This window comes from Micromonospora sp. M71_S20 (assembly GCF_003664255.1).
GTDB lineage: Bacteria > Actinomycetota > Actinomycetes > Mycobacteriales > Micromonosporaceae > Micromonospora.
The window spans coordinates 518,324-574,746 of sequence record NZ_RCCV01000004.1 but is presented as its reverse complement, the minus strand read 5'-3'; the positions used below and the strand labels follow the sequence as shown (position 1 = coordinate 574,746).

Annotated in this window: 54 protein-coding genes and 1 pseudogene (2 of these 55 running past the window's edge); 16 read left to right on the top strand and 39 right to left on the bottom strand. The window is 72.8% G+C overall.

Features of this window, described 5'->3' with window-relative positions; genetic code table 11:
* From DER29_RS31635 to DER29_RS31575, 13 genes and pseudogenes are all read right to left on the bottom strand, one after another.
* Positions 1-36, bottom strand: partial view of an enoyl-CoA hydratase gene (locus tag DER29_RS31635; protein ID WP_121401275.1) — the 5' portion only. Its footprint begins 831 nt before the window's first position; the window shows 36 of its 867 coding nt (coding positions 1-36); the start codon lies at positions 34-36; its stop codon lies beyond the left edge, outside the window.
* Between the two features lie 90 nt (positions 37-126).
* Positions 127-1,143 carry an acyl-CoA dehydrogenase gene (locus tag DER29_RS31630; protein WP_121401274.1) on the bottom strand — a complete coding sequence of 339 codons (1,017 nt, stop codon included), beginning with the start codon at positions 1,141-1,143 and terminating at the stop codon, positions 127-129.
* Positions 1,144-1,149: 6 nt separating this feature from the next.
* Entirely contained in the window at positions 1,150-2,289 is a 1,140-nt protein-coding gene (locus DER29_RS31625; protein WP_121401273.1) for an acyl-CoA dehydrogenase family protein, read from the bottom strand.
* Position 2,290: 1 nt separating this feature from the next.
* Positions 2,291-3,541, bottom strand: a complete 1,251-nt coding sequence (locus tag DER29_RS31620; protein ID WP_121401477.1) for an acyl-CoA dehydrogenase family protein — start codon at positions 3,539-3,541, stop codon at positions 2,291-2,293.
* A gap of 29 nt (positions 3,542-3,570) precedes the next feature.
* Positions 3,571-4,515 carry an NADPH:quinone oxidoreductase family protein gene (locus DER29_RS31615; RefSeq protein ID WP_199729633.1) on the bottom strand — a complete coding sequence of 315 codons (945 nt, stop codon included), beginning with the start codon at positions 4,513-4,515 and terminating at the stop codon, positions 3,571-3,573.
* Positions 4,516-4,557: 42 nt separating this feature from the next.
* Positions 4,558-5,346 (bottom strand): enoyl-CoA hydratase family protein, encoded by a 789-nt coding sequence (locus DER29_RS31610; RefSeq protein WP_121401271.1) that lies wholly within the window; start codon positions 5,344-5,346, stop codon positions 4,558-4,560.
* Positions 5,343-5,876, bottom strand: a complete 534-nt coding sequence (locus tag DER29_RS31605) for a MaoC/PaaZ C-terminal domain-containing protein (RefSeq protein WP_121401270.1) — start codon at positions 5,874-5,876, stop codon at positions 5,343-5,345. Before DER29_RS31605 ends, DER29_RS31610 begins: the two co-directional genes overlap by 4 nt.
* Positions 5,873-6,346: a MaoC family dehydratase N-terminal domain-containing protein gene (locus tag DER29_RS31600; RefSeq protein ID WP_121401269.1), complete on the bottom strand. Its 474-nt coding sequence runs from the start codon at positions 6,344-6,346 to the stop codon at positions 5,873-5,875. The genes DER29_RS31605 and DER29_RS31600 overlap by 4 nt, the downstream gene beginning before the upstream one ends.
* Positions 6,347-6,406: 60 nt before the next feature.
* Positions 6,407-7,200, bottom strand: a pseudogene (locus tag DER29_RS31595) (SDR family oxidoreductase).
* Entirely contained in the window at positions 7,197-8,072 is an 876-nt protein-coding gene (locus DER29_RS31590; protein WP_121401267.1) for an SDR family NAD(P)-dependent oxidoreductase, read from the bottom strand. Before DER29_RS31590 ends, DER29_RS31595 begins: the two are co-directional and overlap by 4 nt.
* A gap of 2 nt (positions 8,073-8,074) precedes the next feature.
* Positions 8,075-9,190, bottom strand: coding sequence for a nitronate monooxygenase family protein (locus DER29_RS31585; RefSeq protein ID WP_121401266.1), 1,116 nt, complete (start codon positions 9,188-9,190; stop codon positions 8,075-8,077).
* The gene (locus DER29_RS31580) at positions 9,187-10,014 is read right to left on the bottom strand and encodes a CoA-transferase subunit beta (protein ID WP_233600286.1); all 828 of its coding nucleotides are present in this window, start codon (positions 10,012-10,014) and stop codon (positions 9,187-9,189) included. Before DER29_RS31580 ends, DER29_RS31585 begins: the two co-directional genes overlap by 4 nt.
* The gene (locus DER29_RS31575) at positions 10,011-10,871 is read right to left on the bottom strand and encodes a CoA transferase subunit A (protein WP_121401265.1); all 861 of its coding nucleotides are present in this window, start codon (positions 10,869-10,871) and stop codon (positions 10,011-10,013) included. The genes DER29_RS31580 and DER29_RS31575 overlap by 4 nt, the downstream gene beginning before the upstream one ends.
* 171 nt (positions 10,872-11,042) lie before the next feature.
* Between DER29_RS31575 and DER29_RS31570 the strand changes: the two genes are divergently transcribed.
* Positions 11,043-11,804 carry an enoyl-CoA hydratase/isomerase family protein gene (locus tag DER29_RS31570; RefSeq protein ID WP_121401264.1) on the top strand — a complete coding sequence of 254 codons (762 nt, stop codon included), beginning with the start codon at positions 11,043-11,045 and terminating at the stop codon, positions 11,802-11,804.
* A gap of 4 nt (positions 11,805-11,808) precedes the next feature.
* Here the strand turns inward: DER29_RS31570 and DER29_RS31565 are convergent, their stop codons facing one another.
* Positions 11,809-12,624, bottom strand: a complete 816-nt coding sequence (locus DER29_RS31565) for a sugar phosphate isomerase/epimerase (protein ID WP_121401263.1) — start codon at positions 12,622-12,624, stop codon at positions 11,809-11,811.
* 45 nt (positions 12,625-12,669) lie between these two features.
* The gene (locus tag DER29_RS31560; RefSeq protein ID WP_121401262.1) at positions 12,670-13,614 is read right to left on the bottom strand and encodes an SDR family NAD(P)-dependent oxidoreductase; all 945 of its coding nucleotides are present in this window, start codon (positions 13,612-13,614) and stop codon (positions 12,670-12,672) included.
* Positions 13,615-13,807: 193 nt separating this feature from the next.
* Between DER29_RS31560 and DER29_RS31555 the strand changes: the two genes are divergently transcribed.
* The 3 genes from DER29_RS31555 (at position 13,808) to DER29_RS31545 (ending at position 16,286) form a co-directional block, all read left to right on the top strand.
* A complete protein-coding gene (locus DER29_RS31555; protein ID WP_121401261.1) occupies positions 13,808-14,395 on the top strand; it encodes a TetR/AcrR family transcriptional regulator in 588 nt (195 codons plus the stop codon).
* A 99-nt stretch (positions 14,396-14,494) separates the two neighbouring features.
* Positions 14,495-15,571, top strand: a complete 1,077-nt coding sequence (locus DER29_RS31550) for a phosphotransferase family protein (RefSeq protein WP_121401260.1) — start codon at positions 14,495-14,497, stop codon at positions 15,569-15,571.
* 298 nt (positions 15,572-15,869) lie between these two features.
* Positions 15,870-16,286, top strand: coding sequence for a GNAT family N-acetyltransferase (locus DER29_RS31545; protein WP_233600285.1), 417 nt, complete (start codon positions 15,870-15,872; stop codon positions 16,284-16,286).
* A gap of 532 nt (positions 16,287-16,818) precedes the next feature.
* Here the strand turns inward: DER29_RS31545 and DER29_RS31540 are convergent.
* Positions 16,819-18,039, bottom strand: a complete 1,221-nt coding sequence (locus DER29_RS31540; protein ID WP_121401259.1) for an acetyl-CoA C-acetyltransferase — start codon at positions 18,037-18,039, stop codon at positions 16,819-16,821.
* 154 nt (positions 18,040-18,193) lie between these two features.
* The gene (locus DER29_RS31535; RefSeq protein WP_370040858.1) at positions 18,194-19,807 is read right to left on the bottom strand and encodes a FadD3 family acyl-CoA ligase; all 1,614 of its coding nucleotides are present in this window, start codon (positions 19,805-19,807) and stop codon (positions 18,194-18,196) included.
* A 173-nt stretch (positions 19,808-19,980) separates the two neighbouring features.
* Here DER29_RS31535 and DER29_RS31530 point away from each other — a divergent pair, with 173 nt between their 5' ends.
* On the top strand, positions 19,981-21,132 hold the full coding sequence (locus tag DER29_RS31530; RefSeq protein ID WP_121401257.1) for an acetyl-CoA C-acetyltransferase: 1,152 nt from the start codon (positions 19,981-19,983) through the stop codon (positions 21,130-21,132).
* Positions 21,132-21,938 (top strand): SDR family oxidoreductase, encoded by an 807-nt coding sequence (locus DER29_RS31525; RefSeq protein ID WP_121401256.1) that lies wholly within the window; start codon positions 21,132-21,134, stop codon positions 21,936-21,938. Before DER29_RS31530 ends, DER29_RS31525 begins: the two co-directional genes overlap by 1 nt.
* Positions 21,939-22,023: 85 nt before the next feature.
* Here the strand turns inward: DER29_RS31525 and DER29_RS31520 are convergent, their stop codons facing one another.
* The 3 genes from DER29_RS31520 to DER29_RS31510 are packed head-to-tail and all read right to left on the bottom strand — an operon-like array spanning position 22,024 to position 25,250.
* Positions 22,024-23,169: an acyl-CoA dehydrogenase family protein gene (locus DER29_RS31520; protein WP_121401255.1), complete on the bottom strand. Its 1,146-nt coding sequence runs from the start codon at positions 23,167-23,169 to the stop codon at positions 22,024-22,026.
* A gap of 10 nt (positions 23,170-23,179) precedes the next feature.
* Positions 23,180-24,328, bottom strand: coding sequence for an acyl-CoA dehydrogenase family protein (locus DER29_RS31515; protein WP_199729653.1), 1,149 nt, complete (start codon positions 24,326-24,328; stop codon positions 23,180-23,182).
* Positions 24,329-24,365: 37 nt separating this feature from the next.
* A complete protein-coding gene (locus tag DER29_RS31510; RefSeq protein WP_121401253.1) occupies positions 24,366-25,250 on the bottom strand; it encodes an SDR family oxidoreductase in 885 nt (294 codons plus the stop codon).
* A gap of 112 nt (positions 25,251-25,362) precedes the next feature.
* Here DER29_RS31510 and DER29_RS31505 point away from each other — a divergent pair, with 112 nt between their 5' ends.
* The 3 genes from DER29_RS31505 (at position 25,363) to DER29_RS31495 (ending at position 28,027) form a co-directional block, all read left to right on the top strand.
* Positions 25,363-26,577, top strand: coding sequence for an MFS transporter (locus DER29_RS31505; protein WP_121401252.1), 1,215 nt, complete (start codon positions 25,363-25,365; stop codon positions 26,575-26,577).
* Positions 26,578-26,655: 78 nt separating this feature from the next.
* Positions 26,656-27,477 carry an SDR family NAD(P)-dependent oxidoreductase gene (locus tag DER29_RS31500; RefSeq protein WP_199729632.1) on the top strand — a complete coding sequence of 274 codons (822 nt, stop codon included), beginning with the start codon at positions 26,656-26,658 and terminating at the stop codon, positions 27,475-27,477.
* Entirely contained in the window at positions 27,470-28,027 is a 558-nt protein-coding gene (locus tag DER29_RS31495; RefSeq protein ID WP_158619127.1) for a nuclear transport factor 2 family protein, read from the top strand. Before DER29_RS31500 ends, DER29_RS31495 begins: the two co-directional genes overlap by 8 nt.
* 16 nt (positions 28,028-28,043) lie before the next feature.
* On the opposite strand, the gene DER29_RS31490 is transcribed toward DER29_RS31495, so the two are convergent.
* Both DER29_RS31490 and DER29_RS31485 read right to left on the bottom strand, forming a co-directional pair.
* Entirely contained in the window at positions 28,044-28,859 is an 816-nt protein-coding gene (locus DER29_RS31490; protein ID WP_121401250.1) for an SDR family oxidoreductase, read from the bottom strand.
* Positions 28,856-29,656, bottom strand: a complete 801-nt coding sequence (locus DER29_RS31485) for a hypothetical protein (RefSeq protein ID WP_121401249.1) — start codon at positions 29,654-29,656, stop codon at positions 28,856-28,858. Before DER29_RS31485 ends, DER29_RS31490 begins: the two co-directional genes overlap by 4 nt.
* Before the next feature lie 106 nt (positions 29,657-29,762).
* On the opposite strand from DER29_RS31485, the gene DER29_RS31480 reads away from it, so the two are divergent.
* Both DER29_RS31480 and DER29_RS31475 read left to right on the top strand, forming a co-directional pair.
* Entirely contained in the window at positions 29,763-31,028 is a 1,266-nt protein-coding gene (locus DER29_RS31480) for a MaoC family dehydratase N-terminal domain-containing protein (RefSeq protein WP_121401248.1), read from the top strand.
* 10 nt (positions 31,029-31,038) lie between these two features.
* Positions 31,039-31,992, top strand: coding sequence for a zinc-binding dehydrogenase (locus tag DER29_RS31475; protein WP_121401247.1), 954 nt, complete (start codon positions 31,039-31,041; stop codon positions 31,990-31,992).
* Between the two features lie 23 nt (positions 31,993-32,015).
* On the opposite strand, the gene DER29_RS31470 is transcribed toward DER29_RS31475, so the two are convergent.
* From DER29_RS31470 to DER29_RS31395, 16 genes are all read right to left on the bottom strand, one after another.
* The gene (locus tag DER29_RS31470) at positions 32,016-32,546 is read right to left on the bottom strand and encodes a nitroreductase/quinone reductase family protein (protein ID WP_121401246.1); all 531 of its coding nucleotides are present in this window, start codon (positions 32,544-32,546) and stop codon (positions 32,016-32,018) included.
* On the bottom strand, positions 32,543-34,015 hold the full coding sequence (locus DER29_RS31465) for an MmgE/PrpD family protein (RefSeq protein WP_121401245.1): 1,473 nt from the start codon (positions 34,013-34,015) through the stop codon (positions 32,543-32,545). The genes DER29_RS31470 and DER29_RS31465 overlap by 4 nt, the downstream gene beginning before the upstream one ends.
* Positions 34,008-34,847, bottom strand: a complete 840-nt coding sequence (locus tag DER29_RS31460) for an ATP-binding cassette domain-containing protein (RefSeq protein ID WP_121401244.1) — start codon at positions 34,845-34,847, stop codon at positions 34,008-34,010. Before DER29_RS31460 ends, DER29_RS31465 begins: the two co-directional genes overlap by 8 nt.
* The gene (locus tag DER29_RS31455) at positions 34,847-35,917 is read right to left on the bottom strand and encodes an ABC transporter ATP-binding protein (RefSeq protein WP_121401243.1); all 1,071 of its coding nucleotides are present in this window, start codon (positions 35,915-35,917) and stop codon (positions 34,847-34,849) included. Before DER29_RS31455 ends, DER29_RS31460 begins: the two co-directional genes overlap by 1 nt.
* Before the next feature lie 27 nt (positions 35,918-35,944).
* Positions 35,945-36,922, bottom strand: a complete 978-nt coding sequence (locus DER29_RS31450; RefSeq protein ID WP_121401242.1) for an ABC transporter permease — start codon at positions 36,920-36,922, stop codon at positions 35,945-35,947.
* Complete coding sequence (locus tag DER29_RS31445) at positions 36,919-37,860, bottom strand: ABC transporter permease (RefSeq protein WP_121401241.1); 942 nt, start codon at positions 37,858-37,860, stop codon at positions 36,919-36,921. The genes DER29_RS31450 and DER29_RS31445 overlap by 4 nt, the downstream gene beginning before the upstream one ends.
* Before the next feature lie 144 nt (positions 37,861-38,004).
* Complete coding sequence (locus tag DER29_RS31440) at positions 38,005-39,579, bottom strand: ABC transporter substrate-binding protein (RefSeq protein WP_121401240.1); 1,575 nt, start codon at positions 39,577-39,579, stop codon at positions 38,005-38,007.
* Positions 39,580-39,709: 130 nt separating this feature from the next.
* Entirely contained in the window at positions 39,710-40,891 is a 1,182-nt protein-coding gene (locus tag DER29_RS31435; RefSeq protein WP_121401239.1) for a lipid-transfer protein, read from the bottom strand.
* A gap of 1 nt (position 40,892) precedes the next feature.
* On the bottom strand, positions 40,893-41,318 hold the full coding sequence (locus tag DER29_RS31430) for a MaoC/PaaZ C-terminal domain-containing protein (protein ID WP_199729631.1): 426 nt from the start codon (positions 41,316-41,318) through the stop codon (positions 40,893-40,895).
* The gene (locus DER29_RS31425) at positions 41,315-42,442 is read right to left on the bottom strand and encodes an acyl-CoA dehydrogenase family protein (protein WP_121401238.1); all 1,128 of its coding nucleotides are present in this window, start codon (positions 42,440-42,442) and stop codon (positions 41,315-41,317) included. Before DER29_RS31425 ends, DER29_RS31430 begins: the two co-directional genes overlap by 4 nt.
* The gene (locus DER29_RS31420) at positions 42,442-43,467 is read right to left on the bottom strand and encodes a bifunctional MaoC family dehydratase N-terminal/OB-fold nucleic acid binding domain-containing protein (protein ID WP_121401237.1); all 1,026 of its coding nucleotides are present in this window, start codon (positions 43,465-43,467) and stop codon (positions 42,442-42,444) included. Before DER29_RS31420 ends, DER29_RS31425 begins: the two co-directional genes overlap by 1 nt.
* The gene (locus DER29_RS31415) at positions 43,464-44,648 is read right to left on the bottom strand and encodes an acyl-CoA dehydrogenase family protein (protein WP_121401236.1); all 1,185 of its coding nucleotides are present in this window, start codon (positions 44,646-44,648) and stop codon (positions 43,464-43,466) included. Before DER29_RS31415 ends, DER29_RS31420 begins: the two co-directional genes overlap by 4 nt.
* A gap of 57 nt (positions 44,649-44,705) precedes the next feature.
* Positions 44,706-46,403 (bottom strand): AMP-binding protein, encoded by a 1,698-nt coding sequence (locus DER29_RS31410; protein ID WP_121401235.1) that lies wholly within the window; start codon positions 46,401-46,403, stop codon positions 44,706-44,708.
* 91 nt (positions 46,404-46,494) lie between these two features.
* Positions 46,495-47,655, bottom strand: a complete 1,161-nt coding sequence (locus tag DER29_RS31405; protein WP_121401472.1) for a CaiB/BaiF CoA-transferase family protein — start codon at positions 47,653-47,655, stop codon at positions 46,495-46,497.
* Positions 47,652-49,292 carry an AMP-binding protein gene (locus DER29_RS31400; RefSeq protein WP_121401234.1) on the bottom strand — a complete coding sequence of 547 codons (1,641 nt, stop codon included), beginning with the start codon at positions 49,290-49,292 and terminating at the stop codon, positions 47,652-47,654. Before DER29_RS31400 ends, DER29_RS31405 begins: the two co-directional genes overlap by 4 nt.
* 75 nt (positions 49,293-49,367) lie before the next feature.
* A complete protein-coding gene (locus tag DER29_RS31395; protein WP_121401233.1) occupies positions 49,368-50,945 on the bottom strand; it encodes an ABC transporter substrate-binding protein in 1,578 nt (525 codons plus the stop codon).
* A 473-nt stretch (positions 50,946-51,418) separates the two neighbouring features.
* On the opposite strand from DER29_RS31395, the gene DER29_RS31390 reads away from it, so the two are divergent.
* From DER29_RS31390 to DER29_RS31370, 5 genes are read left to right on the top strand one after another with little or no spacing between them, the layout of a single operon-like run.
* The gene (locus DER29_RS31390) at positions 51,419-52,066 is read left to right on the top strand and encodes a PaaI family thioesterase (RefSeq protein WP_121401232.1); all 648 of its coding nucleotides are present in this window, start codon (positions 51,419-51,421) and stop codon (positions 52,064-52,066) included.
* A complete protein-coding gene (locus DER29_RS31385; protein WP_121401231.1) occupies positions 52,063-52,974 on the top strand; it encodes an SDR family NAD(P)-dependent oxidoreductase in 912 nt (303 codons plus the stop codon). The genes DER29_RS31390 and DER29_RS31385 overlap by 4 nt, the downstream gene beginning before the upstream one ends.
* Positions 52,971-54,119, top strand: a complete 1,149-nt coding sequence (locus DER29_RS31380) for a TIGR03617 family F420-dependent LLM class oxidoreductase (protein WP_199729630.1) — start codon at positions 52,971-52,973, stop codon at positions 54,117-54,119. Before DER29_RS31385 ends, DER29_RS31380 begins: the two co-directional genes overlap by 4 nt.
* Complete coding sequence (locus DER29_RS31375) at positions 54,116-55,066, top strand: LLM class F420-dependent oxidoreductase (RefSeq protein WP_121401230.1); 951 nt, start codon at positions 54,116-54,118, stop codon at positions 55,064-55,066. The genes DER29_RS31380 and DER29_RS31375 overlap by 4 nt, the downstream gene beginning before the upstream one ends.
* On the top strand, positions 55,063-55,626 hold the full coding sequence (locus DER29_RS31370; protein WP_121401229.1) for a nuclear transport factor 2 family protein: 564 nt from the start codon (positions 55,063-55,065) through the stop codon (positions 55,624-55,626). The genes DER29_RS31375 and DER29_RS31370 overlap by 4 nt, the downstream gene beginning before the upstream one ends.
* A 48-nt stretch (positions 55,627-55,674) precedes the next feature.
* On the opposite strand, the gene DER29_RS31365 is transcribed toward DER29_RS31370, so the two are convergent.
* On the bottom strand, positions 55,675-56,423 hold the 3' portion of the coding sequence (locus DER29_RS31365; protein ID WP_121401228.1) for an SDR family NAD(P)-dependent oxidoreductase. The gene runs 82 nt beyond the window's last position; 749 of the gene's 831 nt are visible here — the last part of the coding sequence; its start codon lies off the right edge, out of view; it ends in the stop codon at positions 55,675-55,677.

Below are 56,423 nucleotides of genomic sequence, written 5' to 3'. Positions count from 1 at the left end.
GACGACCTCCACCGCCGCGCCGCTGGTCTCGCTCATCTGCATCTCCTTCTCGCCCGGGTCGGGTGCACGTCGTGAGGGTCATGGGCCGGCCGGCGGGGCACCGTCGAGTGCCTGCGGGGCCAGCGGTCAGGACGCGGGTCGCGCGCCGGTCAGGCCGACACCGAGGTCCTCCAGCAGGGCCGCCCGGTGCCAGGCGGAGCTGCCCCACGACGACTCCAGCGCCCACGACCGCTTGAGGAACAGTTGCAGGTCGTACTCGGTCGTGTACCCGATCGCGCCGTGGCACTGCAGAGCGGCCCGGCCCACGACGTGCGCCGCCTCGGACGCCAACGCCTTGGCCGTCGCCAGTGAGCGCAGCCGGCCCGGGACGCCCGCGGCCAGCTCGAACCCGGCCGTCGCCACCACCGGCGCGGCGAACTCCAGTTGCAGCAGCGCCGTGGCGAGGTGGTGCTTGACCGCCTGGAAGCTGCCGATCGGCACCCCGAACTGCTCTCTGGTGCGCACGTGCTCCACCGTGAGGTCGAGCATCCGTCGGGACAGCCCGATGAGCTCGGCCGAGGCCGCCAGCACTCCCCGCTCCCAGGCCAGCCGTACCACCCGCGGGTCGTCCACGGTCGCCACGAGCCGCGCGCCCGCGTACCCGGTCAGGTCCAGCGCGAAGTCCACCGACGGCGACGCCGAGGCCGTCGCCTCCGACACGTCGAGAACCTCGACGCGCCCGGTCCCGCCGAAGCCGCCGCTCAGCACCAGGTCGACACCCGAACCGAACGCGACCCGCCCGGTCGCCGCAGGGTCGGCACCTACCGTGAGAGACCCCTCGACAAGGCTCGCCAGCAGGTCCGGGGCGCCCGCGACAAGCACCGCCGGAGCGACCGCGAGGGTCGCCGCGAGCGGCAGCGGCGCGGCGGCGTACCCGATCTGCGCGAAGACCGACACGAGATGGTTCTCGTCCAGGCCCAGCCCGCCGTCGTCCTCGGCCACGAGCAGCCCCGCCACGCCGAGGCCGGCCAGGCTCTCGGCCAGCGAGGCCACCCGCGCCGACCCGGCTCCGGCGCGCACCGTCTCCGGCGGGCACCGTTCGGTGAGCACCTGACGGACGACCGCCTCGAGCTCACGCTGCTCGTCACTCGGAGCGAAACGCACGCCTGGTCACCTCCTCGGCAGACCGAGCAGGCGCTCGGCGATGATGTTGCGCTGGATCTCGTTGGTGCCCGCATAGATCGGGCCCGACAGCGAGAACTGGTAGCCGCGGGTCCAGGGGCCGTCGACGAGCGCGTCCGGACCGAGCAGTTCCAGCGCCGTCTCGTGCAACGCGATGTCCAGCTCGGACCAGAAGACCTTGTTGAGGCTCGACCGCGCGCCGGCCGGGCGACCCTCGACGATGTTGGTGACCTGCGCGAGCGTGAACTGCTGGTAGGCGTGCGCCCGCATCCACGAGCGCGCCACCCGGTCGCGGAGCAGATCGGTCGCCGCCTCGGCCCGCTCGCCCGCGAGCGCCACGAGCGCGTCGGCCGCCTTGAGGAAGCGACCCGGTGAGCGCAGCGTCAGTCCCCGCTCCGACCCGGTCGTCGACATCGCGACCGACCAGCCCTGGTGGACGCCGCCGAGAAGCGCCGAGTCCGGCACGAACGCGTCCTCGAAGAACACGTCGGCGAAGCCCTCGTCACCGTCGAGCCGGTCGAACCCGCGCACCGTCACGCCCGGGGTGTCCAGCGGCACGAGGAAGTACGTCAGTCCCCGATGCCGCTCGGTCTGCGGGTCGGTGCGGAACAACCCGAACAGGTGGGTGCAGAACGCGCCCCGGGTCGACCACGTCTTCTGCCCGCTCAGGCGCCACCCGCCGGCCTGCTCGTCCCGCACCGCCTGGGACCGGATCCCCGCCAGGTCGCTGCCCGCGCCCGGCTCCGACCAGCCCTGGGCCCACAGGTCCTGCGCCGCCGCCATCCGCGGCAACAGCTCGTCCTGCTGCTCCTTCGTGCCGAACTCGAAGATCGTCGGGGCCAGCAGGAAGATGCCGTTCTGCGTCACCCGCTGCGGCGCACCGGCCCGGTGGTACTCCTCCTCGAAGATGAGCCACTGCCATATCGAGGCCTCCCGGCCGCCGTACTCCCTGGGCCACGACACGACCGACCACTGGTCCGCGTGCAGCGTCCGTTCCCACTCCAGGTGTGCGGCGAAGCCCTCCGCGGTGTCCCCGGAGGGCAGCGGCTGCCGCGGCACATTCGCGGCGAGCCACTCGCGGGCCTCCGCACGGAACTGCTCGTCCTGCGCCGACCAGGTCAGGTCCATCTCAGCCCCGTTCCGTCTCGACGGCGCCCGTCGGCGCCGTGTCCCGGTAGCGGCGTAGTTGCGTGCGCGCCACCGTGCGCAGGTGCACCTCGTCCGGGCCGTCGGCGATGCCGAGGATCCGGGCGCTGGCCCACATCCGGGCGATCGGGAAGTCGTCGGTGACCCCACCGCCGCCGTGTGCCTGGATCGAACGGTCCAGCACGTTGCGGGCGACCCGCGGCGCGACGACCTTAATCGCGGCGACCTCGGTCGCGGCGCCCCGGGCCCCGACCCGGTCGATGAGCCACGCCGCCTTGAGCACGAGCAGGCGGGCCTGCTCGATCTCCATGCGGGACTCGGCGATCCAGTTGCGCACCACGCCCTGCTCGGAGATCGGGCCGCCGAACGCCTCGCGGGCCGTCGTCCGGCGCACCATGAGCTCGAGGCCCCGCTCGGCCATGCCGAGGCAGCGCATCGCGTGGTGGACGCGACCCGGGCCGAGGCGGGCCTGGGCGATCGCGAAACCGTCGCCCTCGGCGCCGAGCAGGTTCGTCGCCGGCACCCGTACGTCGTCGAACCGGATCTCGCAGTGGCCGTGCTGGTCGTGGTAGCCGAAGATCGGCAGCGAGCGCACGATCGTCACCCCGGGGGTGTCGACCGGCACGAGAACCATGGACTGCTGCCGGTGGACGGCCGCCTGCGGGTCCGTCTTGCCCATCAGCACGAGGACGTCGCAGCGCGGGTCCGCCGCGCCGGTCGTCCACCACTTGCGTCCGTTGATGACGTACCCGTCGCCGTCGCGCACGATCGAGGTGGAGATGTTGCGTGCGTCGGAGGAGGCCACGTCCGGCTCGGTCATCGCGAAGCCGGAGCGCGTCGTGCCCTCGAGCAACGGTGTGAGCCACCGCTGCTTCTGCTCGGCCGTGCCGAACATGTGCAGCAGCTCCATGTTGCCCGTGTCCGGCGCGGCACAGTTGAGCGCCTCGGGAGCGAGGTAGGGCGAGCGTCCGGTCTCCTCAGCCAGGTAGGCGTACTCGACATTGGTGAGGCCCGACAGGTCAGGCAGGAAGAGGTTCCACAGGCCCAGCTTGCGCGCCGTGTCCTTCAGCTCCTCGACGACCGGCGGCAGGACGTGGGACACTCCCCCGTTCTCGCGGGCCGCGGCGCCGAGCTCGGCGGCGTACACCTTCTCGGCGGGATAGACGTGCTCGGCCATGAACGTGCGCAACGTCGCGAGCAGCCCGCTCGAACGCGGGCCGGGGCCGAGATCCATCCGGGTCAGCTCGGTGGCGTCGGACACCGTCACTCCTTGCCTGATGTCGTGCGGAGGGCGATCTTGCCGCGGGCGCCACGGTTCATCACCGTGCCGAGCGCGCGGGCGGCCTCCTCCAGCGGGAGGACCTCGCTGACGTGTGGCCTCAGCCGGCCAGCGGCGATCCACTCGAGCAGCGTCGTCATGTTCGCGGCGTTCGCCGCCGGGTTGCGCCTGGCCCAGGCGCCCCAGAGGACCCCCAGCACCGCGCCCTCGGTGAGCAGCAGCCGGTTGAGCTTGACCTGCGGGATCTCGCCCGCCGCGTAGCCGACGGTGAGGAACCTCCCGGCCCACGAGAGGGTACGCAGCGCCGCGGTGGCGGCGTCGCCGCCGACGGGGTCGTGGACGACGTCGGCACCGGCGCCGCCGGTCAGCTCGCGCACCGTCGCCGTCAGGTCGTCGTAACCGATGGCGTGGTCGGCCCCGTGCGCCAGGCACAGCTCACGCTTGTCCTCGCTCGAGGCGGCCGCGATCACGGTCGCGCCGAGGGCCTTGCCGATCTGCACGGCGGTGAGGCCGACGCCGCCGGAGGCGCCGAGCACGAGCAGCGTCTCGCCGGCGGCGAGGCCGGCCCGGTCGACGAGCCCGTGGTAGGACGTGCCGTAGACGACGGGAATCGTGCTGGCCTCGACGAGGTCGATGCCCGCGGGCAACGGGTGGACCATGGGGGCGTCGACGAGCACCTGCGTGGCGTAGCCGCCGACGCCGCAGAAGCCGATGACGCGGGTGCCGACGGGCGGGCCGGTCACCCCGTCGCCGAGCGCCGCGACCGTGCCGGCGACCTCGCAGCCGGGCACGAACGGCAGCTCCGGCCTGGTCTGGTAGGTGCCGGCGACGATGAGGCCGTCGGGAAAGTTCACCCCGGCGCCGACGACGTCGACGAGCACCTGCCCAGGGCCGGGCCGCGGCTGCGGCCCGTCCGTGAGCGTGAGCACCTCGGGACCCCCGAGCTCACGGACCACCATCGCACGCACGGCTCAGCCCTCGCTGCCCGGGCGCGCCGCCTTGTCGGTGCCGGCGAACTCGTCGCGGATCCGGTCGGCGACCCCGGTGAGGTTGAGCTCGAAGGTGAAGCCCTGCTCGAAGCGGTAGCTGCGGTTGACGTCCCACAGGTCGATGCCGTTGAGCGAGGCCTTCGCGGACCGGATGACGGTGGGGTCCTTCCCGGCGATCTGGGTCGCGACGGCGAACGCCGCCTCGCGCAGCCGCTCGCGGGGTACGACGCTGTGGACCGATCCGTACGCGTGCAGCTCCTGGGCGGTGGCCGTGGCCGAGGTGTAGACCATGGCGCGCATCCGGTGCTGGGGCACCATCCGGGACAGGTGGGTCGCGGCGCCGAGAGCGCCGCGGTCGACCTCGGGCAGGCCGAAGGTGGCGTCGTCGGAGGCGACGATGATGTCGGAGTTGCCCACCAGGCCGATGCCGCCCCCGAGGCAGAAGCCGTTGACGGCGGTGACGACCGGGACGGGGCACTCGTAGACGGCCTTGAACGCGGCGTAGCAGCCGCGGTTGGCGCCGAGCAGCGCGGTGAAGCCGTCGGTGTGCTGCATCTCCTTGATGTCGACGCCGGCGTTGAAGCCGCGGCCCTCGGCGCGCAGCACGACGACCCGCACCGACTCGTCGGCGCCGGCGGCGTCGAGGGCGGAGGCGAGTGCGAACCAGCCGGCCACGGGCAGCGCGTTGACCGGCGGGTTGTCCACGACGACCTCGGCGATCCCGTCGGGGTGCACGGTCGTCGTCACCGACGCGTGGGTCGTGGGGCTCATCCCTGCTCCTCGGTGGTCTCGGGCTGCTCGCCGGCCCCGGGTGCCGGGCCCCCGACGGCGGCGTCGAGGGCGGCCTCGGGCAGCACGAACGTCGCCCACGCGGTGACGGCCGTGTCGCCGGTCTGCCGCCGGCAGGTCAGCTCGACGTCGACGCGGCCCTCAGGACCGTCCGTACCCTCGACCACGTAGGTGCGCAGCGGTGCGCCCCCGAGCGTGAGGGTGTCGCCCGGCCACACCTGGGCCAGGAACCGGATGCGGAAGTCACGCACGTTCCGGCCGCCGAGCCAGTCGGTGGCGTAGGTGCCGAGCAGGCTGGCCTGCCACATGCCCACCGAGAAGGGGCTCGGGAACCCGGCGGCCCTGGCGAAGACCTCGTCGTGGTGGATCGGGTTCATGTCACCCGAGGCGCCCTGGTAGCGGACGAAGTCGGTGCGGGTCACCGGGCCGTGGGTGCGCGCTGGCGGGGTCGCCGGGACGGGCAGGCTGACCTCGGTCGTGCCGGGCCCGGTGGTGGCGGTCGTGTCGCTCATGCGGAAGCTCCGTCCTGCGTCGCGGCCCCGGTGTCCGGCGGGTGTGCCGTCTCGACACCGGTGAGCTTGGCCCGGGCGACGAGACGCCCGGTCTCGTCGCGGAAGTCGGTGTACATCACGGCGAAGGTCATCTCACCGCCGCGGCGCCCCACCTTGGTGTAGATCTCGCCGATGCGCGACTGGCAGGTGAGCCTGGTCCCGGCGCGAGGCGGCTCACCGAAGAAGGTGTACTGCTGCTCGGCGTGCAGGCCGCGCTGCTGGTCCAGCTCGACCGCGGGCCACGGGTTGGCGTCCTCGCCCTGCCAGAAGAAGGTCGTCGTGAGGAACGTCGGCTGTACGACCGGGTCCTCCTCCCGCAGGTAGGCCGCGTCGGCCGCTCCGGTGGCCAGCGCGAACTCGCGGATCTTGCCGCGCTCGACGTCGAGCCGGAAGGGGGCGCCGGTGACGCCCTGCGCGTCGGGGTTGGCCACGACGAGCTCCTTTCGTTCATCGGTACGCGCCAGCGCGGGTCGCCGGCACGCACCGGACGGTCACGGGTGCTGGCTCGAGACGGACACGACCTCGCCGGTCATGTATGAGGAGTAGTCGCTGGCGAGGAAGACGATCACGTTGGCGATCTCCCACGGCGTCGCGGCCCGGCCGAAGGCCTCCTGGGCCGAGAGCTGGGCGAGCACCTCGTCACTGGTCACCTTGGCCAGGTGGGCGTGCATCGCGATGCTCGGGGACACCGCGTTGACCCGGATGCCGTGCTCGGCGACGTCGAGGGCCGCGCACCGGGTCAGCGCCATGACGCCGGCCTTGGCCGCAGCGTAGTGCGCCTGCCCCTTCTGCGCGCGCCAGCCGATGACGGAGGCGTTGTTGACGATGACCCCCCTGCCGGCCGGGATCATGTGCCGCAGCACCGACCGGGTCGCCTTGAACGTCGAGGTCAGCGTCACCGACAGGACGGAGTCCCACTGGTCGTCGGTCATGTCCTGCACCGCCGCGGTGCCGCCGAGGCCGGCGTTGTTGACGAGCACGTCGATGCCGCCGAACTCGGCGGCGACGGTGTCCATGAGGCGGTCGAGCTGGATCTGGTCGGTGACGTCGCAGGGCACCCCGAGCGGCCGGGTCCCGGTGAGGCGCTCGATCTCGTCGACCGACTCGGCGAGGCGGCGCTCGTGCCGGTCGCTGACGGCGACACGCGCGCCTTCCTCCGCGGCGCGGCGCGCCGTCGAGAAGCCGATGCCGGTGCCGGCCGCGGCGGTGACGAGCACCGCCCGCCCGGAGAGCAGCCCGTGGGCGGGGCCGGCCCAGTCGGCGGCGTTGGTGTGACCGGTGTCAGACACGGGCGGCCATCTCCTTCGCGATCTCCTCGACGCTCCAGCGGGCACCCTTGTCGATGGTCCAGTCGTAGCTCCACGGCGCGAAGCGACGGATCTCGCCACCCTTGGCGTAGTACACCTCGCCGGTCACCGGCGCGTCGGCGGTGAGCAGCCAGGCGACGAGCGGGGAGACGTTGCCCGGGTGGTAGACGTCGAACGCGGCGGGGTCGGCCGGGGCGGCGACCAGCTCGCCGATGCCGGGCAGGTCCTGGGTCATCCGGGTGCGCGCGACCGGGACGATCGCGTTGACGCGTACGCCGTAGCGGCCGATCTCCTCGGCGAGGATGACGGTGAGGGCGGCGATCCCGGCCTTGCCCGCGCCGTAGTTCGTCTGCCCGACGGCGCCGATGAGCCCCGAGGTCGAGGAGACGTTGACGATGGAGGCGACCGGCCGGTTGCCGGCCTTGAACTCGGTGCGCCAGTGGTCGGCGAACACCCGGCTCGGTGCGAACGTCGAGCGCAGCTGGCCGCGGATCACCGCGTCCCAGTCGTCCTCGCTCATGTTCACGAACATCCGGTCCCGCAGGATGCCGGCGTTGTTGACGAGGCCGTCGACGCGCCCGTAGGAGTCGCGGGCGAGCGCGAGCAGCTCGCGGGCGCCCTCGGTGGTGGCGACGTCCGCGGTGCTGGCCACGGCCCGCCCGCCGGCGGTCGTGATCTCGGCGGCGACGGCCTCGATGACCGAGGGGTCGCTGCCGGTGCCGTCGGCGGCGGCGCCGGTGTCGGCGACGACGACCGAGGCACCTTCGGCGGCGGCGAGCAGCGCGTGCTCACGGCCGAGGCCGCGGCCGGCGCCGGTGACGACGACGACCCGTCCCTGCAGTGCTCCCATGACTAGTCCTCCTCGGGCAGGGCCGGGGCCGACGCGACCGGCGCGGGCACGCCGAGCCGGTCGAGGGTCCGGGTGGCCTCGTCGATGATGCGGTCGATGAGCTCGGCGACGCTCGGGACATCGTCGATGAGTCCGACGACCTGGCCGGTGGCCATGACGCCGACGTCGGTCCTGCCCTCGATCAGGGCCGACCGGTAGAGCATCGGAGCGTTGGCCGCCATGACGACCTGGCTCCACGTCAGGGCGTGAGCCTTGCGCATGGCCAGGCCCTCTCGGACCATGTCGCCCCACGGGGTGCCGGACAGCTTCTGGAAGGCGACGGCGTTGCGCACGGCCCGCAGCAGTCGGCCGGGGGCGGAGGTGCGCTCCAGCTCCGCTATCGTGCCGGCGCGCAGCACACGCTGCGGCACGCCGTCGACCTGCAGGGTCAGGACGGTGTCGTTGACCGTCTTGGACAGGTAGACGTCCTTGACCGCCGGCTGGACCGGCGAGTCGCTGGTGAGCAGGAAGCGGGTGCCCATGGCGACGCCCTCGGCACCGTAGGCGAGCGCGGCGACGAGGCCCCGGCCGTCGAAGAAGCCACCGGCGCCGATGACCGGGATGTCGACGGCGTCGACGACCTGGGGCAGCAGCAGGCTGGTGGGGACCCCGCCGGTGTGGCCGCCGCCCTCACCGCCCTGGACGATGACGGCGTCGGCGCCCCACGCGGCGACCTTCTCGGCGTGGCGGCGCGCGCCGATCGACGGTACGACGACGAGGCCGGCGTCCTTGCACCTGGCGATGAGCTCCCGCTTGGGCGCCAGGGCGAAGGAGGCGACCCTGACGCCGGCGGAGATGAGCAGGTCGATGCGCTTGACGACGTCGGGCTGGTCGGCGCGGATGTTGACGCCGAACGGCGCGTCCGTGCCGGCCTGGATCTGTTCGACGGCCACGACGAGCTCGTCGTAGGAGAGCAGGCCGGCCGCGAGGATGCCCAGCCCGCCGGCGTTGGCCGTCGCGGTGGTCAGGTGCACGTCGGAGACGTAGCCCATGCCGGTCTGGACGATCGGGTACCGCACCCCGAACAGGTCGGTCGCCCGGGTGCGCAGCCTCGGGTGCGGCCCGGGGGCCCGGCTCATGCGGGGATCTCGCGGTCGCGCAGCGAGCGGGGGTCGATGACCTCGCGGATGAGGCGCAGCTCCTCGGCGCTCGGCTCGCGGGTGGCCGGGACCTCACCCTCAACGTGCAGGTCACAGGCGGTGGCCGCACGGACCTCCTCGAGCGTGACGCCGGGGTGCAGGCTGAGCAGGCGCATCGCGCCGTCGGGGCCGCCGAAGTCGAGGACCGCGAGGTTGGAGACGACCCGGCGCAGATCGTGGTACGCGCTCGCGGCCGGGCCGGCGGCGCGGGCGCTGTCGGTGCCGACGCCCGAGACCATGTCGACGGTCCGGACGAAGCTGCGCGTGGAGTGGTGGGGCACCCAGTAGCTGGTCGGGTGGTAGACGCTGTTGCCGGGGGCGCCGCGCACGCCGAGCAGCTGGACCTTGGGCCGGGCGTAGTCGCCGATGGCCGAGATGTTGGTGTTGCCGTGCCCGTCGATCTGGGCCGGAATCATCATGACGTGCCGCTTGCCGTGCCAGACGAGGTCGAAGATCGTGCGGAACGGGCTCCAGCCCTCGACGACGACGCCCTCGGTGGCGTGCGGGTCCGCGCCGATCTGCCAGGTGCCGGAGACGAAGTGGGCCTCACCGTCGGTGAGCAGCAAGTCGGGGGCGACGGTGAGCCGGGCGAGGCGGACGCCGATGGCCGGGATCGTGCCGAAGGCGCTGGCGATGGACTCGCCGTCGCCGGCGAACGCGTCCGCCACGGCGACCGCGCAGTACTCGGCGCGGGTCACCGGCGCGTCGGCAGTGGTGGCGCTACCCGTGGGCTGGTCCGCGGGCTCGGTGACGGTGCTGCTCATGCGACCTCCTCGGCTCGGGCGACGACGGCCGCCTGGTAGTCATCTTCCGTACCGGACAGGTACCGCTTCTCGAACTTGGCCCAGGCCTGTGGGTCGCCGGCGGCCTTGACGTACTCGCGCTGGAAGGCCTCGTCGCGCTCGTAGTCGGGGACGCAGGAGGTGAAGTGCGCGCCGTTCGGGGTCTCGACGACGCCGGCGACGAGCTGACGATTGATCTTGATGGTCGCCGAGTGCCCGGCGGCGCTGAGCTCGGCCGTGGGCACGATCCGCTCGCAGGACATGAAGGCCTGGTCGGCGGCGAGGCAGTAGAGGTCGTCGAAGTACGGGTCGGGCCCGAGGAACTGGCCGTTGCCCTGGGCGTCGGCGCGGTTCATGTGCACGAGGGCCGCGTCGAGGCGCAGCGGCGGCATGGCCACGAGCTGCTCCGTGCCGTACGGGTCCTGGACGAGCTTGAGGTCGGGATTGTGCTTCAAAACGTCCGACCCTAGCCCGGCGCGGGTCGGCAGGAAGGGCAGGCGGATGCCGGCGGCGTACAGCCCCCACTGGAGCATGCCCTCGTCGTACTCGGCGGTCTCGACGGCGCCCTTCTGCCGCGCGGCGCGGAAGTGCGGGTCGAGGGCGATGCTGTCGAGCGAGACGAAACCGAAGACGACCTTCCTGACCTTGCCCGCGGCACAGAGCAGGCCGACGTCCGGCCCGCCGTAGCTGACGACGGTCAGGTCCTTGAGGTCGGAGCGCAGGATCTCACGCACGAGGGCCATGGGCTTGCGCCGTGAGCCCCATCCCCCGATGCCGATGGTCATCCCGGATCCGAGCCGCGACACGACGTCGCGGGTTGTCAGAGTCTTGTCGGCCATGTGTCCCTCATCGTTCCGTCTCGGGGCACTGCTCGAGCGCGGTGGCGAGCGGTGCGATAGGCGAGTCGCATGCCGACCGTCCGTGGCCGGGCCACCATGTAGCAAGCGCTTGGTTGGTAGACTAACAGCCCTCGGGAGAGGGTCAAGTCCCTGATGCGAAGGAGGTGGGCGATGGACACGGTCGTGTGCGAGCGCGTCGACGCGGTGGGTGTCATCAGGGTCAACCGGCCGCAGGTGCGTAACGCCCTCGACCCCGACACCCTCCTGGCGATGACCGACGCCCTGCTCGGGTACGACGCGGACCCGGGCGTGCGCGCCGTCGTGCTGACCGGCACCGGCGAGCTGGCCTTCAGCGCCGGGATGGACCTGCGCGCCGCGGCCGAGGGGCGCCTGGTCGACGTGGCCCGCAGTCCGCTCACGCTACTGCGCGGCGGCTACCGCAAGCCGGTCATCGCCGCGGTCAACGGGCCCGCCGTCGGCGGCGGCTTCGAGCTCGCCCTCGCCTGCGACCTCGTCGTCGCGGCAGCGCACGCCTACTTCGCACTGCCCGAGGTGGGACGCGGCATCGCCGCCTCCGAGGGCGGCACCGAGCTGCCCCGCCGCCTGCCGGTCGCCGTCGCCCTCGAACTCGGGCTGACGGCCGCGCCGCTCACGGCGGCCCGGGCCCACGAGCTGGGCCTGGTCAACGCCGTGGTCCCCGCCGACGAGGTCCTCCCGCGCGCGCTCGGGCTCGGCGCCCGGATCGCGACCCACTCTCCGGCGGCGGTGCTGGCGACCAAGCGGCTCATGCACCTGAGCCTGGACACCCGCGGGCGCGACCTCGCCACGGCCAACCGACTCGCGACCCTCGAGCTGCTCGCCGGGCCGGATGCCGCCGAGGGCGCGGCCGCGTTCGTCGCCAGGCGCGCGCCGCGATGGGCGGACGTGCCCTGAGCACTCAGGGACGCGCCGCCGCGATCTGCTCGCGCATCCACGTGATCGAGCGGGTCACCGCCGACTCGGCCCCCTCGGCCTCGATGACCGGGCCGAGCAGTTCCACGTCGACGATGCCGGTGTAGCCGGCCCGCAGCACGCCCCCCAGCAGGTTGGCCATCGGCAGGTCGGCGTCCCCGGGCACCCAGCGGTTCGGGAAGGTCGAGGTGCCGACCCGGAAGTCGGACACCTGGAGGATCTCGATCTGCGCGACCCGCTCGCGGACCAGGGCGGTCAGGCCCCGCTCCTGCCAGCAGCAGTAGAGGTCGAGGCAGACGCCGATGCCGCAGAGGTCGGCCAGGGCGAGGGCGTCCCGCGCGGTGTGCGTGAAGCTGAGGTCGCACCTGACCGGCAGGGTGTTCTCCACGCCGAGGCGCACCCCGTGCTCACGGGCGGTGGCCACGACCGGGGCGATCCGCTCGGCGAACCGGTCGGCCGCCTCCTCCCACGTCAGGTGAGCCGAGGGGCCCGACGTGAGATAGACGAGGTCGGCCCCGAGCGTACGAGCGTCGACGACGCCGGCCTGCAGGGCCGCGACCTGCCGCGCCCAGCCCGACTCGTCGTCCGGATGAGCGGTGAAGCCGTGCACGAGGTAGCCGAGCCGTACGTCGTGCTCGGCGAGCAGGTCGCCGAGGGCCGGTACGCCGAAGGCGGCGGCCTTGCCGCACTGCAGACCGACCAGGTCGGTGCCGGTACGCCGGTACATCGCGATCTCCTCGGGGAGGGCCCAGGACATCGCGGCCATGCCGCTGACGCAGAGCCGGTTGATCGTGGCGGACATCGGGCCCCCTGCCGGTTCGGGATCGTTCGGGTGTCGGACGCCGGGTCAGTCGAGGTATTCGGTGCGCACCCGGCGTACCCCGAGGGGCGCCAGGTGCGGCCGCAGCCGCGTCGTGACGGCCTCGGCGATCCGCTCCGGGGTCCACGCCGCGTGCCGCAGCACGGGGTCGGCCAGCGCCGGGTGGGTCGTCAGCATGAGTTCGGGACCGTTGGAGCGCAGCACCTGGCCGGTCAGCTCGGCGCTGAGGTCCGAGAGCAGGTAGATCAGCAGTGGCACGTTGGCCTCGGGGACGATCCCCGCGTTCTGCCCGCTCGGGGCACCGCGGAACCGCTCGAGCACCTCGGCCATCCGGGTCTGCGCGTTCGGGGAGATCGCGTTGACGCGGATCCCGGCCTCGGCGAGCTCGGCTGCCCACGCGTAGGTGAGCGTGGCGATCGCCGCCTTCGTCGCCCCGTACACGGCCGTCTCGGCACGGCCCATCTGCTCGCCCGAGGTGACGTTGACCAGGACCCCGTGGCCCTGGGTGCGCATCGCCGCGATCGCGGCGTCGCCCCAGGCGATGGCGCCGAGCACGTTGACCTCCAGCATCCGGCGCACCGTGGCCTCGGACTCGGTGCCGGCGTGCGCCATGGCGAAGACGCCGGCGTTGTTGACGAGACCGTCGAGCCGGCCATGCCCGGCGAGGCAGTCCCTCACGAGGTCGTGCGCGGTCGCCCAGTCCGCGACGTCGCCGACCCTGCTCGAGCCACGGCCGCCAGCCGCGGCGAGCTGTCCGCCGAGCCGCTCGAGGCCCTGCTCGTCGACGTCGACGGCGACCACGTGGGCCCCGGCCGCGGCGATGCCGCGCGCGTATGCCGCCCCCAACCCGTTGGCGGCGCCGGTGACGATGACGACGCGGCCGGCGAGCAGGCCGGCCCCCTCGTCGGGCCTGGGGGCGGGTGGACGACCGGGCCCGTCGCCGGTCAGGGCGGTGGGGATCGGGTCGGGCATGCGGGCAGCCCCTCTCGGCGATCGGGGTCGGAGCGCAACCCCCCGCGCAACCGAACGAGCGCTTGGTTGACGGTACGGTAGGCGAGGCCACCTGCCCGGTCAAGGAAGATCCTCACCTATACGTACGCGGGAGGTGTCGGGTGGTATAACAAGCGCTTGACCGACAACGCTCGAGGAACCGGGAGCATCCCAGATGTCGACCACCCAGGACCGCCGCTCGGTCATCCTCGACAACGCCGCGCACCTGTTCGCCGCCAAGGGGATCGGCGCCACGACCGTCCGCGAGATCGCCGACTCGGTCGGCATCCTCTCGGGCAGCCTCTACCACCACTTCAAGTCGAAGGACGAGATGGTCGACGCGATCATCTCGGACTACCTGACCGACCTGACCGACCGCTACGCCAAGGTGCTGGCGTCCGGGGAGAACCCGGCCACCCAGCTACGCGAGCTGGTGACGAGCTCGCTGGCCAACATCGAGGCCCACCCGCACGCGACTGAGATCTACCAGAACTCGAGCACCTACCTGCCCACGATCGAGGGCTACGAGCACATCCGCGAGTCGGCCACTTCGATCCAGCGTGCCTGGATCCAGGTGCTCGAGGCCGGCATCGCCAGCGGCGACTTCCGCAACGACATCCCGGTGCGCGTGCTGCACGGCATGCTGCGCGACTCGCTGTGGCTCTCGGTCCGCTGGTTCAAGCCGACCCGGTCGTACTCCATGGCCACCTTCGCCGACGACCTCGTCTCGGTGTACCTCGACGGGATTCTCGCCCGCGACTGAGCGCGGTCGGTCCGCCGCCTGGGGCGTCCACGTCCGGCGTGCGACACCGAGTCGGCCAAGCGCTTGATAGGGTCGTTTCGACGGTGAGGAGGCGCTCCCATGACGGCAGCAGGTCATGCCCGGACCGGTCCGGCCCCGAGCGGCGCCACCCGACACCCCGGGCTCCCGGCGGGGGTCGACGCCTGGCTCAGGCGCGCGGTGCCCGAGCTGCGGGGGAACCTGCGACACGAGCTCATCGCCGGGGGCCGCTCCAACCTCACCTACCGGACCACCGACGCGGTCGGCCACGTCGTCGTGCTGCGACGCCCACCGCTCGGGGACCACCCGGCCACCGCGCACGACGTGCTGCGCGAGGCGCGGATCCTGCGTGGGCTGCATGGCCACCTCCCGGCGCCACGAGTGCTCGCCGTCGAGGAGACGGGCGAGGTGGCCGCCGCCCCTCTCGTCGTGCTCGAGCACCTCGACGGCACGATCCTGCGCAGCCCCGCCGACGTCGAGCGGCTCACCACCGAGGCCGACCGCGCGCTCATCGGCCCCACGATCGTCGACGCCCTCGTGGCCCTGCACGGGCTCGAGCCGGAGGTCATCGGGCTCGGGGGCCTCGCCCGTCGCCGTGACTACGTCACCCGCCAGCTCGGGCGCTGGCACGAGAACTGGCGCCGGACCAGAATCCGCGACCTGCCCGATCTGCAGACCGCGTACGAGCATCTCGTGACCGCGGCTCCCGAGCAGTCCCGCTCGGGGATCGTGCACGGGGACTTCCGCCTCGACAACTGCATGCTCGACTCCCGGTGGCGGGTGCAGGGCGTGCTCGACTGGGAGCTGACCACGGTCGGAGACCCCTTGGCCGACGTCGGCCAGCTGCTCGTCTACTGGGCGCAGGCCGACGACTCGGCCCGTGCGCTGCACGACCCGGCCACGGTCCTGCCCGGCTTCTCGACCCGGGACGAGCTGCTCGCCCGGTACTGCCTCGCCACCGGCACCGACCTGGCCCGGATCGACTACTTCGTCGCCTACAACTGGTGGAAGACCGCGTGCATCGTCGAGGGCGTGCACACCAGGGTCGCGCAGGGCGCGATGAGCGGTGGCGACCGCACCGCGGCCTCGTTCGCCGAGCAGTCGGCCGCCGTCGCCGGCCGGGCTGCGACCCTCGCGGCAGCGCTGCGCCGGCACTGACCCTGGCCCGGCCGCGGACCCCCGCTCCCCGACACCTCCGACCCGGCGCAGGAACCCCCGGTCGCGTTCGCACCGGGGCCCCTGCCGAGGATCGACGACCGCGCACCTGCCGGCCGCCGGTGAGAGTCGACGGGGATGCGGGTCATTGCCGGTGTCGAGGTGGCGCGGTGCCGGGTGTCGGCGTACGGGTTGCACAGAAATCACGACTACCCACGGTGACATTCGCCAAGCCCTGGTGATGTCCGGAACTGGCGACGTGCGGACACGGGTCGCAGGCGACCTGTGTCATCGTCCTTCCATGGCGATCGGCTTGCGCGTGGCAGACAATCGGGATGTGTCGTTCCTCGTCCAGGCGGATCTTCACGTCGACCGGATGGAGCTCCACAGGGTCATCGAGGTCGGTCGAGTCACCGTTGCCGTGGAAGACACGTCCATCCAGGGATGGCTCAGGTGGGGCCTCTTCTGGGACGAAATCCCCTTCATGAACATGTTGTTCGTTCTCGAGCAGCACCGCGGCAAAGGCCTCGGCACGCGGCTGATCCAGCACTGGGAGAACCAGCAGCGGACAGCGGGCCATGGCTCGGTGATGACATCAACCCTGGCGAGCGAAGAAGCCCAGCATCTATACCGCCGCCTGGGTTACGTCGACCGCGGATGCCTCCTGCTACCGGGCGAACCACTGGAGATCCTTCTCGCCAAATCTCTTGAAGAGTGACGCACTCATTTGCTGCGATCCGGGCGCCAGCGGGTGCCAGCTCACGTCCACCGATCACTCATCGTGAGTAGCGGACGTGGGTCGTCGGGTCGGCCGCCGTCGTAGCGTCCCGAATGCATCGCGCCCCACCTCTGCACGTCCGGTACCCGACTCTGCACCGGAACCCGTACGCCGACACCAGTTCAGGCGCGCTGTCGAGCTGCCCCTACGGACGGGGCAGGGGCTTGGCACCGGTTGATCGCATGCGTGGGGCAGCTCGACACCGTCGTTCCGGCCCCACGGACGCTGGTCCCGTCACCCCCAGCGGACCGACGACCTGGGCATCCTGCCGCCTGACCCGGCAGCCGGATTCTGCTCGGCGGGCAACTGCCGGCGAGGCGGTCCTCCCGTGTCCGGGGCAAGGCCGGCAGCAGGCGGTCGAAAGTGGGCTCGCGTTGGTCCGGCTTGACATCGACCCGACCGGAGATGGCCTGCCGATCAAACGATTGACCGGGCGCTGGTCAGGGTCCCTGTGCCCGGTGGGCGCGGGGCTCTAGGAGAGCCGTTCGACGACCATCGCCATGCCCTGGCCACCGGCCGTGCACATCGTCTCGAGACCGAGCTGGCCGTCGCGGGCCCGCAGCCCGTTGATGAGCGTCGTCGTCATCCGCGCTCCGGTCTGGCCGAACGGGTGGCCCAGGGCGATCGCGCCGCCGTGGACGTTGACCCGCTCGGGAGCGACCTTGAGGTCCCAGATCGAGGGGACGACCTGCGCGGCGAACGCCTCGTTCAGCTCGACGAGATCGATGTCGGTCATCGAGAGCCCGGCCAGCGCGAGGGCCCGCTTCGAGGCCTCAACCGGGCCGAGACCCATGATCTCCGGCGAGATCGCCGAGACGCCCGTGGACAGGATCCGGGCCAACGGCGTGATGCCGAGTTCGGCGGCCTTGCGGGCGGACATGACGACGAGGGCGGCCGCGCCGTCGTTGAGCGGGCAGCAGTTGCCCGCGGTCACCGTGCCGTCGGGCCGGAAGACCGGCTTGAGGCCGGAGAGCGACTCGACGGTCACCCCGGCGCGGGGGCCGTCGTCGGTGGCTACGACGGTGCCGTCGGCGAGGGTCACCGGCGTGATGTCGGTGGCGAAGAAGCCCGACTCGATCGCGGCCTGGGCCCGCTGCTGGCTCGTGGCGGCCCACTCGTCCTGCTCGGCGCGGCTCACACCACGGTGGCTCGCGACGTTCTCGGCGGTCTCGCCCATCGCGATGTAGACGTCGGGCAGCTCACCCGCGTCGCGCGGGTCGGTCCACGGGCCGGCGCCACCCTGGGCGCGGGCGGCGGTGCGCTCCCCCGCCGGGGCGAAGATCGGGTTCTTCGTGTCCGGCATGCCGTCGGACTTGCCGGCGGCGAAGCGCGAGACGACCTCGACCCCGGCGGAGACGAGCACGTCCGCCTCGCCGGCACGGATCGCGTGCAGCGCCATCCGGGTCGTCTGCAGGCTCGAGGCGCAGTAGCGCTGCACCGTGGTCCCGGGGAGCCGGTCGAGCCCGAGCTCGACAGCGACGACGCGCCCGAGGCCCCAGCCCTGCTCGCCGGCCGGCTGCGCGCAGCCGAGCATGAGGTCGTCGATCCGGGTCGGGTCGAGCGACGGCACCTGGGCCAGGGCCGCCCGGACCATCTGGGTGGCCAGGTCGTCGGCCCGCATCGAGGCCAACGACCCCTTGAAGGCCCGGCCGATCGGCGAGCGCGCCGCGGCGACGATGACTACGTCCTGCATGGTGTCCTCCGATTTTCGGGCTGGTGCCCGCGACGGCGGTGCCGTCGGTGTCAGGTCTGGTCGGGGGTGTCGGGTCTGCGGGCCGCGGGAGACCGGTCCGGTACACCCCCGCACAAGCGCCTCGGGGGGCAGCACCTCGGCGGCGGGGACCCGCTCACCCGGTGAGCTTGAATTTCTGGATCTTTCCGCTCGGGGTCCGTGGCAGGGCCGGGACGACGCTGAAGCTGCGGGGGCGCTTGAAGTTGGCCAGCCGGTCCCGGCACCACGCCTCGAGTTCGTCGACGAGCGCCGACTCGTCGCCACTCCAGCCGGGAACGGTCTGCACGAAGGCGCTGCCGACCTCGCCCATCCGCGCGTCGGGCACCCCGACCACGGCGGCGTCGGACACCGCGGGGTGCTCGCACAGGACGCGCTCGACCTCGGCGGGATAGACGTTGAAGCCCCCGACCATGTAGACGTCCTTGATCCGGTCGGTGATGCGCAGGTAGCCGTCCTCGTCGACCCAGCCGACGTCACCGGTGTGCAACCAGCCGTCCTCGTCGATGGCCTGTGCGGTGGCTACCGGGTCCTCGAAGTAGCCCAGCATCACGTTGTAGCCGCGCACGAGGACCTCGCCGGACTCACCGGCCGGCAGCGACTGTCCGTCGAGACCGGCGATCCGCAGCTCGGTGCCCGGGATCGCCCGTCCGCAACTGGTCGAGATCCGCTCGATGTCGGCGTCGGGCGGACACACGGTCGCGGTGCCGCACGTCTCGGTCAGGCCGTAGGCGGTGATGACGTCGCGGAAGCCGAGTTCCTCGCGCATCCGGTGCAGCAGCGGCACCGGCACGATCGTGGCCCCGGTGACGGCCAGGCGCACCGAGCTGACGTCGTAGGCGCCGAAGTCGGGGTGCTCGAGCAGGGAGGTGTAGACGGTGGGCGCGCCGGGGAAGACGGTGACGCGTTCCCGCTCGACGAGACGCAGCACGGTCTCGACGTCGAACACGGCGACCGGGATGATCGTGGCGCGCATGAGCAGGCAGGCCAGGATGCCGGCCCGGTAGCCGAAGCTGTGGAAGAACGGGTTGACCATGAGGTAGCGGTCGCCGCGCCGCAGCCCGACGAGCCGGGCCCACGCCAGGTCGACGCGCAGGTTCGAGGCGTGCGAGACCATCGCGCCCTTGGGGTAGCCGGTGGTGCCTGAGGTGAACAGGATGTCGGCCATGCCCTCGGAGTCGAGGGCGGCGATCCGTCCGTCGATGACGGCGGGGTCGACCTGGTCGGCCAGCGCGGTGAAGCCGGCCAGCGACCACACGCCGTCACCGGCCTGCTCGCGGCCGGCGGCGGACAGGTCGACGACGGTGCGCACCGAGGGCAGCAGCGGCACAGGGCGCCCGATGGCCGGTGGTGGCCCGTCGCCGCGCAGCGCTGCCAGGTAGTTGGCGCTCAGGAAGGTGTCGTCGAGGATGACCATCGTGGCCCGGACCTTGGCGATGGCGTACCGCGCCTCCGCTCCGCGGAAGCGGGTGTTGACGGGGCAGAGCACGCCCCCGGCGGCCAGCACGCCGAGGGCGCTGACGACCCAGTCGGCGCTGTTCGGGGCCCAGACGACGACGCGGTCCCCCGGCTCGAGACCGTGCGCGACCGCGGCCCGGGCGAACCGGGTCACGGCCGCGTCGAGCTCGACGAAGGTCATCCGTACGTCACCGTCGACGAGTGCCTCGAGTTCGGCGGCGTCCTGCGCGGCCTGCCGCAGCAGGGCGGGGATCGTGGTCAACACGTCACTCACGCACATCTCCTCACGCGGAGCCGGTCACTTGTCTGGCACGGGCCACAGACTACCAACCAAGCGCTTGCTAGACTAGCGGTGGCGACGCCGGCCACGCCGTCAGCGAGCCACGCAGACTCAACCGATCCGACGTCCGGCACCGACCGGCGAGGCATCCGCAGGAAGGGAACCCGGTGGCAGAGGCATACATCGTGGACGCCGTCCGCACCCCCGTCACGCGACGCGGTGGCGCGCTCGCGGGCATCCACTCCGCTGACCTGGGCGCCGCCGCGCTCACCAGCCTCATGAGCTCTTCGGGGGTCGACCCCGACGCCGTCGAGGACGTCGTGTTCGGCTGCGTCGACACCATCGGCCCGCAGGCCGGCGACATCGCCCGCACCGCGTGGCTCGCCGGCGGCCTTCCGCAGCACGTACCCGGGGTCACCGTGGACCGGCAGTGCGGTTCGAGCCAGCAGGCGGTGCACTTCGCGGCCCAGGCTGTCATGGCCGGAGTCAACGACGTCGTCGTCGCCGGGGGCGTGCAGAACATGAGCGTCATCCCCATCTCGGCCGCGATGCTCACCGGCCGGCAGTACGGCTTCGACGACCCCTTCTCCGGGTCCACCGGCTGGCGCGAGCGCTACGGCGACGAGGAGATCTCGCAGTTCCGCTCGGCCGAGATGATCGCCGAGAAGTGGGACATCAGCCGGGAGGACATGGAGCGCTTCGCCCTGCGCAGCCACGAGCGGGCCCTGCGGGCCATCGCCGAGGGCCGCTTCACCCGCGAGATCCGCGCCGTCGGCGACGTCGACACCGACACCTGTCCGCGCGCCGACACGAGCCTGGAGAAGATGGCCGGTCTCAATCCGCTCACCCCGGGCGGCCGGGTCACCGCCGCCGCCGCGAGCCAGATCTGCGACGGCGCCGCCGCCCTGCTCGTGATGAGCGAGCGGGCCGTGGCCGAGCACGGGGTGACCCCGCGCGCCCGGATCCACCACCTGTCGGTGCGCGCCGACGACCCGGTGTGGATGCTCACCGCCCCGATCCCGGCCACCGCCCACGCGCTCGGGCGCACCGGGCTGTCGATCGGGGACATCGACCTGTTCGAGGTCAACGAGGCGTTCGCCTCGGTCGTGCTCGCCTGGATCAGGGAGACGGGGGCCGACCCGGAGCGGGTCAACGTCAACGGCGGCGCGATCGCCCTGGGCCACCCCCTCGGCGCCACCGGCGCCCGGCTCATGACCACCCTGCTGCACGAGCTCGAGCGCACCGGTGGCCGCTACGGCCTGCAGGTGATGTGTGAGGGTGGCGGTCAGGCCAACGTGACGATCATCGAGAGGCTCTGATGACCCATTCCCCCGCCACGCCCGAGGGCGTCGACCTGACCGGCCAAGTCGCCATCGTCACCGGAGGCACCCGTGGCATCGGCGCCGAGATCACCCGCACCTTCCTCAAGGCCGGGGCGCGGGTGCTCGTGTGCGGCCGCAGCGAGCCCGAGCGGTTGCCCGAGGTCGACGGACGCACGCCCGCCTTCGTCCAGTCGGACGTGCGCGACCCCGAGCAGGCCAAGGCCCTCGTCGCCGCGGCGGTGGACCGGTTCGGCCGGCTCGACATCCTGGTCAACAACGCCGGTGGCGCGCCGAGCGCCGACACCGCCACGGTCTCCCCCCGCTTCGTCTCGGCGATCGTCACGCTCAACCTGCTCGCTCCGTTCTACGTCGCCCAGCAGGCCAACGAGGTCATGCAGCGTCAGGGCGGCGGGACGATCATCAACATCGGCTCGGTCGCCGGAGCCAACCCGGCCCCGGACACCGCCGCGTACGCGGCGGCCAAGGCGGGCCTGACGATGCTGACCCGGTGCCTCGGGCTCGACTTCGCGCCAGCCGTACGGGTCAACCAGGTGACGGTGGGTCTCGTGCAGACCGAACTGTCGCACCTCTACTACGGCGACGAGGCGGGACAGGAGCGCGTGGCCCGGACGATCCCCATGCGGCGGATGGCGACCCCTGCCGACATCGCCGCGGCCTGCCTGTTGCTCACCTCGCCGCTGGCCGGCTACGTCACCGGCACGGAGATCGTCGTCGCCGGTGGCGGTGAGATCCCGTCGCGGCACCTGGCCGCCCAGTCCCCCGGCACCGGTCCGCTCGGCTGAGCCCGCGGGACAGCGCACGACGGAGGGGACGCGGACCCCCCTCTCTGTCGTGCGCTGTCGCCTGCCGTGGATGTCGGCAGCCGGCTCAGAGACCGGCGAGCGCTGCCACCTCGGCGCGAACCGCCGCCGGGGAACCGGCCAGCAGCTGGGCCGACTTGCCGCGCTTGAAGAACAGGTGCGCGTCGTGCTCGAAGGTGAACCCGATGCCGCCGTGCAGCTGGATCGCCTCGGCGGCGACGGTCATCAGCGTGTCGGTGCACACGAGCTTGGCCAGTGCCGCGTCGTGCGAGCGGGTGGCGGCCCCGGTGCGCAGCGTCGCGACGAGGTGGTCGGCCGTGGCCCGCGCCCCGGCGACCGCGACGGCGAGGTCCGCGCAGCGGTGCTTGAGGGCCTGGAACGACCCGATCGGGCGGCCGAACTGCTCGCGGACCTTGAGGTATCCGACGGTGCGGTCGAGGCAGGCGCGGGCGGCGGCAGCCGACTCCAGCGCGAGCATGGCGCGCACGTGGTCGAGCAGCACCCGGGCCCCCTCGCCGCCGGGGGCGTCGACCCGGGTGGCGGCGGCCTGGCGGAGGTGCACCGTGCTCAGCCGCCGGGTCTGGTCGAGCGTCATGTGCGTGCGCACGTCCACCCCGCCGGCGGCCACGTCCACGGCGTAGACGCCGAGCCCACCGCAGGTGTCCCGGGCGGTGACGAGGACGACCCGGGCGGCTTCGACTCCGGCGACGAGGGTCTTGGTCCCGGTCAGCGCCCACTCGTCCCCGGCGCCGGTGGCCCGGGTGACGGTCTGCTCGAGGTCCCAGCCCGCGCCGTCCTCGGCGAGGGCACTGGCCAGGGTCAGCTGCTCGTCCACGACGCGCGCCAGCAGGGGCTCGGCGCTCGGGCCGAGGGCGCGGGCGGCAAGGATCGCGGTGAGGCTCGTCGCGAGCGCGCCGGGCACGAGCCGCGCCCCGAGCTCCTCGATCACGGCGGTCGCGGCGGACACGTCGAGGCCGAGCCCGCCGAGGTGCTCCGGCACGACGAGGCCGAGCAGGCCCAGCTCGGCCGTGAGCAGCTCGTGCAGCCGCGGGTCGTGGCCCTGCGCCCCGACCATGAGCTCGTGGGTCCGGCGCAGGTCGGCCTGCTCGTCGAGCACCTCGACGACAGAGGCGCGGACCTGGGCCACCTCCTCGGCCGCCTCGGGACGCAACGCCTCGGCCACAGGCCGGGGGTCGGCGCTCGCTTCGGTCATCGTCCTCACCTCATCGGGGCAGACCGAGCAGGCGCTCGGCGATGATGTTGCGCTGGATCTCGTTGGAGCCGCCGTAGATCGTGTTGGCGCGGCTGAAGAGGAAGTGGGTCTGGGCGTCGTCCAGCTCGTACCCGGGCCCGGTGAGCAGCGCCCCGGCCCCCTCGACGTCGACCGCGAGCTCGCCGAGCGAGCGGTTCCACGTGGCCCACTGCAGCTTGGAGATCGACGCCTCCAGGCCGGACAGCCCTTCACCGGCGGACGCGAGCAGCCGCACCGCCGAGTGCCGCATCACCTCGAGCCCGATGTACGCCTCGACGAGGCGGTCACGCAGCGCCGGCTCCTGCCAGGCGCCGTTCTCGCGGGCCCGGGCGATGACGGCGTCGAGGCGCCGGCGGAAACCGATCTGCTGGCCGAGGGTGGACACGCCGCGCTCGAAGCCCAGGGTGCCCATGGCGACCTTCCAGCCCTCGCCCTCGGCGCCGACGCGGTGCTCGACGGCGGCGACGGCCCCGTCGAAGAAGACCTCGTTGAACTCGCTCGTGCCGGTCAGCTGGGTGATCGGGCGCACCGTGACGCCGGGCTGGTGCATCGGCACGAGCAGGTAGGACAGGCCCGCGTGCCGGGTCGAGCCGGGGTCGGTGCGGCACAGCACGAAGCACCAGTCGGCCAGGTGCGCGAGCGAGGTCCACACCTTCTGCCCGGTGACGACGTAGCTGTCGCCCCGGCGCTCGGCGCGGGTACGCACCCCGGCGAGGTCCGAGCCGGCGTCGGGCTCGGAGTAGCCCTGGCACCAGATGTCCTCGCCGCTGGTGATGCCGGGCAGGAACCGCGCCTTCTGCTCCGGCGTGCCGAACGCGAGCAGCGTCGGGCCGAGCAGTTGCTCGGACATGTGCCCGAGCCGGCCGGGGGCGCCGGCGCGGGCGTACTCCTCGTGGTAGATGACCTGCTGGGCCAGGGTCGCGGGGCGACCGCCGTACTCGGTGGGCCAGCCGAGGCCGATCCAGCCGGCCCGGCCCAGGTGGCGCTCCCACTCGCGGCGCAGCTCGTGCGCCTCGTGCTCGCGTCCCTCACCGCCGGTGCCGACGGCCTCGGCGAACGGCCCGGTGAGGGCCTCGTGGAGCCAGCCGCGGATCTCGGCCCGGAACTGCTCGTCGCTCACTGGTGCACCGGTGGCCCGCGCCGCGTCCGTACCCATGTCAGGCACCGTAGACGGGGGTCGGCGGCTCGGAGCGGGCGATGAGGTCGGCGATCGCGTCGGTGAGTTCCTCCGGCTTCCACCGCTCGCCCTTGGTGGCGGCCGGCCCGTGGCGCCAGCCGTCGGCGAGCGAGACCTCGCCGCCGGCGACCTCGAAGACGGCTCCGGTGACGGCCTGCGCGGCGTCGGATCCGAGCCAGACCACGAGGGGGGAGACGTTGGCCGGGTCCATCGCGTCGAAGCCCGTCTCGGGGGCGGCCATCGCCTCGGCGAAGACGGCCTCGGTCATCGGGGTACGGGCCGAGGGGGCGATCGCGTTGACGACGATGCCGTAGCGGGCCCACTCGACGGCCGCGATCCGGGTCAGGGCGGCGATCCCGGCCTTGGCGGCGCCGTAGTTGCCCTGCCCGACGCTGCCCATGAGCCCCGCGCCGGAGGACGTGTTGACCACGCGCGCGGCGACCTGTCGGCCGGCCTTGGCCTCGTCCCGCCAGTGGGCGGCGGCGTGGCGCATCGGGACGAAGTGGCCCTTGAGGTCGACCCGCAGGACGAAGTCCCACTCCTGCTCGCTCATGTTGACCAGCATCCGGTCGCGGTTGATGCCGGCGTTGTTGACGAGGGTGTGCAGCCCGCCGAAGGTCTCGACGGTCTCGCGCACGAGGCGCTCACCGTAGGCCCAGTCGCTGACGTCGCCGGTGCTGACGACCGCGCGACCTCCCGCTGCGCGGATCTCGTCGACGACGGCCTGGGCGGCCTCCCGGCTGTTCTCGACGTCGTTGACGACGACGTCGGCGCCCTGCCGGGCGTACTCGAGGGCGTGCGCCCGGCCCAGCCCCTGTCCCGCACCGGTCACGATCACCGTTCGTCCTACGCAGAAGCCGCTCACGACACGCCCCTTCACTCGTGGTGCGGCCAGAGAACCACATCCGACGCTAGCGATGCAAGCAAGCGCTTGGTAGGGTGCCGAAAATGACAAGAGGACGGCGGACGACGTGACGATGTTCTCGGCCCTGCGATTCCGAGACTTCCGCTTCGTGCTCCTGACGCTGGTGCTGTCCCAGGGGGGCTACTGGGGCTGCAACATCGCCTTCCAGTCGGTGCTCACCGAGGTCGACGGCACCCCGGCGACGATGGGCGCGCTCTTCTTCTGCCTGCTCGTGCCGTTCACGCTCTTCTCGATTCCGGCCGGGGTGCTGGCCGACGCCTTCGACCGGCGGCGGCTGCAGATCGGCGTGCTCCTGGCGACCAGCGCCCTGGCCGGGGTCTGCGCGGCGACGGTCGCGGCCAGGGTCGTCGACCTGCCTGTGCTGCTGGTGCTCGCCTTCCTCGCCGGCACCGGGATCAGCTTCCTGTCCCCGGTGACCCAGGCCCTCGTGGCCAACACCGTCCCGGCCGAGGCGCTCGGCAACGCCGTCCCGATCCAGGCCGCCGGGCTCAACCTCGCCCGCTCGATCGGCCCCGCGGTCGCCGGTCTGATCCTCGTGGCCTGGGGACCGCTGGGCACGTTCGTGATGTACGCGACGCTCAGCCTCGCCGCGGTCGCCGCCGCGGTCGCGGTCCGCACCCGTCGCGTCCCGCCGGTCACCCCGGTGGTCCGCGAGGGCCTGGCCGCGCAGGTCCGCGCCGGCGTCCGGCACGCCCGGGAGCGGCCCCCGGCCGCGCTCTGCCTGGTCATCGTGGGGGTCAACGCGTTCTTCGGGTGCACCTTCACGACCCAGCTCGCCGTCCGGGCGGCCTCGACCTCGGACCATCCGGAAACGGTCTTCCCCGTTCTCGTGGCCCTGACCGGGGTGGGCTCGTTCCTCGGGGTCCTCGTCGTGGCCCGGCTCTCGGGGCGCGTCGCCACCGTGTGGCATGCCGCGGCCACCCTCGGCCTGCTCGCCGTGAGCACCGCGCTGCTCGGCGTGGCGGCGACAGTTTCCGTGCTCGCGGTGGCCGCGCTGCTGTGCGGCTCGTTCAGCATCGGCGCGATGGTGATCCTGCAGACGGTCATCCAGCGGGTCGTCGACGACGCGCAGCGGGGCCGGGCGATGAGCCTCTACTTCCTCGGCTGGGGCGGCATGCCGTTCGGCGCCCTCCTGCTCGGCGGGCTGAGCACGTGGTTCGGCTCCGCGACCGCCTTCCTGCTGTACGCCGCCGCGTGCCTGGCGACGGCGATCACGGTGCTCGTGCGGTTGCGTCGCGAGGGCGGCGGCCTCCTGCCCGCGACGTGACCGCCCCGGCCCGTCCCGCCCCCTCCTGACCCCCACCGGCCGCTCCCGTTGTCCACCGTCCCCCTCCAGGAGTTCGTCGTGACCGATCAGTCTCCCCCGACCACACCCGCGGCGGCGCTGCCCGTGCCCGCCGACTTCGCCCACCGCACCGGTGTCGCGCTCGTCACCGGCGGCAGCGGCGGCATCGGCCGGGTCATCGCCCGCGAGCTGGCCCGCCGGGGGTCGGCGGTGGCGATCACCTACCGCGGCAACGCCGAGGCGGCCCGGCAGGTGCTCGACGCACTGCCGCCCGTCGCGTCCGGCACGCACTCGGCGCACCGCCTCGACCTCACCGACGCCGAGGCCACCGCCGCGCTCGTGACCGAGCTCGCCGGAAGCCACGGTCCGCTGCACACGATCGTGCACGCGGCCGGGCCGCACGTGCCCATGCGGCACCTGTCGACGGTGAGCCCCGGGCAGTTCGCCACGCAGGTGGCCAACGACACGACCGCCTTCTTCACCCTGGTGTCGGCCTGCCTGCCGGCCCTGCGGGAGAGCCGCGGCAACGTCGTGGCGATCACGACCGCGGCGACGGCGCGCTACCCCGTCCGGGACGGCCTCTCCTGCGCACCGAAGGCGGCGGTCGAGGCGCTCGTACGGGCCTTCGCCAACGAGGAGGGCCGCTTCGGCATCCGGTTCAACTGCGTCGGGCCGGGCATGCTCACCGACGGGATGGCCGAGCGGCTCATCGCCTCGGGAGACCTCGACGAACGCGCCCTGGCCGTCGCCCGGTCCTCGACCCCGCTGCGGCGTTTCGGTGACGCCCTCGACGTCGCCGAGGCCGCCTGCTTCCTGGCCAGCGACCGGGCCGACTTCGTCACCGGGCAGAAGCTCGACGTCGACGGCGGCTTCGGTGTCTGAACAACCCTGGTCCTTCCCGTCCGGCCCGGTCGGGCTGGACGTGCTGCTCGCCGAGCGGGCCATCGAGCAGGCCCTGCTGCGCTACGCGCGCGGGGTCGACCGGATGGACCGGGAGCTCGCCGCGAGCGCCTTCCACCCGGACGCCCGGATCACCCTCGGCGGCACCGTGGCCGACCGGGACACGACGCTGGACGTGGTCTTCGCGCTCGTGTCGCGGCGCACCATGACGATGCACTACCTGACGAACGTCCTGGTCGAGCTCGACCCGGCCGACCCGGACCGGGCCCGGGCCGAGACGTACGGCATCGCGTTCCAGCGCAGCACGTCCGAGCCGCCGCGCGGCAACATCGTCAGCGGGTTCCGCTACGTCGACCTCGTCACCCGGCGCGCGGGTGAGTGGCGGGTGCGGGAACGTCTCACCGTCTCGGAGTGGCAGCGGGTCGACGACCTCGCCGGACAGTGGCCGATCCCCGAGGCCTCGCTGCGCGGAGCCCGCGACGGGTCCGACCCGGTCAACCGCCCGTGGCCGCCCGACGGCCCGGGGGCCTAGCCACCGGCCCGGGCCGTCAGCCCGGGCCGGGGCGCGACCCGCCGAGCATCGCGTGCATCCCGCCCTGGTTGCCGGCGACGAGGGCGGCCCGGTCCGGGCCGGAGCGCCGCGCGGCGACCTCGACCTGCTGGCGCACGACGTGTACCGGGCCCGCACCCAGGGCTGCCAGTCCCTGGGCGGCGACGTCGGCCGGGTCGGCCGCCTCGGTCAGGTCGAGGCCGGCCCGCTCCATGGCGGGAGTGGCCGTGAGCCCGAGCACGAGGTGCAGGACGTCGACGCCGACCTGCCCGAGTTCGAGCCACAGCCCCTCGGTGAAGATCCGGGCGAAGGCCTTGGCCGCGGCGTAGACGCCGATGTCGGCGTGGCCGAGGTAGCCGGCCGAGGAGCCGACGACGAGGATGCCGCCGCGGCCGCGTGCGGCGAGCCGGGCACCGAGCTCCCGGCAGAGTTCGAGCGGGCGGGTGACGTTGAGGTCGATGACGGCCCGGACCCGGGCGAGGTCCGCCTCGACGAAGCGGCTGCGGTAGGTGTTCGCGCCGGCGTTGAGGACGAGCAGGCCGAGGTCGAGGTCGGCGACGGCCTCGACGATCCGGGCGGTCGTGTCCGCGTCGAGCAGGTCCAGTGCGAGCACGCGGCACGGGGCCCCGTGGGCCCGGACCCGGCCGGCGACCTCCTTCAGGGCCTCGGGCTTGCGGGCGACGAGCACGATGCCGAGGCCGGCCCGGGCCAGCTGCTCGGCGAACGCGGCGCCGACCCCCTCGGAACCGCCGACGACCAGGGCCCAGGGCCCGTAGCGCTCGCGCAGGCCGGTCACGCCGGTGGCCTCGCTCATGCCGCCGCCCCGCTGCCCGACGCGGCGGCGGGCTCGTCGAACCAGTCCCACTCCCAGGGGGTGATGGTGGCCATGGGCCCGGTGAGCAGCGGCGTGGCCGTGTCGGCGAGCGCTGCGGGCGGGGCCGGCAGCGGGTTCGCGGCCAGGGCCCGCGCGAACTCGACCGGGTCGGCCTCGAGGTAGGTGAGACGGATCCGCGCGACCGGTCCGTCGGGGTTGCTGCGGCTCGGGGCGCTACGGAAGGTCCACACGCCCGCAACGCCGTCGCGCGCGAGCAGGTCGGGCACCTGGGTCTCGTGCTCGAACCGGGACAGGTCGGCCACCTCGGGGCGCAGGGAGGCCTCGACGCGGCTCACCTCGACGTGCACCCCGCGGTGGGGCCGGAACGGCAGCGCGGCGAGGGTGACGAGAGCCCGGCGGGCCACGTAGCCCTGGACGGGGCGGAACATCCGGGTCATCGGCCGTTCGGTCCAGGCCAGCTCCGGACGCCGGCCCTGATGGATCGCCCGGTCGCCGAGGTCCTTCCACTCGCCGATCGAGTCGGCGGCCGGCTCGGCGAACCAGTACATCGCCAGGTACTGGCTGCCGGCGAGGGCGAGGTCGGGGTAGCTGCCGAGCCGCTCGCACGCGGGGGTACGCACCCAACGGTCGCCGTGGACGACGCCGGGCAGGGCGAGGTTCTCGGGGCGGTGGTCGAGCTGGTGCCACGCGTTGTAGTCGCGATGGCGGGCGGGGTCGGTCACCTTCGGGAACGAGAAGAAGGCGCGGGTGGCGGTCTCCGGGGTGCTCGGGATCATCTACGGCCCTCTCCACGGGCGGGGCGCTGACCCTTGACCCTAGGGGCGCGCCACCATTACCGTCAAGCAAGCGCTTGGTTGATGACGTTGTCCGCGAAGGAGTCCCATGACCGCCAGCGACGCGGACTTCCGTGCCCGGCTCGACGCCCTGATCGGCCTCACCGACCCGCCGCGCCGGGCCAAGGACCCGGTCACCGAGGCAGCCATCCGCATCTGGTGCGACGCCGTCGGCGACGAGAACCCCGCCTATCAGGACGCGCAGTGGGCCGACCGCTCCGCCTGGGGCGGCATCGTGGCCCCGGCGACCTCGCTGAACATGTGGACCCTGCCGGGCAACCGCCGCAGCCACCGCCACGCCGAGAGCCTCGACCGGGTCAACGAGGTCCTCGCCGAGCGCGGCTTCACCTCGGTGGCCGCGGTGCAGACCGAGCACACCTACGTGCGCCCGCTGCGTCCCGGCGACCACCTCGCGCAGTTTCCCTCCATCGGCGCGGTCTCCCCGGAGAAGTCCACCCGCCTCGGCCGGGGCCACTTCGTCGACCTCGTCAGCGACTACCGCACCCTCGACGGCGAACCGGTCGGACGCGTCGTCCTGCGGATGCTCCGCTGGAACCCGGCGACCCGGGCCAAGGTCCCGGCGACGCCCGGGGACCGCCTCGCCCGGCCGGTGCGCCCGGCCGGTGCCGCCCCGGCCGACCTGCCGCCCGCCGGCGCCACCGGCACCCTGACCGCGCACCTGCAACCCGGCTACGCCGCCGACCCCCTCGACGAGCGCCCCTACCTCGTCGGCACCGCCGAGCTCGCCGACGGGACCCACCTCAGCGGCGACGTCGTGGACCTGCGCCCCGACCTCGTGTACGACGGCATGCCGGTCGTCGTGGCCCACCGGCGCACCCGCGACGGCCAGACCCTGCCGGTCCTCACCGCCCCGCGACCCGTACGCCGCACGAGCACCCGCACCGGGGCCGAGGTGAGCACCGGTCAACGCCTCGCCCCCTGGCCGGTCCCCGTCACCCAGCTGTCCATCGCGGCGCTGGCGACCGCGACCTTCGACTTCAACGACGTGCACCTCGACCGCGACGCGGCCCTCGAGCGGGGCGCCCGCGACGTCTACATGAACATCCTCGGCTCGAGCGCGCTGGTCAACTGCTACCTCACCGACTGGGCCGGACCGGAGGCCCGCGTCGTCGACTTCCGCACCCGCCTCGCCGCGCAGAACCACCCCGGCGACACCTTCACCCTCGACGGTGTCGTCACCGGCCTGGCGCCGGCGCCCGGGGCCACCGGGGGAACGCACGTCACCGTCGACGTCCGCGGCACCAACAGCCTCGGCGACCACGTCATCGCCTCCGCCACCCTCGCCCTGCCCTGAGAGGAACCCCGTGCTGGCCAGCTACGTCGTCGACTCCGGCTCCCCCGACAGCCTGCGTCTCGGCCAGCTCGAGGCCCCGACGCCCGGCCCCGGTCAGGTGCTCGTGCGGGTCCAGGCGGCGAGTCTGGACCGGGTCGACACCTACATCCGTCGCGGCACCCACGGGATGGCGGTCACCGGGCCGGCGATCCTCGGCCGGGACGTCGCCGGCACCGTCGTGCGGACCGGCCCCGGCGTCACCGGCCTCACGCCCGGCGACGCGGTCGTCGGGCTGACCACCGGCACCCACGCCGAGCTCGCCGTCGTCCCGGCCACCCACTGCTTTGCGCGGCCGGCCGGGCTCGACGCCGTCCACGCCGCGGCGGTGCCCACCGCCGGACGCACCGCCTACGACGCGGTCGTCAACCTCGCCGGCGTGCGCCCCGGCGACCGGGTCCTCGTCGTCGCCGCCGCGGGCGCCGTCGGCACCTTCGCCGTCCAGTACGCCCACCACCTGGGCGCGCGCGTCGTCGGCACCAGCGCCCCGGCGAAGGCCGACGCCGTACGCGCCCTCGGCGCCCTCGACGTCGTGGACCACTACCGCCCCGACGTCGTCGGGTCCCTGCGTGCCGCCCTGCCCGGCGGCGAGGCCGACGTCGTCGTCGAGTCGGTCGGCGGCACCCTGTGGTCCGACGTGCTCAAGGTCCTCGCCCCCGGCGGGCGGCTGGTCACCTGCGGCGTCACCGCCGACAGCCACGCCCACCTGCACCTGGGTCGGCTCATGGTCAAGGGCTGGACGCTGCGTGGCATCGGCCGGCCCGGGCCCGAGGCGGTGGCCCGCCAGCTGCGCGAGGCCCTCACCCTCTCGGCCGTCGCCGCCGCCCCCGCGGTCGCCGCCACGTACCCGCTCGAGCAGGCCGCAGCCGCGCACGACCGGCTGGAGGCCTCCGACTTCGTCGGGCGGATCGTCCTCACCACCGGCTGAGCGGGCCACGGCGACAGGAGTTCCTAGGTGAGCGACTCCCCCGACACGGCGGACAGGACGACGAGCGGGATCTGCCGCCCGAAGCCCGCAGCCCGGTCGGCGTAGCGTCCCACGTTCGGCTTGTGCGCCACGACGTGCGCGAACAGCTCCGGGTCGCGCTCCCCGTCGGTCACCCGCGCCCGTACCGCGATCGTCCTGCGCCGCAGGACGATCCAGCAGAGTTCGTGGTGACGCGCGTTGACCACCCAGGCCGGGTCCGTGGGGCCGCCCCCCTTGGAGCCGACGACCACCAGGTCCGGCCCGTGCGGCACGTACGGCAACGCCGCCTCGCGCAGTTGCCCGGACCGACGGCCCACCGTCGTCAGCAGCAGCGTGGGGTGGTACGGGAACCTGCCCGCCAGCGCGTACTGCAACGACACGAGCGAGAACCCGGTCCGCCGCACCAGGAACCGGTCGAACGCCATCCCGCGCGGCCCACGGATGACGATCAGCCATGACCGGCCGTACGAGGCGAACGACCTCGTCTGCGCACCGATCCTGTCCCCCCGGCTCATCGCGCGCCGGCCAGCAACGGTGACAGCGTCTCGGCGACGTCGGCGACGTCCTCGATGCCCCGGACCACCTCGACGAGCTGCTCCTGCGTGCCCGCGTCGAGGATCCCGTCGCAGAACGTGGCCAGCTTGCCGACCACGAAGTCCCAGTCCGCCCGCGTCGCGGCGTCCCACGGGTCGCCCTGGGCGAAGTCCGACTCGACGACGTACTCCCGGCCGCCGGCCCGGATCGTCAGCGCGCCCCGCGTCCGGCGGATCTGACCACCCGGGTGCTCCCTGAGGTCGGCCTCCCACTCGGCGTCGAGCACCGGATCGGGCGCCGTCGTGATCCGCCGCGCCAGGTCCCACACCTCGGGGTCGGCCAGCCGCTGCGGGTCGTACCACTGCGGCCCCGGGGCGTGCCCGAGCAGCGCCAGCGCCGCGGCGTACGGCATGTTGAAGGCACCGTCCAGCGGCGCGACGAGCGTGTCCGGGATCTGCGGGGCCGGCTCCCGGAACTGCAACGTCCGGTAGGCCGCCGGGCTCAGCCGGATCTCCATGGACTCGATCTGCGACACCGGCACCCCGTGGGTGCCCGGGAACGCGCGGATCGCGTCGAGCGCGGCGTGGGTGAAGCGGCACGTCGGGTACGGCTTGAGCGACGTCTCGCTGATCCACCACGTCGACCCCAGGCCGGCGACCATCTCGTGCCGCTCACCGCCGAGGAAGCCCATCGCCTCGATGAAGCCCGGGGTGCGGTCCAGCACGTCCAGGTCGCCGGTGTAGCCCTCCTCGGCGAGCGCCGCGCCGAGCATCCCGGCGTGCGCGATCGCGCCGTACGGGCCGTACTTGAACGCGTTGAACGAGCGCCGCTCGGCCATGTAGGAGTTCTTCGCCGGCGGGGCCAGCCAGGCGACCAGGCCGAGCGCGTGGGTCAGGCGCTCCGGCTCCCAGCCGCCGACGACGGCACACGCCGCGGCGGTGCCCATCGAGGCGTACCCGTGCGACGACAGCGGCGACCAGCGGAACTGCCCGTCGGCGAAGGCCATGAGCGAGGTCGACAGGTTCAGCCGCGCGTTGATCTCGAAGGCGAGGATGCTCGCGCGCAACAGGCTCGCCCCGTCGGCGTGCAGCCGCTCGGCCTCGGCCAGTCCTGCCGCGACCCCGAACACCGCGAAGTGCGCCGAGTTGAAGAAGGTGTCGTCCGCGTCCAACGCGTTCATCATGTCCGCGTTGGCGTGCGCGGCGTTGATCGCCGCGACCCGCTGCCCCAGCCCGAACACCGTCGCCTCGGCCGGGCCGCCGAACCGGGCGGCGACCCGCTGGACCATGCGGCTGCGCCGCAACCGCACCGCCGCCAGACCGCAGACGAGCGAGTCGAGCACGACGAGCTTGCCGTAGTCGCGCACCGACTCGGGGACGTCCTCGTCGCGGGTCGTCGTCGCGAACCGCGCGAGCAGTTGCGTCCGGGTCGGTCCCGTCGCGTCAGTCACCGCTCAGCCCCACCTTTCCCGGCGCGACGAGCCGGTTGCCCTGCGTGTCGCGCGGCAGCGGCACGGGGATCGCTGCGAGCAGCTTCTGTGTGTACTCGTGCCGCGGGCTGGCGAAGATCTGCTCCGTGGTGTCGGTCTCCACGACCTCACCGGCGGCCATCACCATGACCCGATCGGCGATGACCTCGACGAGAGCCAGGTCGTGGCAGACGAACAGGTACGCCAGGCCCAGCTCGTCCTGCAGGTCCCGGAGCAGGTTGAGCACCTGCGCCCGCACCGACACGTCCAGCGCCGCGACCGGCTCGTCGCACACGATGAGGCTCGGCTTCATCGTCAGCGCCCGGGCGATCGCGACCCGCTGCAACTGCCCGCCGGACAGCTCGGCCGGGTAGCGCTCCAGGTAGCGCGAGCCGATGCCGACCCTGTCGAGCAGCTCGACGGCCTCCCGCTCCCGCGTGGCCCGGTCCTTGTCGGTGTGCACGAGGATCGGCTCGGCGACCGCGTCCTTGATCGTCATCCGCGGGTCGAGCGAGCTGTACGGGTCCTGGAAGATCATCTGCATCCGCTGGCGCAGCTCGCGCATCCGCTTCGTGGCCAGCACGTCGATCCCGTCGAAGGCCACCGACCCGGAGTCCGGCTCGATGAGGCGCAGCACCATGCGCCCTACCGTGGACTTGCCCGCGCCGGACTCACCGACGACCGCGAGGCACTCACCGCGCTCCAGGGTGAAGCTCACCCCCTTCACCGCGTGCGACCACTTCGTACGCCGGCCGAGCCAGTCCCGACCGGAGCTGAACGACTTCGTGAGGCCGTCGACCTCGAGCAGGCTCATCAGACCGTCACTCCATCCAGGGAGAGTTCCGCGACGCGTACGCACCGCGCGTCGTGCCCGGCGGCGCCGTCGACCCGGACCATGCCGGGGTGGGTCACGTCGCACCGGCCCGGCTCGGCGAACTCGCACCGGCTGCTGAACCGGCACCCGTGCGGCCACGCGCCCGGGGCCGGGATGCCACCGGGAATCGAGCGCAGCCGACGGCCGGTGCTCAGACCCGGCCTCGGGATCGACCCGATCAGGCCGGAGGTGTAGGGGTGCCGCGGGTTGAAGAAGATCTGCTCCGAGGGCGCGTTCTCGGCCACCTCGCCGGCATACATGACCACGACCTGCTGGCACAGCTCGGCCACCACCGCGAGGTCGTGGCTGACGAACAGCAGCGCCACACCGGTCTGCTCCTGCAGGTCGCGCAGGAGTTCGAGGATCCGCTCCTGCACCGTCACGTCGAGCGCCGTCGTCGGCTCGTCGGCGATGAGCAGGCGCGGGTTGCACGCCATGACCATCGCGATCATGACGCGCTGGCACATGCCGCCGGAGAACGCGTGCGGGTACTCGTCGACCCGCTGCGCCGCCCGCGGGATCTGCACCAGCTCCAGCATCTCGACGGCGCGGGCCCGGGCCTGCCTGCGGTTCATGCCCAGGTGCCTGCGCACCGACTCCGCGATCTGGTCCCCGACGGTGTAGGCCGGGTTCAGGCTGCGGATCGGCTGCTGGAAGATCATGCCCATACCGGGGCCACGCAGGTTCCGCCACTGCTTCTGGCTGCCCGCGGTGAGGTCCGTGCCGTCGAAGACGATCCGGCCCGAGGCGATCCGTCCGCCGGTCGCCTCGGTCAGACCCATCACCGCGACCGAGGTCACCGTCTTGCCCGATCCGGACTCGCCGACGAGAGCCACCGACGCTCCCGGCTTGAGGGAGAACGAGACGTCCTGGACGGTCGTCTGCCACCCACCGGAGGGTGCGGGGAACTCGACGGTGAGGTTCTCCACGCGCAGCAGGTCCGCCGCCGGTCCGGTGGCGGCGTCGGTCCTGGTGCCGGCGATCACGCCGGGTGCCGTTTCACGTGCCATGTCAGCTCCTGGTGGAGGCCGGGCCGGTCAGTTGCCCGACCGGGTGCGCACGAGGGCGCGACGGACACCGTCACCGACGTAGGTGAAGGCGAGGACGGCGAGGAAGATCATCACGCCGGGCGGCCAGACGAGGTACGGCGCGAGACGCATGTTCGACGAGGCCGTCGAGAGCATCGAGCCCCAACTGGCCGTGGGGGCCGTGACGCCCAGCCCGAGGAAGCTCAGGCTCGCCTCGGCCGCGACGGCGCTGCCCAACGACACCGAGATGACGAGGATGATCGGCGGCAGCACGTTGGGCAGCACGTGCCGCACCGCGGTACGCAGGGTGCTGCAGCCCAGGGCGATCGAGGCCTCGATGTAGGTCTCGTGCCGCACGTCCATCGTGCCGGCGCGGGCCACCCGGAAGAAGCGCGGTGCCATGACCAGGCCGATGGCGAGCATCGCGTTGGTGATGCCGGAGCCGAGGACGGCGACGATGGTGATGGCCAGCACGAGCGACGGAGCGCTCATGAGCGCGTCCATGACGCGGGTGAGGATCGTGTCGACCCAGCCGCCGCGGTAGCCCGCGATCATGCCGAGGGGCAGGCCGAGCACGAGCGCGACGGCCGCGGCCTGCAGCGCCGCCCAGAGCGAGACCCGCGCCCCGAAGATGAGCCGGCTCAGCACGTCCCGGCCGTAGTCGTCGGTCCCCAGCCAGTGCTCGGCACTCGGCGGCTTGAGCCGCTGCAACAGGTCCTGCACGTCGGGGTCGTACGGCGCCAGGGCCGGTGCGAAGATCGCGATGAGGGTCAGCACGAGCAGGAAGGCACCGGCCACGATCGTCGTGGGGCGACGCACGATGCTCTTGAGGATGCCGGGGGCGGCGACCGGCTCCGGGGCACCCGTACCGATGGCCGCCGTGGGCACCTCGGTGAGGACGGTCTCGGTGAGGCCGTCGCCGGGCACGCCGACGTCGGGTGATTCGCTCCCCGGCACCGGGGACGCGGGGGGCCGGTTCGTGCTCATGACCGCACCTTCGGGTTGAAGTAGCCGTAGGAGATGTCGACGATGAGGTTGACGAGCACGACGATCGTGGTGCTGAACAGGACGAAGCCGAGCAGCACCGGCACGTCGCGCCCCTGCACGGCCTCGACGGCGGTGCGCCCGAGGCCCGGCATGTTGTAGATCATCTCGATGGTCACCGATCCGGCGAGGACCTCCGCGACGCGGAAGCCGAGGACGGTGATGACGGGGATGCACGCGTTCTTCAGGGAGTGCTTGAACACGACGCTGGCGCGCGACAGACCCTTGGCCTCGGCGTTGAGGATGTAGTCGGTCCTCATGACCTGCCCGAGCGCCGAGCGCAGCTGCAGGGTCACCTCGGCGGCGGGAAGCAGACCGAGAGCGATGCCGGGCAGGATGAGGTGCGAGAGCCACGGCCAGAAGCCGTCGGAGAGCGGTTGGTAGCCGAACGCCGGAAACATCTGCAGCCCCACCGCGAAGACCGAGGCGAGCACCAGGCCGAACCAGAAGCCCGGGATGGCGATCGAGATCGAGGCGAACCAGTTGACGACCCGGTCGACGATGCCGCCGGAGCGCAGCGTGGCCACGAGCGCCAGGGTGGCCCCGAGCACGATGGCGAAGATCATCGCGACGAGCACCAGCGACATCGTCGTGGCCATCCGCCGCGTCAGCAGCTCGGTCACGGTCTGGTCCGAGAGGAAGGACGTGCCGAGGTCGCCGCGGACGACGTCGCCGATCCACATGAGGTAGCGCAGGAGGACCGGATCGTTGAGGTTGAGTTCCTCGCGGATCGCCTCGACGCGTTCCGGGGTCGGTTCGTCACCGGCGAGGACGGCGGCCGGGTCCCCCGGGGCGAACTCGATCAGGACGAACACGAGCAGCGGGACGACGAACAGCAGGGGTATTGCCGCGAGTAGTCGCCTGCCGGCGTAGCGGAGCATGTCCTACCTCGACTCTGGGCGTGGTGCCTGGGACTGGCCGGTCGCCCGGTTCGGTGCCGGGCGGGGCCGGTGAGGTGTCGCCGCCGGCCCCGCCGCAGCGGGTGGGTCCGGCGGCGACACCACCGGGTGGTCAGGAGCGGACGGTCACTTCCTGACCGCGATGTTGCGCAGGTCCCAGATGCCGATGTTCGACATCGGGATGTTGTCGAAGCCGACGACGTTCCCCTTCGCGACGGTCGCGTTGGTCTGGTTGCACAGCGGCACGTACCAGGCCTGCTCGAGGGTCGTCTTCCAGATGTCGTGGTACAGCGGGGCGCGCTTGTCCATCAACAACGCGGGGTTGCCGGCCTCGGCTGCCTTGGCCGCGACGAGCGAGGGGTCCGCGGCGAGCTTGTAGGTGTTCAGCAGGTACGTGTTCACCGTCGCCGCCGGGTCGGCCTTCGGGCTCCACGACGTGGCGACCATCAGCTCGAAGTCACCGGCGATGAAGCGCGGCTCGTTCTCGGTGTTGGGCACGGGGTTGAGCGTCGCGTCGATGCCGATGGCCTTCAGCGACGCCTGCACCACGTTCGCCGGCTGCTCGGCGTTCGTGCCCGCGGCGAAGGTGATGGACACCTTGGCGCCGCCGGCCTGCTGCACCAGGGCCTTGGCCTTGTCGACGCTGAACTCGTACGGGTAGGTGTAGTTCGGGATGCGGCTCGGGTCCGTCTCGCCGACGAGCTGGCGCGTCGGCGTGCAGTAGCCGCTGAAGAGCGCGCTGATCGCCGCCGGGTCGACCGCGTGGGCGATCGCCTGGCGGACCTCGGGCTTGGCGACGTCGCCCTTCGTGGCGCGCAGGTAGACGCCGACGAGGTTCTTGAACTTGACCTGGTGCTGCTGCAGGCCGCTGCCCGGGGTGACGATCTTCTCGACCGTGGCGATCTCACCGGCCGAGCTGAGCGGGGCCAGGTCGACCTGGCCGCTCTGCAGGCCGTTGAGGCGGGCGGCGGCGTCGGGCACGCGCTGAAGCTCGATGCCGCCGAGGCGTCCGACGTTCGGGTCCCAGTAGCTGTCGGCCCGCTTGAGGACGAGCTTCTCCTGGGGCACGAGCTCGGTGGCGATGTACGGGCCGGAGCCGGCGGTGCCGGGCTTGTTCTTGATGTCGACGCCGTCGGTGATGGCCTTCGGGCTGACCATCATGCCGGCCGTGCCGGTGAAGGAGGCGGGGAGCTGGACGCCCTTGCCCTTGATGAGCTTGAGGCGCACGGTCGTCTTGTCGACGACCTCGACCGACTCGATGTCGGCGAGTTCGCTCTTCAGGGTCGAGGCCGCGAGGGTCTTGCCGCGCTCGATGTTGACCTTGACGGCCTCGGCGTCGAACGGTGTGCCGTCGTGGAACTTCACGTCGTCACGCAGCTTGAGCTCGAGGACGCTGCCGTCCTCGACGAAGTTCCACTCCTTGGCCAGGCCCGGGACGATCTTGTCGTCCTTGTCGAGCATGGTCAGCCGGTCCCAGACGAGGAACAGGTAGCCCCAGGCGCCGTAGCTCGTCTGGACGGCCGGGTCGAGGTCGCGCAGCGGACCCGCCGACGCGAACTTGAGCACGGCCGAGGTGTCGATCTCGCCCTGGCCAGCGCCGTTGGTGCCGGAGCTCTCCGGTGAGCTGCAGCCGGCCACGGCGAGGGCCCCGACGGCGATCAGCGCGACCACGCGTCGCCTGGCCTTGTTCTTGACGCCCATTCTCATCCTTCCAAACACGAGCCGAATCGCTCGGCCGATCGAGAGGTGGTGTTGTCCCCCGACGGCTGCCCGGCGGGATCGGTGGGATTGGTGGGTCGATGCGCTGGCCTTCAGGGCGTGTGGCGGCGGGTCAGCCCTCCGCGGAGAGGATCAGTGCGCTGGTCGGGACCCCGACGCCCGCCGTCACGAGGACGTTGCGTACGCCGTCGGGCTGGTTGGTCGAGGTCCCCCGGACGAGGCGGACGCCCTCCGCGACGCCGTTCGTGCCGTGCAGGTAGGCCTCACCGATCTGGCCACCGTGGGTGTTGGTCGGCAGCGAGCCGGTGACCTCGAGGTTGCCGTCGGCGATGAAGTCCTTGGCCTCACCGCGACCGCAGAAGCCGTACTCCTCGAGCTGGTTGAGCACGTACGGGGTGAAGTGGTCGTAGAGGATCGCCGCGTCCATGTCGGCGGGTCCGAGGCCCGACTGGGCCCACAGCTGCCGGGCGCAGAGCTCGACCTCGGGAATCCGGGTCAGGTCCTCGCGGTAGTAGCTGACCATCTGGTACTGGTCCGGTCCCATGCCCTGGGCCGCCCCGACGATGTAGGCCGGGGTGGCGGGCAGGTCCTTGGCGCGCTCGGCGCTGACGACGACCATCGCCTGGCCGCCGTCGGTCTCCTGGCAGCAGTCGAACAGGTGCAGTGGCTCGGCGATCCAGCGGGAGGCCTGGTGCTCCTCGAGGGTGAGCGGCTTGCCGTGGAACCACGCCCTGGGGTTGTTCGCGGCGTGCTTGCGGGCGAGCACGGCGACGCGACCGTAGTCCTCGCTGGTCGCGCCGTACTCGTGCATGTAGCGACGGGCGAACATCGCGGTGTGCTGGGCCGGGGTGAGCAGGCCGTACGGGTTGACCCAGGAGCGGTACTCGTTGTCCGAGGTGGCCTGGGTCTTCGCCGGCGGCGGCCCCAGCCCGAAGCGGACGCCGGAGCGCTCGTTGAAGGCGCGGTAGGCCACGACGACGTCGGCGACGCCGCTCGCGACGGCCATGGCGGCCTGCTGGACGGGGGCGCAGGCGCCGCCACCGCCGTAGGGGATCCGGGAGAAGAACTTCAGTTCGGGGATGCCCAGGCTGCGGGCGACCAGGTTCTCCGGGTTGGTCTCCATGGTGAAGGTCGTCATGCCGTCGACGTCGGCGGGGCTCAGGCCCGCGTCGGCCAGGGCGGCCGAGACGGCCTCGCCGGCCAACTGCAGCTCGCTGCGGCCGGAGTCCTTGGAGAACTCCGTCGCGCCGATGCCGACGATCGCGGTGCGCCCCGACAGGAAGTTGGACGTCACGTCACTGCTCCGTTCCGCGGGGCAGGCGCACGGTCACCTCGGAGACGGCGTGCGCGCCCTTGCTGTTCGTGCCACGCACCGCGACGCGCACGGTGTCCTCTTCGACGCCGACGACCTCTCCGGTCAGCCGCATCGCGTCACCCGGGAAGTTCGGCACCCCGAGGCGGGTGCTCAGGCGCACCATGCGCGCGGCGGGGCCGGCCCAGTCGGTGACGTAGCGGCCGACGAGCCCGTTGGTGTTGTTGATGCTCATGTAGGTGTCGGGGGTGCCGCGACGCTCGGCCTGGGCCGGGTCGTGGTGCACGTCCTCGTAGTCGCGGGTCGCGAGGGCGCCGGCGACGATGAGGGTCCGGGTCAGCGGGATCTCGAGCTCCGGCAGCGTGTCGCCGACGCTCACCTGCCCGATGGTGATCTGCGTGCCGCTCACAGCTGCTCCCCCGCGTCGACGAGGTCCGCGAGCTGCTGCAGGTGCCAGGCTCCCGAGCCGGCGGTGTTGGCCAGCTGGGTGGTCCAGAGCATGTAGCGGTGGATCGGATAGGTGACGTCGGCACCGATGCCGCCGTGCACGTGCTGCACGGTGCGCGCGACGCGGTCGCCCGCCTCGGCGGCCCAGTACTTCGCGACGTGTACGGCCGCGCGGGGCGGCCGGGCGGTCGTCTCGCGCCAGAGGGCGTTGAGGTAGGTGACCTCCATCGCCTCGGTGTCGATGTGGCAGTCGGCGATCTGGTGGGCGACGGCCTGGAAGGTCGCGATCGGCACACCGAACTGCTCGCGCCCGGAGGTGTAGTCGGCGGCCTGCCGCACGGCGGCCTGGCTGATGCCGCTCTGCAGGGCGGCCACGGCGATCCAGACCTGGCGCAGCAGCCAGTCGATCCGGTCCTCCCCCGGACCTTCGGCGAGCAGCTCCGCGGCGGCGCCGTCGAGGTGCACGTCGGAGGCGAGCCCCCGGTCGGTGCGCTCGAAGGTGTCGCGGCGCGCCCCCGCGCCGGCGGTCGGCACGAGGTAGAGCCCGACCGTACCCTCCTCGTCGGTGGCCGGGACGACGATCGCGTCGGCGAGGTGCGCCGAGCGGACGCCGACCGCGGTGCCGCTCAGGGTGATCCCCCCACCGCCGGGCCCGGCGCCGGACCGCGCGCGGACGCGGGCGCCGTACGGCCGGGCGTCGGCCAGGTCGTCGACGGCCACGGTGAGGACCGTGTCCCCGGCGGCGACGCGGGGCAGCCACTCGGCCTGCTGCTTGGCGTCGCCGTAGCGCACCAACGGCAGGACGCCGCCGACGAGGGTCTCCCACAGCGGTACGGTGCCCAGCGTGCGCCCCTGCTCGACGAAGATCCCGGCGACCTCCCACAGGCCCAGCCCGGCGCCGCCGTGTTCCTCGGGTACGAGCAGCCCGAGGACGCCGGACTCGGCCAGGTCGCGGTGCAGGACGCGGTCGAAGCGGTCCTGCCCGGCCTCGACCTCGAAGAGGCGCTGCGGGTCGCCGTTGCGCGAGAAGACGTCGCGCGCCAGGTCGTTGACTGTGACCTGGTCCTCGGCGAGCTGGAAGTCCATCAGTTCTCCTCCTCTTCGGCGGGCTCCGATGCGGAGGTCGCGGCCCGGAAACGCGGCAGGGTGAGGTTCTCGTCGTAGTCGAGCCAGTCGACCCGCACGGGCATGCCGATCTCGACCTCGTCGGCGGCCCCGACGAAGTCGGCGACGAGGCGCGTGCCCTCCTCGAGGTCGACGAGCACGACGGTGAGCGGGTAGTCGTACCCGGGAGCCTTCGGGTGGTGGCTGACGACGTAGCTGTGCACCGTGCCCCGTCCGCTCGCCTCGACCTCGTGCCACGCGTACGAGTGGCAGGAAGGGCAGGTCGGGCCGGGTGGGTGGCGCAGCGTGCCGCAGTCGGTGCAGGCCTGGATGACGAGGCGACGCTGTGCGGCGGCCTCGAACCAGAAGGCGTTGTCGCGCAGGATGAACGGCTTGTGCCGCAGCGCCGGGTCGGCGGCGGCCGGAGCGGCGGGCCTGACGCCGGACGGGTCGAAGCGCAGGATGCGGAAGCGCTGGCGAGCCACGACCTCGTCGTCCTGGTCGGTGTAGGTGCGCAGCGTCGTGATGAAGTGGCCGGTGCCCAGGCCCGTGGTCTTGCGCGGGGAGACGTCCTCGATGACCGTCGCCATCTTGATCTCGTCGCCCGGGCGCAGCTCGCGCACGTACTCGTGCTCGTCGTTGGTCGCGACGACCCCGACGAAACCGGCCTCGGCGAGGATCGCGAGCAGCCGGGCCATGGGGGTGTCCGGCGCGGCGCCCGCGGCGGCGGCCATGTGGGCCCTGTAGCCGACCATGAGCCAGGTGGACAGCATCGGCGGCGGGGCGACGACACCCTCGCGGCCGGTGGCACGGGCGGCCTGCTCGTCGACGTAGACGGGGTTCTCGTCGCCCATCGCCTCGACGAAGTGGCGGATCATCGCCTGGTTGACGGCGTCCTGCGCGTGGCGGGTGGGCGTGGCCTCGAGGCCGACGAACTCGCGCAGCCGGGCGAGGAAGGCATCCTCGTCGGTGGTCCCGGGGGCCGGGGTCCGCGTCGTGGTGCTCATGCGGACCGTCCCTTCCTCGGCATGCCGAGGCCGGCGACCGCGATCATGTCGCGCAGCACCTCGTTGGTGCCGCCGCCGAAGGTGTTGATGTAGGAGCCGCGGGTGTATGCCTCGAGCTGTCCGCCGAGGACGGCGTCCGGGGCGCCGGGGCGCCGGGTCGCGCGGGGCCCGACGACGGAGACGAGGTTGCGGCAGACCCGGTCGTGGGTCTCCGTGCCGTAGACCTTCGCGACCGACGCGGCGGCGGGGGCCGGGTTCTGGCCCTCCGCGACGACGGCGATCTTCCAGTTGAGCAGGCGCATCGCGGTCAGCTCGGCGTAGTCGCGGGCCAGCTCCGTGCGCACCCACGGCTTGTCGAGGACGCGGATCCCGTCGGCGTCGGGCTCGGCGGCCCACGCGGCGACGTCGGTCCACAGCTGCTCGGTGCGCCCACCCATGGCGGCCAGGCCCACCCGCTCGTGACCGAGCTGGCCGGTGATGAGGCGCCAGCCGCCGTTGACCTCGCCGACGAGGGCCTCGGGGCCGACGCGCACGTCCTCGTAGTAGGAGGCGTTGGTGTGGGTGATGCCGCTGGTGGCGATCGGCGTGCAGCTGAAGCCGGGGTCCGAGGTCGGCACGATGAGAATGGTGATGCCCTTGTGCTTCGGGGCGTCGGGGTCGGTGCGCACGGCCATCCAGACGAAGTCGGCCTGGCTGACGCCGCTGGTGAAGACCTTCTGGCCGTTGACGACCCAGCCGCCCTCGGGCGTGGCCTCGGCCTTGGCGCTCAGCGAGGCGAGGTCGGTGCCGGAGCCCGGCTCGCTGTAGCCGATGGCGAAGATGACGTCGCCGGTGAGCATGCCCGGCAGGTAGGTGCGCTTCTGCTCCTCGGTGCCGTAGCGCATGAGCATCGGGCCGATGTTGTTGATGGTGACGAAGGGGAACGGCGCCTGGGCGCGGTTGATCTCGTCGAAGAGGATGTACTGGTCGATCGCCGGGCGACCCTGGCCGCCGAACTCCTTGGGCCAACCGAGCCCGAGCAGGCCGTCCCTGCCGATCTGACGGATGATCTCGCGGTAGGCCGGGCGGTCCTCGTTGGTGCCGCCGAGCGCCTCGCGGACCTCGGGCGTGAGCAGGCGCGCGAAGTAGGCGCGCAGCTCCCGGCTCAGCTCTCGATGCTCCGGGGTGTACTCCAGGTACATGGATGTCCTCTTCTCGGGGCGTGGGGCACCCGTCGGTGTGCCGGGCGGGCCGGCGGGTCAGGTGGCCGGCAGGAGCGCGGTGCGCCCGTTGTCGGCGAACTGTTTCTCGAGTTCCTGGACGTCCGCCGTCGTGAGCGGGCGGTACGCGGTGGACGCGCCGTCCCGGACGTAGACGGGGTCGGTCGTGACCCAGGCGGCACGGCGCAGGACCTGCTTGGCGACCTTGCTGTTGCCCGTGGTGGGGATTTCGGTGACGATCCGCACGAAGCGGGGCCGCCACTTGGTGCCGAGGTCGGCCTGCTCGTCGAGGAAGGCGGTGAACGCCTCGGGGTCGAAGCTGGCGCCGCCACGCAGTTGGAGCGCGCACATGACCTGGTCGCCGGTGCGCGGGTCGGGCACGGCGAAGACGGGGGCGACCGCCACCCGGTCCCAGCGCTCGATGATCCGTTCGGCGGGTCCGGCGGCGAAGTTCTCGCTGTCGACGCGGATCCAGTCCGAGGAGCGGCCGGCGAAGTAGAAGTAGCCGTCGGCGTCGCGGTAGGCCAGGTCCCCGGACCAGAAGTCCTCGCCGCGGACCCGCTCGGCGGCGGCCTCGGGATTCTTGTAGTAGCCCTCGAACCGGGCAGCCATGCCGACTCCGACGAGCTGGCCGATGGCCTCCTCGGCGTTGACGAGCCGTCCGGTCCCGTCGAGCCTGGCCGGCGGGCACTCCAGCCCGGTGGCCTCGTTCATGACCTTGATCTCGGCGCCGGCGACGGCCACGCCGAGCGCCTCGTCGGGCGTCTCGGGGGTGCGGTTGATCCGCATGACGCCCTCGCTGGAGCCGTAGCCCTCGGAGATGACGGCGCCGAAGCGCCGGGTGAAGCGGGCGATGTCGGCGGCCGAGGCTTCGGTGCCGACGGCGCGACGCAGCGTGCTCGTCGCGTCGCGCGGGTCGACCGGCTGGGCCAGCACGTAGGCGAGGGCCCGGCCGACGTAGTTGAAGTAGGTGACGCCGTGCTCGTGCACGTCGCGCACGAAGCCGGACGCGGAGAACCTGCGGACCATGCAGATCGTCGCGCCGCAGACCATGGCGGGCCCGAGGTTGAGCATGACGGCGTTGCCGTGGAACAGCGGCATCGACAGGTAGCTGACCGAGTCGCGGGTCAGCTCGGTGCGGGCCAGCAGCGCCTCGGAGACCGCGGCGAGGCGCCTGTGCGAGCAGATGACCGCCTTGGGGGCCCCGGTCGAGCCCGAGGAGAACAGGAGCAGCAGGTTGGCGCCGGGGTCGACCTCGTCGGTGGGCACCGGCGCGCCGGCGTGCCGGGCCAGCCAGGCGGCGTACTCCGGGGAGTCGATGTTGCGTACCTGCCCGGCGGGGATGCCCAGGTCGAGCCCGTCGACGAGGCCGGCGAGGCGGTCCTCGGTGATGAGCAGGTCGCAGTCGGTGTGCCGCACGTCGTGGGCCAGCTCGGCGCCGCGTCGGGTCGGGTTGATCCCGACGACGGTGGCGCCGGACAGCGCGGCCGCGCAGATCCAGTACACGTGGTCGGGGGTGTTCTCCAGGAGCACCCCCAGGTGCAGCGGCCTGTCCTCGGGCCGGGGCACGTCGGCCAGGGCGGCGGCCCGGTCGGCGGCTTCCTGCACGACCTGGCCCCACGAGATGGTGCGGCCCTCGAAGAGGAGCCCCGGATGATCGTCACCCGTGCGCCCGCGTACGACGTCGCCGAAGACGGCGGGTCCCGAGATTCGGGCTACCGAAGTCTGAGTCGTCATTGACGTCGCTCCGTCTCGTTCGTCGTCGGATGCGGACCAGCAATAACAAGCAAGCGCTTGGTCGAGATCGTAGGGTGGGGTGTGATGCAGGTCAAGGCCTTGACAAGGCTTCCCACGGGTTGTGTCCGGCGAGCGCGGAGCGCACCCGGTCGGTGTCCTCACCACGGCGCCGCGGGGCCCGCGGGGTCGCGGCGGGCGTCCGCGAGAAGCGGGGCACCGGGGCCGGCTGGGCGACCCCCTCGACCTCGACGACGGCGCGGCGGGCACGCACCTGCGGGTGCCCGGCCGACTCGGAGACGTCCAGCACCGGATGCACGCACGCGTCGACGCTCTCGAAGACGCTCGTCCACTCCTGCCGGGTGCGTCCGGCGAAGACCGGGGCGATCCGCTCGGCCCAGCCGGCCCACCCCGACTCGTCGAACTGCCCCGGCCCGTCCTCCGGCTCGATGCCGAGGGTGAGCAGGAACGTGCGGTAGAACTTCGCCTCGATGGCCGCGACGGACATGAACCTGTCGTCGGCGGTGCGGTACACCCGGTAGAAGTGCGCCCCGCCGTCGAGGTAGTTCGTCCCGCGGGTGAGGTTCCACGCGCCCCGCGCGAGCATCGAGTGGATGACGACGGTGAGCAGCCCGCTGCCCTCGAGCATCGAGGAGTCCACGACCTGCCCACGCCCGGAGGAGACGCGCTCGTGCAGGGCGGCCAGGACGCCGAAGGCCAGCACCATGCCGCCGCCGGCGAAGTCGGCCAGGTACATCGGCGGCACGACGGGGCCGTGCCCGGGCAGGCCGATCGTGTCGAGCACCCCGGAGACGGCGATGTAGTTGAGATCGTGGCCGGCGGCCGCGGCGAGGGGACCGTCCTGGCCCCAGCCGGTCATCCGCGCCACGACGAGGCGCGGGTACCGCTCGGTGAGTGCGACCGGGTCCAGGCCGAGACGTTCGAGCACCCCGGGACGGAACGGGTCGAGCAGCACGTCCGCGTCGGCGAGCAGCCGGTGCACGAGCGACCGGTCGGCCTCCGACTTCAGGTCGAGCGTGACGGTCGTACGGCCGCGGTCGATCGCGTTGACCTGCGCGCGCGCCCGCCGGTCGGGCTCGCCGGGAGGGTCGACCCGCACGACCTGGGCACCGAGGTCGGCGAGCATCATCGTCGCGAACGGCACCGGCCCCTGCCCACCGAGCTCGAGGATGCGCAGGCCGGCCAGCGGCCCCTCGCAGCGCTGGCCGGCGACCGAACCGGGGGCGTCGCTCACGCCTGCTCCCCGGCGCCGGCCGGGACCGGGGTGCCGGTCACGGCGCGGGGGTCCGTGCTCCACGTCTGCGGGGTCACGCCCTCCTCGCGCAGGACCCGCTTGAGGATCCGCCCGACGGCGTTCTTGGGCAGCTCGGCGCGGACCTCGATGTGGGAGGGGACGGCGTACCGCGGGATCCGCGGGTGCAGCCACTCGAAGAGCTCCGCGGGGTCGATCCGCGCGCCGGGCACGGGCACGACGGTCACCTTGAGGTCGTCCTCGGCCAGCGGGGAGGGGACCGCGTGGACGGCGACCTCGCCGACGGCCGGGTGGGCCGCGACGATGCCCTCGATCTCGAAGCTGGAGATGTTCTCGCCGCCGCGGCGGAGGTAGTCCTTGCCGCGGTCGACGAAGTAGAGGTAGCCGTCCTCGTCGAGACGGCCGTAGTCACCGCAGTGGAACCACAGGCCCCGGAAGACCTCCAGGGTCTTCTCCGGCTGACGCCAGTAGCCGTTGAACATGATCGCCGGGCGGGTGGGGCGGGCGACGATCTCGCCGACCGCGCCGACGGGCAGCGGGTTGTCGTGCTCGTCGACGATGCGCACCTCGAAGGATTCGTTGATCTTGCCGGCGGCCCCGGCGCGGTAACCCCCCGGCGGGGTGAGCGTGATCAGGCTGGCCTCGGTCAGGCCGTAGGCGCCCGAGCCGACCCGTGCGACGCCGAACCGCTCGGTCCAGCGGGCAGCGAGGTCGGCGGTGACCGGCGAGCCGGACACGACGCGCAGCTGGCCGAAGGCCTTGCGGGCGGCCTCGGAGTCGGGGGCGCCGACGATCATCGGCAGCATCGAGCCCATGAGCGCGGCCATCGTCGCGCGGGAGCGCAGGATCTCGTCCCAGAAGCCACTGACCGAGAAGCGCCGCGCGATGTCCATGGCCGAGCCGAGCTGGAGCGAGCCCATGACGTGCCCGACGGCGGCCATGTGGAACAGCGGCATCGCCGACCACAGGACGTCACCGCAGTGGCGCTCGAGGTTCTCGTGCATCTGGCGGGCCATGTTCGCCACGTAGCCGTGGCTGACCATGCACGCCTTGGACGGTCCGGTCGTGCCGGCCGTGTAGATGAGGTGGCTGGTGGCGTACGCGTCGAGGTCCGGGGTGGTCGTCACCGCCGAGCCCCCGGCGACGGCGGCGTCGAAGTCGACGACCTCGGTGGCCCAGGCGGGCACCGGGCCCGTGGAGGGCCGGCCGCCCTGGACAGCGCCGACGAGGACCGGCGCCCGTAGCCCCGTGCCGACGAGGGCGTCGTCCAGGACGGACACGAACTCGTCCTCGACGATCATCGCGACCGGGTCGGCGTCGAGCACCTGGTGGGCCAGTACGGGGCCACGGTTGCTCGTGTTGAGCGGAACGACGAAACCGCCGCAGAGCGTCGTCGCCCACCAGGCGATCAGGGCCAGGCGGCCGTTGCGGGCGAGGATGACGACGCGGTCGCCGGGAGCGACGCGGTCGGCGAGGAACCCGGCGAGGCGACGCGACGCGGCATCGAGCTCGGCCACGGTGAACGGGGTGCCGGCGAGGGTGAGGGCGAGGTCCGGCTGCTCGTCGAGCACGCGGGACAGGGTGGGCAGGAGGGTGGTGGCTGCGGTGGGACGGGGCACTGGCTCTGGCTGCCTTTCTTCGGGCCTGTCGGTCGGGGTGGGCGACCGGTCGGCCGACGGGTGGGGACCTGGCGCTCAGCCCTTCGTCATGGCGACGGTGCGCAGATCGAACAGGCCGAGGTTGGTCCACGGCAGTTGCTCGGCGCCGACGACCTTCGGAGAGGCGACGGTGGCGCTGGTGAGGTTGCAGATCGGGATGAACCACGCCTCGTTGAACAGCCGCTCCCACAGCTGGTGGTACTGCTTAGCGCGCTCCCCGACGCTGGAGCGGGGGTCGGCGGCCCTGGCCGCGATCGGGGCGATCGCCCCGGGGTCGGTGGCGAGCTTGTAGGTGCCGGTGAAGTAGTTGTCCACCGTGCCCGCCGGGTCGAGGCGCGGGTTGAAGGTGTTGGACACCTCGAGCTCGAAGTCGCCGGCGATGAAGCGGGCCTCGGTCTCGGAGTTCGGCGTCGGGTTGAGCTTCGCGTCGATGCCGGCCTGGGACATGGCGGCGTGGATGGCGGTGGCGGGCTGCTCGGTGTTGGTGCCGGCGGAGAAGCTGATCGACACCTTGGCCCCGCCGACCTCGGCGATCAGCGCCTTGGCCCTGGCCAGGTCGAACTCGTACGGGTAGGTCGCCGCCGGGTCCGCCCACGGGCTGTCCGGGTAGATGCTGCGGGTGGGCGTGCAGGTGTCGGCGAAGAGCGCGCGGATGGCGGCAGGGTCGACCGAGCGTGCGATGGCCTCACGGACCCGATTGTCCTTGAGGTCGCCCATGTCGGCGCGCAGCAGGATGCCGAGGACGTTGCGGAACGGACGGGTGGTGACCTTGAGCTGGCCGGCCTCGCCGAGCTGGCGGGCCTGGACGACCTCGTTGGCCGAGGAGACGAAGCTGAGGTCGGTCTGACCGCTGATGACGCCGTTGAGGCGGGTGGCGCCCTCGGGGACGCGGGTGATCTCCATCCCGGCGAGGCGCCCGGCGTTCGGGTCCCAGTAGGTGCCTTCGGCACGCTTGACGACGTACTTCTCGTTGGGCACGAACTCGGTGGCGACGTACGGGCCCGAGCCGGCGTTGCCGGGCGCGAGCTTGAGGTCGACGCCGTCGGCGATCGCCTTGGGCGAGACCATCATGCCGGCGGCGGTGGCCAGGGCCGAGGGGAGCACCGCGCCGGTGCCCGGCGTGAGGTTGAGCCGCACGGTGTGCGCGTCGACGACGGTGACGCCGGTGACGGCGGCGAGGTCCTGCTTGATGGTGCTCGTCGGCAGCGTCTGGCCGCGCTCGATGTTGACCTTGACGGCGGTGGCGTCGAAGGGCGTCCCGTCGTGGAAGGTGACGTCGTCGCGCAGGGCGAGCTCGAGGTAGGAGCCGTCCTTGGCGTAGGCCCACGAGACCGCCAGGCCGGGGACGATCTCGTCCCTGGAGTCGACCATGGTGAGCCGGTCGTAGATCAGCGTGAGGTAGGGGTACCCGCCGGGAGCCGGCTGGGCCGGGTCGAGGTTCTGGAAGGGGGACGAGGCCGTGACCTGCAGGACGGCGTCGGGGTCGATCTCCCCTGTGCCGGCGCCGGTGGCGCCGGGGTCGCTCGTCGGGGCGCCGGAGCAGGCTCCGACGGCGAGGGTGGCAAGCAGGCTGACGGCGACGGCGAGGCGTCGTCGGTACGGGAGGCGAGACACGGGTGCTCCTTTTCTGACCTGCGGTCCGAGCCGGAAGCGGCTCCGGGATCCGGGCGCCCGGGGCGGCGGGGGTGCCGGCGGGTCGTTCGGCAGTGGCCGTGCGGGCGCGGCGGTCACGGTGGGTGGTGGAGGGCGTCGGCGGAGTCGTGCGCGCCTGGAGCTGATCGGCCACGGCGTTCCCGAGGCTGCCGGCGTACGGCGTCCCGCAACGCCAACCAAGCGCTCGCTTGGGACGGTAGGGGCAGGGCGCGGGCGCGTCAATGGGCGGACGCCGCTCCGCCCCGCGAACGCCACCGCGACCCACGGGCGGACGCCGACCCGCGGACGGACGCCACCCCGACCCACGGGCGGACGCCGACCCGCGACCCAGGGGGGCGGCGCCGGGGAGCAGCCGTTGCCAGCGCGCCGCCGGGTCGCTAAGGTGCGGTCAAGCAAGCGCTTGGTTGCCCTGACCGGCCAAAGGAGTCCGCCCGGTGGAAGCCACCCTCGCCACGGCACAGCCCCGCGACACGGGCATCGACGCCGTCGCCTCAGCCACCCGGCGGCTCGTCGACGCGATCATCCGCGCGGGCGCGGCCATCGACGCTGACGCCGACCGGATCGTGGCCGACCTCGACGTGCTCACCGCCCGGATCGACGCCCACGCCCCGGACCTTCCCGAGCGGATCGCGACGATGTGGCGCCAGCCCGGCCCGGGCCGTTTCGACCCCGCCGGCGGCACCGAGAACCCGCTGTCGCCGCCGGTGAGTCTCTGGGTGGAGCCAGACGGCTCACTGCGCGGCGAGGTCACCCTGAGGCTGGCCTTCCAGGGACCCCCGGGGCACGTGCACGGCGGCACCTCGGCGATGCTCATGGACCACGCCCTCGGCATCGCCAACGCCCGCGCCGGGTATGCCGCGGTGACCGTCGGGCTCGACATCTCCTTCCGCGCGGCCATCCCGATCGGCTCGACGATCACGATCCTGGCCCGGCACGACGGGCGCGACGGGCGCAAGGTGCGCAGTTCCGGCGAGCTGCGTGTCGGGGAACTGACCTGCGTCACCGCCACGGGCACCTTCGTGCTCATGGACGACCCGTCGACGCGGGAGAAGTTCCGACGGGACTCGAGGGAGCAGGGATGAGCACGGGTCCCGACCACCCGCCACGGACACGACCCGACAGCGGGCGGCACCCGACCAGCGCCGCACCCGGTCCGCTCGCCGGCCGCGGTGCGCTCGTCATCGGCGGGGGCGGCGGCTTCGGCCGCGCCATCGCCGCCGCGCTGGCCGCCGACGGGGCCGCCGTGACGATCATGGGACGCACCGGGGCGACGCTGCGGGCGGCGGCCACGACGATCGCCGCAGCCGCTCCCGGGGCGCTGCCGGTGCGGGTCAGCGTCGGCGACGCCGCCCTCGAGCAGGACGTGGCCGCCGCGGTGCGCGTCGCCGACGAGACCCCGTTGGCGGCCGTCGTCACGACGGTCGGCGGCGGCACCTTCCGTCCCGTGCTCGCCCTCGACGCCGAGACCCTGGAGCACGACTTCCGGCGCAACGTCACGACGGCGCTGCACGCGATCCGGCACGGCGGACAGGCCCTGGCCGCGCGCGGTGGGGGCTCGATCGTGTGCACCTCCTCTAGCGCGGGCGGGCACTCCTTCCCGTTCATGCCGTCGTACTCGGTGAGCAAGGCCGCGCTCGAGGCGCTCGTGCGGGTCGCCGCCGACGAGCTCGGCCACCTCGCGGTGCGGGTCAACGTCGTGCGCCCCGGCATCGTGGCCACCGACGGGAAGAACCCGGGCCTGCTGCTGGCCGACCCCGAGCTGGCCGCCGCGACCGTCGCCGAGAAGCCCCTGTCGCGGGTCGGACGCGCCGAGGACGTCGCTGCCGCGGTCCGCTTCCTGTGCGGTCCCGAGTCCTCGTGGGTCACCGGCGCGTGCCTGCCGGTCGAGGGCGGGGCGCACCTGCGCCGCGCGCCCCGGCTGGAGAGGCTCGCCCGGATCGTCAGTGGCGACGAGGTCGTCGACGCCGCCCTGGCGGGCCGCATCCCGTGACGGCAGCACAGGCGTACGCCACCCGGATGGAGCTGGCCACGACGCTGCCGGCGACGACGGCGCTGCGCGAGGTGCCCGCGGTCGTGGCGCGCATCGAGCGGCTCGGCTTCGACACCGTGCACGTCCCCGAGACGACGCACGACTCGCTGGCGGTCGCCCTGCTCGCGGCGGAGCACACCAGCCGGATCACCGTGCGTACCAGCATGACGCTGGCCTTCCCCCGCAGCCCGATGGTGACCGCGTACGCCGCGTGGGACCTCGCGCGGTTCTCCGAGGGGCGCTTCCAGCTCGGTCTGGCCACCCAGGTGCGCGGCAACATCGTCGGCCGTTTCTCGGTGCCGTGGGACCGGCCGGCCGAGAACCTGCGCGACTACCTTGCCTCGATCCGGGCGATCTTCGCGGCGTTCACCACGGGCGGGCCCTTGGCGCACGAGGGCAGCCACTACCGCTTCACCCGGCTCCAGCCCTACTTCAACCCCGGCCCGCTGTCGACCGCGGCCCCGGCGCTCTACACCGGCGGGGTCAACCGGCGCGTCTGCGAGGTGGCCGGCGAACTCGCCGACGGCTTCGTCACGCACGCGACGAACTCGCACCCGAGTCACCTGCGCACGGTCGTGCTCCCCGCACTCCGCGCCGGGGCCGAGCGGGCCGGACGCGCCGGAATCCCGCGGGTCGTCGTCGTGTCCAAGTCGATCACCGGTCCGACGCAGGCCGCACTCGCCGTGAGCCGCGACTCCGCCCGCCAGGAGCTGGCGTTCCTCTTCTCCACCCCGGCCTACCGCACCACCCTGGACCGGCTCGGCCTGGGCCGGGTCGGCGAACGGCTCGCCGAGATGGCCGCCTGCGGGCGTTGGGCGGGACTCGCCGACACCCTCGACGACGAGACCCTGGCCACGCTCATCCCGCACGGCACCTATGCCGAACTGCCGGACGTGCTCGAACAGGCCTACGGCGGGCTCGCCGACGGGCTCGGACTCGGGCTGCCGCTCGACCCGGACGACGACGAGGAGTTCGGAGCGCTGCTCGTACGCCTCCGGCACATCCCCACGAGTACCGCGGCCTGCGGCCCGCCCGCGACCGGCGGCCCCAGCGACGGGGCCGCCAGCGCGACGCGCGGCGGCGCCGGATCGGAGACCCCGCCATGACCGCACGAATCGGGCTGCTCACCCCGGTCGTCGTCCAGCACCCGCGCACCGCGGCCGCCTGGGAGCGGGACGTCCTGGCCTGCCCCGACGTCGGCGGCGCGCTGCTGGCCATCGCCCGTGCCGCCGACGACCTGGGCTACCACCACCTGACGTGCAGCGAGCATGTCGCAGTGCCCGCCCCGATCGCCGCCGAGCGGGGCGCGACGTACTTCGACCCCGTGGCCACGCTGTCGTTTCTCGCCTCGGCGACGCGCCGCGTCCGGCTCGCGACGAACGTCGTCGTCATCGGCTACCACCACCCGTTGGCCCTCGCCAAGACCTACGGCACCCTCGACCTGCTCAGCGGCGGGCGCGTCATCCTCGGCATCGGGGTCGGCAGCCTCGAAGAGGAGTTCGACCTGCTCGGCGCCGAGTTCGCCGAGCGCGGCGCGGTCGCGGACGAGGCGATCGCGGCCCTGCGTGCCGCATGGGGCCGGGCCGTGCCGCGCCACGAGGGGCCCCGGTTCGCGTTCACCGACTTCGTCGTCGAACCGCACGCGCCGCGCACGACGGTGCCGCTGTGGATCGGTGGGCGCACCCGCCGCTCGCTGCGCCGCGCCGTGGCGCACGGCACCGGATGGGCGCCGTTCGGCCTCGGCCCACAGGAGCTGACCCGCCTGTGGACCTCCGTGGAGCGCCCGGACGACCTCGACCTCGTGTTGCAGATCCCGCCGCTGGACCCACTCGGGGACCCGGACGGTTCCCGCGCGCACCTGCGCACGGCCGATGCCGTCGGGGCGACCGCGGTCAACGCGAGCCTCGTGGCCACCTCGGCGGCCCACCACCTCGCGCAGATGGCCGCGCTGCGTGAGCTCACCCCGGAACGCTTCGAGACGACCGTCCACGACCTGACCGGCCACCGGCCGGATCGGCCCGCGAGAAGCCCGCTCGAGAGGAACCCACCATGACCGACCCGCAGCCCGACCGGCTCGCACTGCTGGAGGCGCGCCTCGAGCAGGCCGAACGGCGCCTCGCCGCCGCCGAGGACCAGCTCGCCCTGTGGCAGGTCGTCGCCGGCTACGGTCCCGCCGTGGACAGCGGCTCAGCCGAGGTCACCGCCCGGATGTGGACCGAGGAGGGCGTGTACGACACCTACCCCGTCGTGCTCAACGGCCGGGACGCGCTGCGCGCCATGGTGACCGGTGAGCGGCACCAGGCGCTGATCCACTCCGGCGCCGCCCACCTGATGGGCCTGCCGCACATCGTCGTCGACGGCGACCGGGCCGTCGTGACGAACTACTCGCAGCTCGTGCTCAACGCTCCCGACGAGAACGGCTACCGGATCTGGCGCACCGGCTCCAACCGTTGGGAGTTCATTCGCACCGACGAGGGCTGGAAGGTGACCCACCGCTGGAACCGCCAGCTCGACGGCACCGACGAGGGCCGCGACATTCTCGCCCGCGCCGTCGACTCCGAGTCGTGCGGCACCGCGGCTGCCGAGCTCTTCGGCCTCGACCGTAGCGACTGAGCACGGCCGGGTGCGCCGGAACCCCTGCGTGGGTCCCGGCGCCCACGGTCAGGCCTCGTTGGGCATGTTCGACCAGCCCTTGCGGTCGGCCCGCGCGTACCAGCCCGAGGCGGCCAGGGTCCCTCCGTCGACGGGGATCGTGTGCCCGGTGACGAAGCGGGCGTCGTCACTGGCGAGGAACTCGACGACGGCGGCGTAGTCGTCGGGCTCGCCGAAGCGCCCGACGGGGATCCACGTGCGGACGAGTTCCGGGTCACGTCCGCGCAGCATCGCCGCGGCCGGCGTCTGGGGCGTGTCGGCGAGGTCGGGCGCGATCGCGTTGACCCGTACCCCGTGGCCGGCGACCTCGACGGCGAGGCTCCTGGTGAAGGCGCTGACCCCGGCGTTGTAGGCGGAGTACGGGGCGCACGCCGGGATGCCCCGGAAGGCCTCGACGGTCGAGTTGTTGACGATGGCGCCACGGCCTCGCTCGACCATGCCGGGCAGCAGCGCGTGGGTCATCGCGAGCACGTGCCACAGGTTGACCTCGTAGAGCGCCTGCCACTGCTGCGGGGTCGAGTGCAGGAAGGTCCTGGCGGCCGGGCGGAAGTCGCCGACGTTGTTGACGAGCACGTCGACCCGCCCGGAGTCGAGGGTCGACGCGGCGGCGACCGCGGTGGCGACACCGTCAGCGGTGCGTACGTCGGCGAGGACGACCTCGACCTCGCCGCCGGCGCCACGGATGTCGGCGGCGGTGTCGACGGCCGCCGCCCCGTCGATGTCGACGAGGACGACGTGGGCACCGGCGGCGGCGAGAC

Excerpts from the sequence above, each read along its gene's own strand:
- DER29_RS31625 (WP_121401273.1), bottom strand. The coding sequence starts at position 2,289 with ATGGACCTGACCTGGTCGGCGCAGGACGAGCAGTTCCGTGCGGAGGCC.
- DER29_RS31620 (WP_121401477.1), bottom strand. The coding sequence starts at position 3,541 with ATGGATCTCGGCCCCGGCCCGCGTTCGAGCGGGCTGCTCGCGACGTTG.
- DER29_RS31610 (WP_121401271.1), bottom strand. The coding sequence starts at position 5,346 with ATGAGCCCCACGACCCACGCGTCGGTGACGACGACCGTGCACCCCGAC.
- DER29_RS31605 (WP_121401270.1), bottom strand. The coding sequence starts at position 5,876 with ATGAGCGACACGACCGCCACCACCGGGCCCGGCACGACCGAGGTCAGC.
- DER29_RS31590 (WP_121401267.1), bottom strand. The coding sequence starts at position 8,072 with ATGGGAGCACTGCAGGGACGGGTCGTCGTCGTCACCGGCGCCGGCCGC.
- DER29_RS31585 (WP_121401266.1), bottom strand. The coding sequence starts at position 9,190 with ATGAGCCGGGCCCCCGGGCCGCACCCGAGGCTGCGCACCCGGGCGACC.
- DER29_RS31580 (WP_233600286.1), bottom strand. The coding sequence starts at position 10,014 with ATGAGCAGCACCGTCACCGAGCCCGCGGACCAGCCCACGGGTAGCGCC.
- DER29_RS31575 (WP_121401265.1), bottom strand. The coding sequence starts at position 10,871 with ATGGCCGACAAGACTCTGACAACCCGCGACGTCGTGTCGCGGCTCGGA.
- DER29_RS31570 (WP_121401264.1), top strand. The coding sequence starts at position 11,043 with ATGGACACGGTCGTGTGCGAGCGCGTCGACGCGGTGGGTGTCATCAGG.
- DER29_RS31565 (WP_121401263.1), bottom strand. The coding sequence starts at position 12,624 with ATGTCCGCCACGATCAACCGGCTCTGCGTCAGCGGCATGGCCGCGATG.
- DER29_RS31560 (WP_121401262.1), bottom strand. The coding sequence starts at position 13,614 with ATGCCCGACCCGATCCCCACCGCCCTGACCGGCGACGGGCCCGGTCGT.
- DER29_RS31555 (WP_121401261.1), top strand. The coding sequence starts at position 13,808 with ATGTCGACCACCCAGGACCGCCGCTCGGTCATCCTCGACAACGCCGCG.
- DER29_RS31550 (WP_121401260.1), top strand. The coding sequence starts at position 14,495 with ATGACGGCAGCAGGTCATGCCCGGACCGGTCCGGCCCCGAGCGGCGCC.
- DER29_RS31545 (WP_233600285.1), top strand. The coding sequence starts at position 15,870 with ATGGCGATCGGCTTGCGCGTGGCAGACAATCGGGATGTGTCGTTCCTC.
- DER29_RS31540 (WP_121401259.1), bottom strand. The coding sequence starts at position 18,039 with ATGCAGGACGTAGTCATCGTCGCCGCGGCGCGCTCGCCGATCGGCCGG.
- DER29_RS31525 (WP_121401256.1), top strand. The coding sequence starts at position 21,132 with ATGACCCATTCCCCCGCCACGCCCGAGGGCGTCGACCTGACCGGCCAA.
- DER29_RS31520 (WP_121401255.1), bottom strand. The coding sequence starts at position 23,169 with ATGACCGAAGCGAGCGCCGACCCCCGGCCTGTGGCCGAGGCGTTGCGT.
- DER29_RS31505 (WP_121401252.1), top strand. The coding sequence starts at position 25,363 with ATGTTCTCGGCCCTGCGATTCCGAGACTTCCGCTTCGTGCTCCTGACG.
- DER29_RS31490 (WP_121401250.1), bottom strand. The coding sequence starts at position 28,859 with ATGAGCGAGGCCACCGGCGTGACCGGCCTGCGCGAGCGCTACGGGCCC.
- DER29_RS31485 (WP_121401249.1), bottom strand. The coding sequence starts at position 29,656 with ATGATCCCGAGCACCCCGGAGACCGCCACCCGCGCCTTCTTCTCGTTC.
- DER29_RS31480 (WP_121401248.1), top strand. The coding sequence starts at position 29,763 with ATGACCGCCAGCGACGCGGACTTCCGTGCCCGGCTCGACGCCCTGATC.
- DER29_RS31470 (WP_121401246.1), bottom strand. The coding sequence starts at position 32,546 with ATGAGCCGGGGGGACAGGATCGGTGCGCAGACGAGGTCGTTCGCCTCG.
- DER29_RS31460 (WP_121401244.1), bottom strand. The coding sequence starts at position 34,847 with ATGAGCCTGCTCGAGGTCGACGGCCTCACGAAGTCGTTCAGCTCCGGT.
- DER29_RS31455 (WP_121401243.1), bottom strand. The coding sequence starts at position 35,917 with ATGGCACGTGAAACGGCACCCGGCGTGATCGCCGGCACCAGGACCGAC.
- DER29_RS31450 (WP_121401242.1), bottom strand. The coding sequence starts at position 36,922 with ATGAGCACGAACCGGCCCCCCGCGTCCCCGGTGCCGGGGAGCGAATCA.
- DER29_RS31445 (WP_121401241.1), bottom strand. The coding sequence starts at position 37,860 with ATGCTCCGCTACGCCGGCAGGCGACTACTCGCGGCAATACCCCTGCTG.
- DER29_RS31440 (WP_121401240.1), bottom strand. The coding sequence starts at position 39,579 with ATGGGCGTCAAGAACAAGGCCAGGCGACGCGTGGTCGCGCTGATCGCC.
- DER29_RS31425 (WP_121401238.1), bottom strand. The coding sequence starts at position 42,442 with ATGGACTTCCAGCTCGCCGAGGACCAGGTCACAGTCAACGACCTGGCG.
- DER29_RS31420 (WP_121401237.1), bottom strand. The coding sequence starts at position 43,467 with ATGAGCACCACGACGCGGACCCCGGCCCCCGGGACCACCGACGAGGAT.
- DER29_RS31415 (WP_121401236.1), bottom strand. The coding sequence starts at position 44,648 with ATGTACCTGGAGTACACCCCGGAGCATCGAGAGCTGAGCCGGGAGCTG.
- DER29_RS31410 (WP_121401235.1), bottom strand. The coding sequence starts at position 46,403 with ATGACGACTCAGACTTCGGTAGCCCGAATCTCGGGACCCGCCGTCTTC.
- DER29_RS31385 (WP_121401231.1), top strand. The coding sequence starts at position 52,063 with ATGAGCACGGGTCCCGACCACCCGCCACGGACACGACCCGACAGCGGG.
- DER29_RS31375 (WP_121401230.1), top strand. The coding sequence starts at position 54,116 with ATGACCGCACGAATCGGGCTGCTCACCCCGGTCGTCGTCCAGCACCCG.
- DER29_RS31370 (WP_121401229.1), top strand. The coding sequence starts at position 55,063 with ATGACCGACCCGCAGCCCGACCGGCTCGCACTGCTGGAGGCGCGCCTC.